The organism is Neorhizobium sp. BETTINA12A, assembly GCF_023006485.1.
Lineage (GTDB): Bacteria > Pseudomonadota > Alphaproteobacteria > Rhizobiales > Rhizobiaceae > Neorhizobium.
Genome location: NZ_JALBGW010000027.1, coordinates 1 through 51,995, shown reverse-complemented (window position 1 = coordinate 51,995; position 51,995 = coordinate 1). Strand labels below are relative to the sequence as shown.

The 51,995-nt window shown below is 59.9% G+C and carries 60 protein-coding genes and 1 pseudogene; 26 read left to right on the top strand and 35 right to left on the bottom strand.

The genetic code is table 11. From position 1 onward, the window contains the following. Both MOV61_RS10395 and MOV61_RS10390 read left to right on the top strand, forming a co-directional pair. A partial coding sequence (locus MOV61_RS10395; RefSeq protein ID WP_309493799.1) for an exodeoxyribonuclease VII large subunit occupies positions 1-408 on the top strand: 408 nt, incomplete at its 5' end. Then, positions 408-1,001 carry an NAD(P)H-dependent oxidoreductase gene (locus MOV61_RS10390; RefSeq protein ID WP_247136516.1) on the top strand — a complete coding sequence of 198 codons (594 nt, stop codon included), beginning with the start codon at positions 408-410 and terminating at the stop codon, positions 999-1,001. The genes MOV61_RS10395 and MOV61_RS10390, both read left to right, overlap by 1 nt. Before the next feature lie 48 nt (positions 1,002-1,049). Here MOV61_RS10390 and MOV61_RS10385 read toward each other — a convergent pair whose 3' ends face one another. Genes MOV61_RS10385 through MOV61_RS10375 form a run of 3 tightly spaced genes read right to left on the bottom strand, consistent with a single transcriptional unit; the run spans position 1,050 to position 2,937 of the window. Beyond that, the gene (locus MOV61_RS10385; protein WP_038548338.1) at positions 1,050-1,337 is read right to left on the bottom strand and encodes an addiction module antidote protein; all 288 of its coding nucleotides are present in this window, start codon (positions 1,335-1,337) and stop codon (positions 1,050-1,052) included. Continuing rightward, on the bottom strand, positions 1,337-1,633 hold the full coding sequence (locus tag MOV61_RS10380; RefSeq protein ID WP_247136515.1) for a type II toxin-antitoxin system RelE/ParE family toxin: 297 nt from the start codon (positions 1,631-1,633) through the stop codon (positions 1,337-1,339). The genes MOV61_RS10385 and MOV61_RS10380 overlap by 1 nt, the downstream gene beginning before the upstream one ends. Positions 1,634-1,683: 50 nt before the next feature. Then, positions 1,684-2,937 carry an aminopeptidase gene (locus MOV61_RS10375; protein WP_247136514.1) on the bottom strand — a complete coding sequence of 418 codons (1,254 nt, stop codon included), beginning with the start codon at positions 2,935-2,937 and terminating at the stop codon, positions 1,684-1,686. A 79-nt stretch (positions 2,938-3,016) separates the two neighbouring features. On the opposite strand from MOV61_RS10375, the gene MOV61_RS10370 reads away from it, so the two are divergent. Continuing rightward, the gene (locus MOV61_RS10370; RefSeq protein ID WP_247136513.1) at positions 3,017-3,826 is read left to right on the top strand and encodes a hypothetical protein; all 810 of its coding nucleotides are present in this window, start codon (positions 3,017-3,019) and stop codon (positions 3,824-3,826) included. A 30-nt stretch (positions 3,827-3,856) separates the two neighbouring features. Here MOV61_RS10370 and MOV61_RS10365 read toward each other — a convergent pair whose 3' ends face one another. The 3 genes from MOV61_RS10365 to MOV61_RS10355 are packed head-to-tail and all read right to left on the bottom strand — an operon-like array spanning position 3,857 to position 5,596. Then, positions 3,857-4,744, bottom strand: coding sequence for an MBL fold metallo-hydrolase (locus tag MOV61_RS10365; RefSeq protein ID WP_247136512.1), 888 nt, complete (start codon positions 4,742-4,744; stop codon positions 3,857-3,859). Between the two features lie 8 nt (positions 4,745-4,752). Next, positions 4,753-5,226 carry a Cys-tRNA(Pro) deacylase gene (gene ybaK, locus MOV61_RS10360; protein WP_247136511.1) on the bottom strand — a complete coding sequence of 158 codons (474 nt, stop codon included), beginning with the start codon at positions 5,224-5,226 and terminating at the stop codon, positions 4,753-4,755. A gap of 16 nt (positions 5,227-5,242) precedes the next feature. Next, the gene (locus tag MOV61_RS10355) at positions 5,243-5,596 is read right to left on the bottom strand and encodes an ArsC family reductase (protein ID WP_247136510.1); all 354 of its coding nucleotides are present in this window, start codon (positions 5,594-5,596) and stop codon (positions 5,243-5,245) included. 173 nt (positions 5,597-5,769) lie between these two features. On the opposite strand from MOV61_RS10355, the gene MOV61_RS10350 reads away from it, so the two are divergent. Beyond that, entirely contained in the window at positions 5,770-5,934 is a 165-nt protein-coding gene (locus tag MOV61_RS10350; RefSeq protein ID WP_173426764.1) for a hypothetical protein, read from the top strand. Positions 5,935-6,071: 137 nt separating this feature from the next. Continuing rightward, positions 6,072-7,508: a methyl-accepting chemotaxis protein gene (locus tag MOV61_RS10345; RefSeq protein WP_247136509.1), complete on the top strand. Its 1,437-nt coding sequence runs from the start codon at positions 6,072-6,074 to the stop codon at positions 7,506-7,508. Between the two features lie 20 nt (positions 7,509-7,528). On the opposite strand, the gene MOV61_RS10340 is transcribed toward MOV61_RS10345, so the two are convergent. The 4 genes from MOV61_RS10340 to MOV61_RS10325 form a co-directional block, all read right to left on the bottom strand. Further along, positions 7,529-8,011 (bottom strand): VOC family protein, encoded by a 483-nt coding sequence (locus MOV61_RS10340; RefSeq protein ID WP_244447458.1) that lies wholly within the window; start codon positions 8,009-8,011, stop codon positions 7,529-7,531. A gap of 82 nt (positions 8,012-8,093) precedes the next feature. Then, the gene (locus tag MOV61_RS10335; protein ID WP_051899997.1) at positions 8,094-8,657 is read right to left on the bottom strand and encodes a 2'-5' RNA ligase family protein; all 564 of its coding nucleotides are present in this window, start codon (positions 8,655-8,657) and stop codon (positions 8,094-8,096) included. A 278-nt stretch (positions 8,658-8,935) separates the two neighbouring features. Then, positions 8,936-10,354 (bottom strand): nuclear transport factor 2 family protein, encoded by a 1,419-nt coding sequence (locus tag MOV61_RS10330; protein ID WP_247136508.1) that lies wholly within the window; start codon positions 10,352-10,354, stop codon positions 8,936-8,938. A 95-nt stretch (positions 10,355-10,449) separates the two neighbouring features. After that, a complete protein-coding gene (locus MOV61_RS10325; RefSeq protein WP_247136507.1) occupies positions 10,450-11,220 on the bottom strand; it encodes a helix-turn-helix domain-containing protein in 771 nt (256 codons plus the stop codon). Between the two features lie 173 nt (positions 11,221-11,393). On the opposite strand from MOV61_RS10325, the gene MOV61_RS10320 reads away from it, so the two are divergent. Together MOV61_RS10320 and MOV61_RS10315 are read left to right on the top strand one after the other, a co-directional pair. Next, the gene (locus MOV61_RS10320) at positions 11,394-11,951 is read left to right on the top strand and encodes a methylated-DNA--[protein]-cysteine S-methyltransferase (protein WP_247136520.1); all 558 of its coding nucleotides are present in this window, start codon (positions 11,394-11,396) and stop codon (positions 11,949-11,951) included. Between the two features lie 116 nt (positions 11,952-12,067). Then, positions 12,068-14,035: a phospholipase D-like domain-containing protein gene (locus MOV61_RS10315; RefSeq protein ID WP_247136506.1), complete on the top strand. Its 1,968-nt coding sequence runs from the start codon at positions 12,068-12,070 to the stop codon at positions 14,033-14,035. A gap of 47 nt (positions 14,036-14,082) precedes the next feature. On the opposite strand, the gene MOV61_RS10310 is transcribed toward MOV61_RS10315, so the two are convergent. Then, positions 14,083-14,673 carry a YqaA family protein gene (locus tag MOV61_RS10310; protein ID WP_247136505.1) on the bottom strand — a complete coding sequence of 197 codons (591 nt, stop codon included), beginning with the start codon at positions 14,671-14,673 and terminating at the stop codon, positions 14,083-14,085. A gap of 522 nt (positions 14,674-15,195) precedes the next feature. After that, positions 15,196-15,849, bottom strand: coding sequence for a hydrolase (locus MOV61_RS10305; RefSeq protein ID WP_247031629.1), 654 nt, complete (start codon positions 15,847-15,849; stop codon positions 15,196-15,198). A gap of 150 nt (positions 15,850-15,999) precedes the next feature. Between MOV61_RS10305 and MOV61_RS10300 the strand changes: the two genes are divergently transcribed. Continuing rightward, entirely contained in the window at positions 16,000-16,896 is an 897-nt protein-coding gene (locus MOV61_RS10300; protein WP_247136504.1) for a LysR family transcriptional regulator, read from the top strand. Between the two features lie 49 nt (positions 16,897-16,945). On the opposite strand, the gene MOV61_RS10295 is transcribed toward MOV61_RS10300, so the two are convergent. Then, the gene (locus MOV61_RS10295; protein ID WP_247136503.1) at positions 16,946-17,557 is read right to left on the bottom strand and encodes a TetR/AcrR family transcriptional regulator C-terminal domain-containing protein; all 612 of its coding nucleotides are present in this window, start codon (positions 17,555-17,557) and stop codon (positions 16,946-16,948) included. Between the two features lie 68 nt (positions 17,558-17,625). On the opposite strand from MOV61_RS10295, the gene MOV61_RS10290 reads away from it, so the two are divergent. Further along, the gene (locus tag MOV61_RS10290) at positions 17,626-18,897 is read left to right on the top strand and encodes an FAD-dependent monooxygenase (protein ID WP_247136502.1); all 1,272 of its coding nucleotides are present in this window, start codon (positions 17,626-17,628) and stop codon (positions 18,895-18,897) included. Between the two features lie 275 nt (positions 18,898-19,172). On the opposite strand, the gene MOV61_RS10285 is transcribed toward MOV61_RS10290, so the two are convergent. The 3 genes from MOV61_RS10285 to MOV61_RS10275 are packed head-to-tail and all read right to left on the bottom strand — an operon-like array spanning position 19,173 to position 20,694. Then, on the bottom strand, positions 19,173-19,904 hold the full coding sequence (locus tag MOV61_RS10285; protein WP_247031625.1) for an SDR family oxidoreductase: 732 nt from the start codon (positions 19,902-19,904) through the stop codon (positions 19,173-19,175). Positions 19,905-19,956: 52 nt separating this feature from the next. After that, positions 19,957-20,409, bottom strand: a complete 453-nt coding sequence (locus MOV61_RS10280) for a VOC family protein (protein ID WP_038549972.1) — start codon at positions 20,407-20,409, stop codon at positions 19,957-19,959. A gap of 42 nt (positions 20,410-20,451) precedes the next feature. After that, positions 20,452-20,694, bottom strand: coding sequence for a hypothetical protein (locus tag MOV61_RS10275; RefSeq protein ID WP_247031623.1), 243 nt, complete (start codon positions 20,692-20,694; stop codon positions 20,452-20,454). A gap of 141 nt (positions 20,695-20,835) precedes the next feature. Between MOV61_RS10275 and MOV61_RS10270 the strand changes: the two genes are divergently transcribed. After that, positions 20,836-21,726, top strand: coding sequence for a transcriptional regulator GcvA (locus MOV61_RS10270; RefSeq protein WP_247136501.1), 891 nt, complete (start codon positions 20,836-20,838; stop codon positions 21,724-21,726). Positions 21,727-21,733: 7 nt separating this feature from the next. On the opposite strand, the gene MOV61_RS10265 is transcribed toward MOV61_RS10270, so the two are convergent. Continuing rightward, complete coding sequence (locus tag MOV61_RS10265; RefSeq protein ID WP_247031621.1) at positions 21,734-22,648, bottom strand: LysR family transcriptional regulator; 915 nt, start codon at positions 22,646-22,648, stop codon at positions 21,734-21,736. Positions 22,649-22,927: 279 nt separating this feature from the next. Between MOV61_RS10265 and MOV61_RS10260 the strand changes: the two genes are divergently transcribed. Then, a complete protein-coding gene (locus MOV61_RS10260; protein ID WP_038548386.1) occupies positions 22,928-23,662 on the top strand; it encodes an SDR family NAD(P)-dependent oxidoreductase in 735 nt (244 codons plus the stop codon). Positions 23,663-23,852: 190 nt separating this feature from the next. Next, positions 23,853-24,455, top strand: coding sequence for an NADPH-dependent F420 reductase (locus tag MOV61_RS10255; RefSeq protein ID WP_247136500.1), 603 nt, complete (start codon positions 23,853-23,855; stop codon positions 24,453-24,455). Between the two features lie 136 nt (positions 24,456-24,591). Here MOV61_RS10255 and MOV61_RS10250 read toward each other — a convergent pair whose 3' ends face one another. Then, positions 24,592-25,203 carry a TetR/AcrR family transcriptional regulator gene (locus MOV61_RS10250; protein ID WP_247136499.1) on the bottom strand — a complete coding sequence of 204 codons (612 nt, stop codon included), beginning with the start codon at positions 25,201-25,203 and terminating at the stop codon, positions 24,592-24,594. Positions 25,204-25,300: 97 nt separating this feature from the next. Between MOV61_RS10250 and MOV61_RS10245 the strand changes: the two genes are divergently transcribed. Beyond that, a complete protein-coding gene (locus MOV61_RS10245) occupies positions 25,301-26,728 on the top strand; it encodes a coniferyl aldehyde dehydrogenase (RefSeq protein WP_247136498.1) in 1,428 nt (475 codons plus the stop codon). Positions 26,729-26,767: 39 nt separating this feature from the next. Beyond that, positions 26,768-27,229, top strand: a complete 462-nt coding sequence (locus tag MOV61_RS10240) for a GFA family protein (RefSeq protein ID WP_247136497.1) — start codon at positions 26,768-26,770, stop codon at positions 27,227-27,229. A 219-nt stretch (positions 27,230-27,448) separates the two neighbouring features. On the opposite strand, the gene MOV61_RS10235 is transcribed toward MOV61_RS10240, so the two are convergent. Then, positions 27,449-28,333 (bottom strand): AraC family transcriptional regulator, encoded by an 885-nt coding sequence (locus tag MOV61_RS10235; protein ID WP_247136496.1) that lies wholly within the window; start codon positions 28,331-28,333, stop codon positions 27,449-27,451. Positions 28,334-28,490: 157 nt separating this feature from the next. Between MOV61_RS10235 and MOV61_RS10230 the strand changes: the two genes are divergently transcribed. After that, on the top strand, positions 28,491-28,880 hold the full coding sequence (locus tag MOV61_RS10230; protein ID WP_247136495.1) for a nuclear transport factor 2 family protein: 390 nt from the start codon (positions 28,491-28,493) through the stop codon (positions 28,878-28,880). Between the two features lie 715 nt (positions 28,881-29,595). Here the strand turns inward: MOV61_RS10230 and MOV61_RS10225 are convergent. The 10 genes from MOV61_RS10225 to MOV61_RS10180 all read right to left on the bottom strand — a co-directional run bounded on the left by MOV61_RS10225 (position 29,596) and on the right by MOV61_RS10180 (position 36,053). Continuing rightward, entirely contained in the window at positions 29,596-30,231 is a 636-nt protein-coding gene (locus tag MOV61_RS10225; protein WP_247136494.1) for an NrsF family protein, read from the bottom strand. A gap of 85 nt (positions 30,232-30,316) precedes the next feature. Next, entirely contained in the window at positions 30,317-30,874 is a 558-nt protein-coding gene (locus MOV61_RS10220; protein WP_247136519.1) for a chlorite dismutase family protein, read from the bottom strand. A gap of 6 nt (positions 30,875-30,880) precedes the next feature. Continuing rightward, positions 30,881-31,516: an NrsF family protein gene (locus tag MOV61_RS10215; protein WP_247136493.1), complete on the bottom strand. Its 636-nt coding sequence runs from the start codon at positions 31,514-31,516 to the stop codon at positions 30,881-30,883. Further along, on the bottom strand, positions 31,513-32,067 hold the full coding sequence (locus tag MOV61_RS10210) for a sigma-70 family RNA polymerase sigma factor (protein ID WP_247136492.1): 555 nt from the start codon (positions 32,065-32,067) through the stop codon (positions 31,513-31,515). Before MOV61_RS10210 ends, MOV61_RS10215 begins: the two co-directional genes overlap by 4 nt. Before the next feature lie 103 nt (positions 32,068-32,170). After that, positions 32,171-32,791: a TetR/AcrR family transcriptional regulator gene (locus MOV61_RS10205; RefSeq protein ID WP_247136491.1), complete on the bottom strand. Its 621-nt coding sequence runs from the start codon at positions 32,789-32,791 to the stop codon at positions 32,171-32,173. 116 nt (positions 32,792-32,907) lie between these two features. Beyond that, a complete protein-coding gene (locus MOV61_RS10200) occupies positions 32,908-33,117 on the bottom strand; it encodes a hypothetical protein (protein WP_038548417.1) in 210 nt (69 codons plus the stop codon). Continuing rightward, entirely contained in the window at positions 33,114-33,884 is a 771-nt protein-coding gene (locus MOV61_RS10195; RefSeq protein WP_038548421.1) for a hypothetical protein, read from the bottom strand. Before MOV61_RS10195 ends, MOV61_RS10200 begins: the two co-directional genes overlap by 4 nt. Continuing rightward, on the bottom strand, positions 33,884-34,981 hold the full coding sequence (locus tag MOV61_RS10190) for a Rieske 2Fe-2S domain-containing protein (protein ID WP_038548425.1): 1,098 nt from the start codon (positions 34,979-34,981) through the stop codon (positions 33,884-33,886). Before MOV61_RS10190 ends, MOV61_RS10195 begins: the two co-directional genes overlap by 1 nt. A gap of 162 nt (positions 34,982-35,143) precedes the next feature. Further along, positions 35,144-35,359, bottom strand: a complete 216-nt coding sequence (locus MOV61_RS10185; RefSeq protein WP_038548428.1) for a hypothetical protein — start codon at positions 35,357-35,359, stop codon at positions 35,144-35,146. A gap of 7 nt (positions 35,360-35,366) precedes the next feature. Continuing rightward, the gene (locus MOV61_RS10180; protein ID WP_247136518.1) at positions 35,367-36,053 is read right to left on the bottom strand and encodes an SDR family NAD(P)-dependent oxidoreductase; all 687 of its coding nucleotides are present in this window, start codon (positions 36,051-36,053) and stop codon (positions 35,367-35,369) included. Between the two features lie 288 nt (positions 36,054-36,341). Here MOV61_RS10180 and MOV61_RS10175 point away from each other — a divergent pair, with 288 nt between their 5' ends. The 6 genes from MOV61_RS10175 to MOV61_RS10150 all read left to right on the top strand — a co-directional run bounded on the left by MOV61_RS10175 (position 36,342) and on the right by MOV61_RS10150 (position 43,207). Continuing rightward, positions 36,342-37,670, top strand: a complete 1,329-nt coding sequence (locus MOV61_RS10175; RefSeq protein ID WP_038548433.1) for a tetratricopeptide repeat protein — start codon at positions 36,342-36,344, stop codon at positions 37,668-37,670. Between the two features lie 27 nt (positions 37,671-37,697). Then, positions 37,698-38,180: a hypothetical protein gene (locus MOV61_RS10170; protein ID WP_038548437.1), complete on the top strand. Its 483-nt coding sequence runs from the start codon at positions 37,698-37,700 to the stop codon at positions 38,178-38,180. Between the two features lie 124 nt (positions 38,181-38,304). Further along, positions 38,305-39,936, top strand: a complete 1,632-nt coding sequence (locus tag MOV61_RS10165) for a thiamine pyrophosphate-binding protein (protein ID WP_247136490.1) — start codon at positions 38,305-38,307, stop codon at positions 39,934-39,936. After that, the gene (locus tag MOV61_RS10160; protein ID WP_038548443.1) at positions 39,908-41,065 is read left to right on the top strand and encodes an OpgC family protein; all 1,158 of its coding nucleotides are present in this window, start codon (positions 39,908-39,910) and stop codon (positions 41,063-41,065) included. Before MOV61_RS10165 ends, MOV61_RS10160 begins: the two co-directional genes overlap by 29 nt. 9 nt (positions 41,066-41,074) lie before the next feature. Then, positions 41,075-42,286, top strand: a complete 1,212-nt coding sequence (locus tag MOV61_RS10155) for a CaiB/BaiF CoA-transferase family protein (RefSeq protein WP_247136489.1) — start codon at positions 41,075-41,077, stop codon at positions 42,284-42,286. Between the two features lie 279 nt (positions 42,287-42,565). Next, positions 42,566-43,207, top strand: a complete 642-nt coding sequence (locus MOV61_RS10150) for a LysE family translocator (RefSeq protein ID WP_247136517.1) — start codon at positions 42,566-42,568, stop codon at positions 43,205-43,207. 271 nt (positions 43,208-43,478) lie between these two features. Here the strand turns inward: MOV61_RS10150 and MOV61_RS10145 are convergent, their stop codons facing one another. From MOV61_RS10145 to MOV61_RS10120, 6 genes and pseudogenes are all read right to left on the bottom strand, one after another. Then, complete coding sequence (locus tag MOV61_RS10145; RefSeq protein WP_247136488.1) at positions 43,479-44,909, bottom strand: pyridoxal-dependent decarboxylase; 1,431 nt, start codon at positions 44,907-44,909, stop codon at positions 43,479-43,481. A 231-nt stretch (positions 44,910-45,140) separates the two neighbouring features. Next, positions 45,141-45,563 (bottom strand): DoxX family protein, encoded by a 423-nt coding sequence (locus MOV61_RS10140; RefSeq protein ID WP_247136487.1) that lies wholly within the window; start codon positions 45,561-45,563, stop codon positions 45,141-45,143. A 62-nt stretch (positions 45,564-45,625) separates the two neighbouring features. Next, on the bottom strand, positions 45,626-46,180 hold the full coding sequence (locus MOV61_RS10135) for a hypothetical protein (protein WP_247136486.1): 555 nt from the start codon (positions 46,178-46,180) through the stop codon (positions 45,626-45,628). A gap of 134 nt (positions 46,181-46,314) precedes the next feature. After that, positions 46,315-47,124, bottom strand: coding sequence for a PHB depolymerase family esterase (locus tag MOV61_RS10130; protein ID WP_247136485.1), 810 nt, complete (start codon positions 47,122-47,124; stop codon positions 46,315-46,317). Between the two features lie 253 nt (positions 47,125-47,377). Continuing rightward, a pseudogene (locus tag MOV61_RS10125) lies at positions 47,378-47,635 on the bottom strand (hypothetical protein); the annotation flags it as partial. Between the two features lie 475 nt (positions 47,636-48,110). After that, positions 48,111-49,034, bottom strand: coding sequence for a LysR family transcriptional regulator (locus MOV61_RS10120; RefSeq protein WP_038548460.1), 924 nt, complete (start codon positions 49,032-49,034; stop codon positions 48,111-48,113). Between the two features lie 176 nt (positions 49,035-49,210). On the opposite strand from MOV61_RS10120, the gene MOV61_RS10115 reads away from it, so the two are divergent. From MOV61_RS10115 to MOV61_RS10095, 5 genes are all read left to right on the top strand, one after another. After that, on the top strand, positions 49,211-49,558 hold the full coding sequence (locus MOV61_RS10115) for an EthD family reductase (RefSeq protein ID WP_173426766.1): 348 nt from the start codon (positions 49,211-49,213) through the stop codon (positions 49,556-49,558). Between the two features lie 38 nt (positions 49,559-49,596). Continuing rightward, on the top strand, positions 49,597-50,400 hold the full coding sequence (locus tag MOV61_RS10110) for an NAD(P)H-dependent oxidoreductase (protein ID WP_247136484.1): 804 nt from the start codon (positions 49,597-49,599) through the stop codon (positions 50,398-50,400). 12 nt (positions 50,401-50,412) lie between these two features. After that, positions 50,413-50,868: an MFS transporter gene (locus tag MOV61_RS10105; RefSeq protein WP_247136483.1), complete on the top strand. Its 456-nt coding sequence runs from the start codon at positions 50,413-50,415 to the stop codon at positions 50,866-50,868. Between the two features lie 72 nt (positions 50,869-50,940). Further along, positions 50,941-51,615: an MFS transporter gene (locus MOV61_RS10100; RefSeq protein ID WP_247136482.1), complete on the top strand. Its 675-nt coding sequence runs from the start codon at positions 50,941-50,943 to the stop codon at positions 51,613-51,615. Further along, positions 51,612-51,995: alcohol dehydrogenase catalytic domain-containing protein (locus tag MOV61_RS10095; protein ID WP_247136481.1), on the top strand; the 384-nt coding region annotated here is incomplete at its 3' end. The genes MOV61_RS10100 and MOV61_RS10095, both read left to right, overlap by 4 nt.

Below are 51,995 nucleotides of genomic sequence, written 5' to 3'. Positions count from 1 at the left end.
GCATCGCTTTCGGCGCTCCCGGCAAGATTGCTCGGCCAGTTGCAGCGCGAGCGCCTGCACCTCACGTCGATGGCCCGTCATGCGGATACGGCGATCTCGCACACGCTGATCCGCAGCCGTGCGGCGATCACCGCGCAGGACCGCGTGCTGCAATCGCTCTCCTACAAGAACGTGCTGAAGCGCGGCTTTGCCGTGGTGCGCGGCGAGGACGACCGGCCGCTGACACGCGCTGCCGGCATTGGCGAGGGGCAGGCGATCTCCGTGGAATTTGCCGACGGCCGGATTACGGCGGTGACAGGTGAGGGCGGCGAATTGGCCGATCCTCCCGTTGCGGCGCCTCAGCCCAAGAAGCGACCGGCGAAACCGGAGCCGCCCGGAGGCGCGCCAAAACAGGGCACGCTCTTCTGATGCATGTGCTCCTGGTGCTTGCCCATCCGCTGCCGGAAAGTTTTGCGCATTCGGTTGCCCGCGCGGCGCGCGAGACGCTAGAGGCGAACGGCCATACGGTGGACCTGCTCGATCTCTGTTCGGAGAGTTTTGATCCGCGGCTGACGGAACACGAACGGCGCGCTTACTTCGATGTGCCCTATGATACATCGGAGGTGGCGGATTTCGTGGCGCGGCTGCAGAAGGCCGAGGCGCTGATATTGGTCTTTCCGCAATGGTGGTTCAACCTGCCGGCGGTGCTGAAGGGTTTCTTCGACCGGGTCTTCGCGCCAGGCGTCGCTTTCCGCCACGACAAGGCAGGCGGACGGATCGTGCCTCTGCTCACCAATATTCGCCATTTCTGGGCCTTCACGACCACAGGTTCGCCCTGGTGGGTCGTGAAGTTCTATATGGGAGACCCCGTACGCCGCCAACTCAGGCGCGGCATTGCGATCTTCTGCAATAGAAAAGTCGATTTCCGCATGCTGGCGCTGCACGACATGGACCGGACCACCGACGAAAAGCGCCGGCGGCATCTGGAGCGCGTGAAGACGGCGCTCCAGGCGCTGCGATAGGCCGTTCGGCCCACATCGGCGATAGCGACGGTCTTGGCCTCGGCCTGATCAGGAATGGGCCTTGGCGGTCAACTCGATCCCCAACGATTTCATCACTGCAATCGTCGTCTTGAGCGTCGGGTTTCCGGTGGCGCTAAAGGAACGATAGAGCTGCTCTCGGGAAAGACCGGTGTCTTTGGCAATCTGCATCATCCCCTTGGCACGGGCAACCACCCCTAAGGCATGCGCAATGTAGGCCGCGTCCTCCGTCTCGAAAGCTTCGGCCATAAATGCCGCAATCGCCTGATCGGAGCCCAGGTCTTCGGCTGGATCGTAAACGGTTAGTTTTTCAGCCATCACTCACTCCATTCCATCGCCAGGCGCTTTGCAGCCTTGATGTCCTTTGCCTGGCTGCTTTTGTCGCCACCGCACAGAAGAACGATTAGGATGTCACCGCGCTGCTGAAAATAGACGCGGTAACCCGGCCCATGATGGATGCGCAGTTCGCTGACACCTTCACCGACGGGGGCCACATCTCCGGCATGCCCGAAAGCGAGCCGGTCCAGACGCGAGGCTATCAATGCGCGAGCACGCTCGCCCTTCAGACGCGTGCGCCATTTCAGAAACGTTTCCGTCTGCTTGAGCTCGAACACGGACCATATGTAGTTTAAAAACTACATATGGTCAACGGATCATGAGATAATCAGGCCCACTCGCCCTTGCGCATCACCGGCACCTTGGTGCCATCGGCGCGCAGACCGTCGATATCGACCTTGTCGGAGCCGATCATCCAGTCGATGTGGATCAGGCTCGAATTGCCGCCCTGTGCCTTGATCTGGCCCTGGCTGAGCGACGCACCGTCGAGGAAGCATTTCGAATAGCACTGGCCGAGCGCGATGTGGCAGGAGGCGTTTTCGTCGAACAGGGTGTTGTAGAACAGGATGCCGCTCCTGGAGATCGGCGAGGAATGCGGCACCAAGGCCACTTCGCCGAGCCTGCGGGCGCCTTCGTCCGTATCCAGAACCTTGTTCAGCACTTCCTCGCCCTTCGAAGCCTTCGCCTCGACGATCCGGCCGCCTTCGAACTTCACCTGAATATTGTCGATCAGCGTGCCCTGGTGCGAGAGCGGCTTGGTGCTGGAGACATGGCCTTCGACCTTCAGCGCATGCGGCGTGGTGAAGACCTCTTCGGTCGGGATGTTGGGGTTGCAGGTAATACCGTTCTTGGCCGTTGAGGCGCCGCCGTGCCATTCGTGGCCGTCGGCAAGGCCGACCGTCAGGTCGGTGCCCGGGCCGGTGAAGTGGAGGGCGGCAAAGCGCTCGCCGTTGAGCCAGGTGGAGCGCTTCTTGAGATTGCCGTTGTGTTCGGCCCATGCCGCGACCGGATCGGCGAGATCGACGCGCGAGGCGGCGAAGATCGCGTCCGCCAGCTTGCCGACCGCCACGTCTTCCGGAACGTCGGGAAAGACCTGGCGCGCCCAGGAAGGGTTGGGGTAGGAAACGATGTTCCAGTTGATGTCGAAGTTGGCGATCTTTTCGAGCGCCGGCTTGTAGGCCATGGAATTGGCCTTGTTGGCGCGCGCCACCTTGGCCGGGTCCTGGCCGGAGAGCATCATCGGGTTGTCGCCGGAAATGGCAAGTCGTGCGGCGCCGTTGGCATAGGCCTGGGCCATGCCGTCATAGAGCCAGCCGGATGCCTTGTCGAAGCTGCTGTCTGGCGCATATTCGTAGCGCGCCAGCGTCGTTTCCTCGTCGGAATAGAAGGTCGTGACGATGCCGGCGCCGGCCATATAGGCGTGTTTGGTGATCAGCCGCACGAGCGGCAGGGCGGCGATCGGTGCGGTGATCACCAGATCCTGGCCCTTCTCGAGGCGCAAGCCCACCTTGATGGCCACTTCCGCCAGCTTTTCGAGCTTTTGAGGATCGACGACGGTTTGAAAATTCGGCACGATTGTCATGAGAGACCTCACCTGATTTCTGTCATCGAAGAGACTTAAAGAGGTTTGGGGCAAAATTGAAGCTCAGGGATCCAAGTTCATGAAAACCGCCTTGTTATGCGCCGTTCTCTTCGGCGCCTCGGCCTCCGTCAGTCTCTCGGCAGATTTTGCAGCGACCATGTTCGACCATCAGGTGGCCATCACATCCGATGCCGATGAGGAGAAACTGACGATCGACGGCAGGCAGGTCCATTCCAATCGCTTCCTGCTGATCGACAATGTCGGTTTGGTCGCGGGCGTACCATTCGTCGTGGTGGTGAGTTCGGACGGCGGCAACGCATGCCCGGGTTCACCCCTGGTCGTCTCGTTTCCACCGGGCGGAGAGCCGCGCGTCGACGAGCCGATGGACGATTGCCGCGGTGCCGCTTCGATTGCGGCAGAGGGCGATCACCTTCTGCTTGCAACCGAAGCCATCCCCGGACAGCCGAGCCTGCGCTGGACCTGGACGCCCGGAAAAGGTTTCGCCGAGGCAGGCAAGGTCGCCTTCCAGCCGAATGCGACGATGGGGTGGGATGACATGAAGAAGGCGGAGCACCCTTCCGAACTTCTCGGCATTGGTCCGATCGCCGATACGGCAAACGCCATGCTTGGCGAGCATCGACAGGAATTCGAGAACTCCATCACCGGACCCGGCAGCGGAGCGTTCAAGAACGGTTTTTATATCGGTGAAGCCTGCATGCCGCATATGTGCACCGAGGTCGAGGCGCTGGTCGCCGCCGATATTTCGGCGAGAAAGCTTTATCTCGCCTGGAAGCCGATGGGAAAGAAGATCATCCTGCGTCCGGCGGTCCGCAGATGGCCGGCACCGGCGCTTGCCGCCCTCAAGCAATGGTCGGCGAAATGGCCGTGATGGTTTGATCCGGCCGGTTCGTCTGGCCGGTCAGCGCTGCAGCGCCGCCTTGACCGCGGCAATGTTGCTCGCATGAACCTCTTCGTAAGGCGCGAAATAAAGCACGGCGCCCGAGGCGATTTCTTCTGCGACGAGCGACTTCAGCGAGGGATCGATATCCTTGCCGGCGGCGATCGCGCCCGCCATACGGCGCAGATAGGCGCGGTTGGCGTCGATCAGGTCCGGCCCATAACCGCCCGCCGCGATACGCTCCGCATCGCCATGCGCCGGCAGGATTTTTGCGATCGGCCAGGAGGCCATCCGCGCGAGTTCGCCGATATGCGTACCGATCTCGGCCGCTTCCGAAATATAGGTGACGGTGTCTTCCAGCGTGTCGCCGGCGAACAGAAGCCGTTCTTGCGGCAGCCAGATCACGTTGCCGTCGGCGCTGTGGATGGCGAAATGATGCAGCTCGATCCGACGGCGGCCGACCGTGAGATCGAGCTGGCCATCGAACAGCGTCGTCGGCATGATGAGAGGTGAGATCGGTGGATTGGCGCTTTCGATCTTCTCGCGGTTTTCTTTCAGCTTCTCGGCCGTCAGCGTCAGCGCGATGATCTCGCAATCGGCAAAGATCGCGTTTCCAGCAATATGATCCTTGTGCCAGTGGCTGAGCGCGACGCGGATCTTCCTGACGCCGAGCCCTTCCAGATGGGTGCGGATCGCCTTGGCGTGACTGAGCGAGATATGGGTGTCATAGACTAGCGCCTCGCCTTGATCGATGATCGCATAGGACGCGACGCCCAGCGAATAGGCGCCGTCGTCCAGCCAGTTTGCGCTTTTCGCATGCAGCCGTTTGCCGGGCACCCGGCCGTCGTAATAGGCGAAGATGCCGGGATAGGGCTCGAGAATTCGAAGGGTCGAAGTCATTTCACTCATGATCACCATCATGCCACCAGCGGCGCTGCGACCGCCTTCAGTGCGTCGCGGGCCGCCTTCGGGTCGAGCCGCACCTGCAGTCCGCGTTGGCCGCCATTGATGAAGACATGCGGCTCGTCGAGCGCGGTGATCTCGATCGCGGTCGGCACCAGTTTCTTCTGGCCGAAGGGGCTGATGCCGCCGACATGATAACCGGTCGCCCGTTCGGCATCGGCGGGCTTCATCATGTTCGCCGACTTACCGCCGAATGCCACTGCAAGCTTCTTCATCGAGACTTCACGGTCCGACGGTACCACGACGCAGACCGCTTTGCCGTCCACTTCCGCCATCAGCGTCTTCAGGACACGGCGCGGCTCCTCGCCGATCGCCTCCGCCGCCTGCATCCCGATCCGGTCCGCATTCGGGTCGTAGTCATAGGTGACGGTGGCAAAGGCGATACCGGCCTTTTCGAGCATCTGGGTGGCGCGGGTTGTCTTGGACATGGCTCGAATCCTGGATTCAGATCTCGGAAAAGGCTTCTTCGTAAATCTCCGGCTTGAAGCCGACGATCAGCTTTCCCTCCGCTTCCAGCACCGGCCGTTTGATCATCGAAGGTTGGGCAAGCATCAGCGCGATCGCCTTCTCCCGATTGAGGTTTGCCTTGTCTGTTTCGTCGAGCTTCTTGAACGTGGTGCCGGCGCGGTTGAGCACGATTTCCCAGCCGACGCGGTCCGTCCAGGTATCGAGATGCGCCCGGTCGATCCCTTCAGCCTTGTAATCGTGAAAAGTGTACGTGACGCCCTTGCGGTCGAGCCAGTCGCGCGCCTTCTTCATCGTGTCGCAGTTCTTGATGCCGTAGATCGTGATTGCCATCGAAGCCTCTTCATTTGGGCTCGACCGATACCAAGCACAACCCTCGCCACGCAAGCCATCCGGCGTGGTTAACGGTTGTTATGTGACAGTTGCATGGCTCCTCTGTTTCGTTGTGCATTGCACAAAAACAGCACAGACATCATATCTTAGCAGAACGAAAAGGAGAGTTTCACATGTCCGTACAGAAGAAGACCCGTGGCAGCGCCATTGGCCGCGCCTTTGCAGTTATGAGCGCCGCAATCTCGGTTTCGGCTGCCGTTGAAAACCATCGTCGTCCGAGCAACGTCGACCTGACCACCCTCGGCATCGATCCGAAGGCTTTCGATCGTCTCGGCTAATCCGTCTTTCCCGCCTTATCCGGCCGGGAGGGGGTGTCGTATCTCAGCCTAAAGTATATGTCTTTGCGAGATACCCGCGGCAACTGTCCGTTAACCATAGATATCCTATATTCCCCTAATATTCGGGAGATGTGGATTTGGTCGGACAGGTTGTCAGGGAAGAAGTGCCGTCTGAGCCCGTGGCTGTCGACGGCGAGGCGTTGAAGCGATCCGTCGCCAAGCTTGCAAACGAGGCTTCCGCGCTCGGCCTTCATCTGGTCGATATCGCCGGCGCCATCCAGGATACGGCGACGCAATCCTCGGAACATGCGAAATTGCTTGGTCGCCTGACCCAGTCCGCTCAATCGATCGCGGACGCCAATGGCCATGTTGCCCGTTCCCTCCAGGAATCCGACAAGCTGACCGCGAACGCTCGCAAGGTGCTCGGCGAGCAGGCTGAGCAGCTTTCCGGCTCGATCACGGCGATCGATCACATGGTGCACGCCTCCCAGGAAATCGGCGCCGAGATCAAGCTGTTTTCCACGGCGCTCGGAGACGTTGGTCGTTTGGCGGACGCGATCGGCATGATCGCCCGGCAGACGAACCTCCTGGCGCTGAATGCCGCGATCGAAGCGGCCCGTGCGGGCGAAGCCGGCAAGGGTTTTGCGGTTGTCGCCGCGGAAGTGCGGGCGCTTTCGTTACAGACTTCCCAGACCACAAGTTCGATCCAGGTCACGCTCGATCAACTGAACAGCCGCATCGATCGGCTGGTGACGGCCGGCGAAGGCGCCAGCCAGTCGGCCGAGGGCGTCAAGACGACCGCGATGAAGGTCCAGGGCTCATTCAAGGGCGTCGAAGGCGTCATGACCCAGATCCTCGACAACGCGTCTTCGCTTGCCGGGACCACCGAGACCGTCGACCGGCAATGCGGCGAGTTCGCCTCTTCGATCGCTTCCGCCGCAAGCGCGATCCTGAAATCCAACGACCAGCTGCAGCAGACCTCTTCCCGCGTCGGCGAGGTGGTGACGATTTCCGAACGGATGATCCAGACGACGGCGAGCGTCGGCATCGAGACGCCGGACAGCCCCCATATCCGCGCCGTGATGGCCTATGCCGCCGAGGTTTCGTCCGTCTTCGAGGCGGCCGTCAAATCCGGCCGCATCGATCTTGGCGCCCTGTTCGATCGGCAATACGCGGCGATCCCCGGCAGCGATCCCGTGCAATACATGACGCGCTTTACGGAGTTCACCGACGCCGTCCTGCCGCCGATCCAGGAACAAGCAGCCGAAAGCGACCCGCAGGTGGCATTTTGTGCGGCCATCGACGAAAACGGCTATCTGCCGACCCATAATCGAAAATTTTCGCAGCGCCAGCGTCCCGGCGACGTGACCTGGAATACCGCCAACTGCCGCAACCGGCGCATCTTCAACGACCGTGTCGGCCTGGCGGCCGGTCGCAACAAGGAACCTTTCCTGCTGCAGACCTACCGTCGAGACATGGGCGGCGGCCAGTTCGTGCTGATGAAGGACATTTCCGCTCCGATCACCGTCAACGGGCGTCACTGGGGTGGGCTGCGCCTCGCGATCAAGGTCTGATATCGGCGGGTGGCGTTGCGTCACCCCGCGTAGGCAGCGTCCAGTTTGGCAATTTCGATCTTTTTCATCGAGAACATGGCCTGCATGACACGACTGGCGCGGGCGTTGTCGCTATCCGTCAGCATTGTCGCCATCCTGGCATAGTTGACCTGCCAGACGAGGCCGAAACGATCCGTCAGCCATCCGCAGGGCTGCTGCTGGCCACCTTCGACGAGCTTGCCGTAATAATGGTCGATCTCATCCTGCGTCTCGCAATGGACAAGGAAGGAAACCGCGCCGTTGAACTTCGCCAAAGGTCCGCCGTTGATCGCGGCAAAGCTCTGCCCTTCGAGTTCGAAGCCCATCGCCATCACCGAACCTTTCAAGCCAGGACCGGCGTCGCCAAAGCGCGAGACATCGGTGATCTTTGAATTGTCGAATATCGAGACATAGAAATTGACCGCTTCTTCGGCGTCGTTCTCGAACCAGAGATGGGGCACGATTTTATGTTTCTGGATGACCAATTGCTCTCTCCTGGTAATGGGTGACCGGCCACAGGACGCCCGCGCTCCCGTCGGCCCGACATGTTCACGAAATTCTTTTCCGTCAAATCGTCATGCGGAGCTGTTCTGGCCGCATCGGATAAGCAGGGGCATTCGGATCGAAACTCCATCTCCCGAATTCCTCGTGCCGGGTTTCGCCATAATGGCTGTAGACCAGCATGAATTCCCCGGCGATCCAGGCGTAGTTCCGCTCGATAGGCATGGGTTCAATTCGGCCGCAGCCATAGATCAGCGTCACATGCGGGGCGGCGTCCGCCATCCAGACATTCGGTAGGTTGTGTCGGGTGAGGGCATGACGCAGCATCTGCGCGAACTGATTGACAATCGGATTACCCTTGGCGCGATACAGGGCGAGGTGACGCCTGTCTCCGAACAGGCCGCTGCTGTCGAGGGTGATCGGAATAGGCCTTGCCCGGATACCGGCCATGACCATCCTGGTTGCCTCGATAAGCGTCGCGGGCGGCTCATCGAACTCTTCCATGCAAAGCAGGCTCATATGAAGAAGATCGGCGGGATAGGCATCGCGAGTATTCTGGTTTGTCGCGTGAATCATGGCATCGCCATGCATGATGAGACCGAGGGGAGCGGAAGGCTTGAGCACGAACATCAGCTTGCTCTTCCGTCGTTCTGGCCGGTTGGGTAGCTGCCAGCTCTCGCCAAAGGGAAACGAGAGCTGGCTAGCGTGCTTGCGCAAGCTCATCTTGCTACCGTCATAGTAATGCGACCTCATGCCGTTGAATGATTTTTAGCGAGACTCCTTGGATGAGTAAAGAACAAATGCGGAACAATTGCAATCATGGTTAACTTGCGAGCCGCTCCGGCACCGGCTTTAGCGGATAAGCCTGCCAGAAGAAGCTGTCGGCCGCCGCCTGGTCCTCCTCAAGTTCAGCGGGTTTTCGGCGCGCGTTCGACGGCGCGCTGGGTGAGCGCCCTGTCGCCGGTCTCGTCCGTCGCAATCATGGTCAGGGCGGAAATTTTCCAGCTGCCGTTAACCTTGGCGAGCTCGTAGCGGTAACTGCCGATCAGCACCCAGAGATCGGTTCCGATGCGATGGGTCGCCTGGAAATCGGCCTCGGCGGTCGCCTTCTCGCCTTGTAAGCCCGTGATCGTATGATTGGTCACGAGATGCCGCGTCTCGTCGAAACCCGGCAGGAAACCGGACCATTGCCGGATCACTTCATCGGCCGGTTGGGCAATCGGCTTGCCGCCCCAGAGGCTCGTATAGTCAAGCGTCACCTCGTCGGCGAAGGCGCGACGTACCCGATCCCATTGATGCCGGTCGGCGCCGGCGGCGATATCGATGATCGTGTCGATGATCGCCGCACGGTCCTCGGGATCGATCTGCCGGATCGCATTGACGCGGGTGAAATGCGCTGCCGCGGCGTCCGCCGCAATCGTCACCGGCTCCGATCGGTCGTAGAAGTCGAACTGACTGATACCGTCGAGCCAGAGTTCCGATTTCTCGCCCGGCAGCAGCGCGTAAAACGCATGCGCACCCTGCGGCACGGCAGCTCCCTCCGAATGAACGATCAAGGTCGGCTTGTCGAGCTTTGCCCCGAGAGAAACGGAATCATAGGTCAGCCACGGCTCCCAGGAGGCGAGGTTGAAGCGGTTGTCATATTGCGGGATAAGGCCGCGATTGGCCTCCGTGTAATAGGGGACCTGATACATGAGCGAGGCCTTGTCGGTCGTGCTGGCGGCAGTGACGATCCTTGGTTCGCCCCGGCGCTCCGAAGCCACCGCCTCGCGTGACGTGGCGATCAGCTTGGAAACGCCGTCCGGCCCGCCATAGACCTGCTCGACGATCTGTCGGTTGTGCAGCCATGGTGCGACCAATGCGATGGCGGCGAAATTGCCATTGCCCGTCGCCGCCGCTGCCATGTATCCCGCCGACGCGCAGATGCCGAGCCCGTTGATGTTGGCCGCATCCACTTCCGGCAGTGTCGCCATGAATGCGGCCGCGGCAGCGATGTCGCCGGTCTTTTCGGCCGGATCCTCCTTGAAGCGGATTTCACCGCCCGACTGTCCCCAGCCGCGATGATCGAAGGCGAGTGCGGCAAAACCGCGGTCCGCCATTTCGCGGGCATAGAGGCCGGACATCTGCTCCTTGATGGAGGTCCAGGCGCCGCTAACCACCACGCCTGGACGTTTCTCACCGGCTCTGTAGTCCGGTGGCAGATAGAGCGTGCCGGCGAGCGCCGCGCCCTGGTTCTCGAAGGAAACGCTTCGGGTCTGGATATCCTCCGCGAGGGCGGCGGAGGTCATCATCGCCACGCAGAAGGTTGAAAAAGCAGCGGCTTTCATGGCGTTCTCCCATCTTGGTTAGAATGACGGGAATTTGGCAGTTATGCAGAAGCGGCACAGGCGCAGATCTTGGCGTTCGTTATGCGATTATTGCTTCAATCGACCCTGAAGGCAGCGGGCGTCGTGCCCGTGTGGCGACGGAAATGCTGGCCGAACCGCGAGACATCCTCATAACCGACCCGGCCCGCAACGGAGGCGATCGGCAGCCGCGTGGTCTTCAGGAACAGTTTTGCCAACTTCACCCGCTCATGAATGACGTATTGAAGTGGCGATTTGCCGAGCGCCCTGGTAAATGCCCGCGCGAAATGAAAACGGCTCATCGCCGCTTCGGCTGCCATGTCTTCCAGTGACAGATCGGCCGAAAGGTTTTCGTGGATGTAGGCAAGCGCGCGGTGCAGCCGCCTGTCGTCGATTCCGACAAGCTTCGGCCGGTCAGGAGCCAGGATCTGGGCGAGGTGCGCCGCCAGCGCCAATTGCATCGTTTCACGGTAGAGCGCCGACGCATGGCCGGCAATTGACACTGTTTGGTGTGCAAGCTGCGCCAGCAGCGGGTCGAAAGTGCCGATAACCGGCCTGAAATCCGAATGACGTTCGAAGCCTACATCGGCGAGCAGGTTTTCGGGCACCTCAAGTCTCAGGAAAGACAGCGCCTCGTCATATTCGCAAATACCCGCCGCACCCGCCGGCAGGATCCAGCCTTCGCCGGCTTTCAGAGGCACATGCTGCCGTTTGTCGGAGCCGACGGCGATCCGGTGGCGGTCCTGATCGACGAGAAAAAGCCCGAGCGTCAGGCGCGATATCGCAAAGCGTCCGCCGCCGGGAGGCGTATGCAGCCTCTCCGCCGTCAGGCGCGCTTTTCCAGCCAATGCTTGCGATCCGCTCATGGGGGAAAATTTAAGGAGCGGCCAGGGAACTTCAACCGACAGTTCTGCGAGAACTTCGCCCTTGCAGGCAAGAAACGGGTTGAATCCTTGGGCATAAGGCACGATTTTAAGGTCAATCGCAATGCGGAGGTTTCCTCATGACAATGCATCAATACATGACAATGCATCAATACCTGATTTTTGAAACTGCCGGCGGCTTCTGCGGCATCGCCTGGAATGATGTCGGCATCACTCGGTTCCAGCTCCCGACCAAAAGCGCGGATTCGACCGAAAAGCTGCTGCGCCGCCGGTTACCGGAGGCCCAGCCGGGCACGCCTCCGGCCGAAGTGCTCGAAGCTGTCGACGCCGTGAAGCGGTATTTTTCCGGCGAAGAAGTCGATTTCTCGAAGGTCAGGCTGGATCTCGATGGTCAGGACGACTTCTTCAAGCAGATCTATGCCGCCGCCCGCCGGATCGGCTGGGGGCATACGACGACCTATGGCGCAATTGCCAAGCAGCTTGGAGCCGGTCCCGAGGCCGCCCGCGACGTCGGCCAGGCAATGGCGAAAAACCCGGTGGCTCTGATCATTCCGTGCCACCGTGTACTCGCTGCCGGCGGCAAGATCGGCGGCTTTTCGGCTCCTGGCGGCTCGACTTCGAAATCCCGCATGCTGGAGCTCGAGGGTGTACGCCTGACACCGCCGGAACCGGCGCAGCAATCGATGGGGTTCTGAAACATCCTTTCCCGACCATCTATCAGGGCGGGTATAAAAACGACGCATGGATTTGCGATTGTAATATTCCCGCGAATTTGATCTGCTAGGAGATGGTCAGAGGGTAGGGGATGGCCATGTCCAGGATCGTCAAGGCGAATGCGTGGTGCAACAACGAAGTCGGCTATCTGGCTTGGCGGACTGACGGGATCATCAAGGATTGTCTCGGGTTCATGATAACCCGGATCCACTTCGATCTTGCCGGCAATGAGGTTGCAAGGCGTGTCCTGCCTGCATGGGTCGCTTTCGACACGCAGTCCAATCCGAAGGGCGAGGAGCAGGATACCGGCGTCTGGCCCATCCAGAAATTTTCCTGGCGCGATCTTACGCTTCGCCGCAGCCGCAACGAGACGGTGCTGCGGGAAGGGGAGTTCAAGGTCCGCTACGAGGTCGTACCGGTAGGCTTGGCCGGTCCGGGGCGCTTGTCTGTGCCGCCTTCGGCGACGGCGCCCTTTCTCGACGATGCCGGAAAGCCTCGCTACAAAGGTGACCCGATCCCCCTCTTTTTCTGCGGGGAGCCCGTTTTGACCGATGAACTGCTGGTGACCGGCCGCTTTGGCAAGGCCACGGTGGCATTCAACAACGGCATCCTGTCGACCCAGAATCTGAGGAAGCAATTGAAGACCCCCGATGGTAAGACGCCATCGAAGAGCGAGGTTCTCAGACGCATTGCGGATCGGCGCGATCCCCTGCGGTGGTTCCTGGGCGGCGATGCACTGAAGACGGTCAAAGGTTTCTTTGATCTGGCGGAGAAGCTGGACGCGGATATCTATCTGGCGCTCTACGAACTTCACGACGAGGAACTGATCGACCTCATCGACATCCATCATGCCCGTATCCACCTGATCCTTTCGACTGCCGGCAAGTCGGAAGACGGCAAGACCTGGGATACGACCAACGAGGCTGCACGCGCCAGATTGCGAGCCAAGCTTGGTGACCGTCTGCAGAACCGGATGTTCAACAACAGCAAACATATCGGCCACAACAAGTTCGGCGTGCTGGTCTCCAGGACGGGCGAGCCTATTACCGTGCTGACCGGCAGCACCAACTGGACGTCGACCGGACTTTGCGGCCAGACGAACAATGCGGTGATGATCGAGGACATGGAGCTCGCCGAGATCTATCTCGGTTATTGGCAGCGACTTTTGGCCGACGTGATTCCGGAGCCGGCTCCGCTGAGCAAGCCGAATAATGTCGATCAGGGGCCTCAGCTGCGTGCGGATGGGGCGACCCCGCATCCTCTCGATATTGCTTCGGTGGCCCCGCCGGCGAAGGCGACAGCCTGGTTCTCGCCCAACATGTCGAAGGTCAGCGTTCCGCGCCAGAATCCGGCAACACCTCCGGACATGCAGGACGTCTTCGACCTGATGCGGGGCGCCAAACAGGCCTTGCTGTTCCTGAGTTTTTATCCGGCCCAGCAGGGTCGCAACAGCATCATCGGCGAGGCGGTCAAGATCGCCGCCGAGAAACCCGATCTGCTCGTGCTTGGAGCGATCAGCGCGCCACAGGCGATGCCCAATTACGAAATTCCGATCCGGGAAGACGATGCCGACGAAGAAGATGGGGCTACCAAGGCACCGGCGCCTTCCATCTATCAATTGAAGGGTGCTCCCCGCGTGATGATGGTGAGGGCGAGCGCCATCCGAGACCTGATCGGGGATTTCCAGCGCGAATTGCTGACGGCGGGGACTGCGATCATACACGACAAGGTCGTGGTGATCGATCCGCTGTCGGAGACCGATTGTGTCGTGATCACCGGCAGTCACAATCTCGGTTTCAAGGCGTCCTATGCCAATGACGAAAACATGCTGATCATCAAGGGCGCGCCGCAGCTCGCGGCCGCCTATGCGGTGCATGTCCTCGACGTCCAGGACCATTACCGTTACCGGGCCGTCCTCGAGGAGCAGCGCAGAAAGGCGCTGCTGACCGGTGCAACTCCACCGAAAGCCTCGACCGGGCATGGTTTTCTCCACACTGACGACGGCTGGCAAGAGCCTTATTTCGATGGGCGCAAGGGCGACGAGCTACGCTATTTTGCCCGCTGACGCGTGATCCCGGACCCCCCGGGGCAGAGGCAAGAAACGTAAATGCCTCAATGCGTCAGGAATTTGTAAGCGACATAAGCGACGATCAGCACCGCCGCGACCGCCATTGCGATCAGGCCCAGCCGCTTCTCGATGAAATGGCGAATGTCCTCGCCGTAACGGCGCAGCAGCCAGGCGAGCAGGAAAAAGCGGGCGCCGCGGGTGACGATCGCCGAGACGACGAACAGGCCGAGATTGATATGTGCCACCCCGGACAGGATCGTCACCACCTTGATCGGCGGCAGATGCGCGAAGCCCGACGTCACCAGCATCAGCACCACGGCTTCATACGTGATGCCGGCCTTGAGCTCGTTGAAGGTGTCGAGCTTGCCCCAGAACTGAAGGATCGGTTCGGCAAGCGCATCGAAGGCGAAATAACCGATGCCCCAGCCGGCAATGCCGCCGAGCACGGAAAAAACCGTGGCGATCAGTGCATAGCGCCAGGCGCGCTCCGGCCGGGCAAGCGCCATCGGCAGGAACAGCACGTCGGCCGGCACCAGGAAGACGGAGCTTTCGACGAAGGCGATGACGGCAAGCCATACCGCCGCGGATTTGCGGGCGCTGAGCGCCATCGTCCAGTTATAGAGGCTGCGAAGCATAAATCAGGCGTCCTGTACGTTTTGGTAACCGGCAGCGTGTGCCGCCTTTATGAATTTGCGAACGAAGGTAACAAATTTCTCGCACCTTCCGCGACCATCAGGCCGGGCTCGTCATAGACGTCCTTCGACAGTGCAGCAACAAGCGCCTTCAGCGCCTCGCGACCTCGGGGAATGTTGGGATTGTGTTGGATCTAATCCGTCACGGAGAAGAACTCCACTGCCGACGCATCATGACGTTGGAATAGCGAGGTCATCGCCTTGATCACGAGCGCCTTGTTGCGCTGGGGACGATCATCGGAGACGCGATCCGGTGGCCGAGTGACCGCAAACGGCCCGGGTGACGGATAGCCGGGCTGAGCCGGCTGCAGTCGCGGGTAGCGCTGGAGGAATGGTCATTGATCATGCCGGCCGCCCTGCATTCAGGCATGGGCGGCCATCTTGTGAAGCGGGGATGACGCAACTCGATATGCAGCCAGCATGTTGGCGCCGGATCGCTCAAGTCTTTCGTCACCCCCGCTCAGATCATCCTGCGTTGCTTGGCACGGGGGTGTTGAGCAGCTGCTGCTCCCAGAGATACGCGATGCCGCTGCCGCTCATGTGCGAGATGAGCACTTCAGTCAGCTCTTCGACATGCTCGGTGCGAGCCCAGTCGCGCTGCCATTCGCCAGCCAGAGCCATCCAGGTCATCATGTTGACGCCGGCCGCAATCATCCGCTGTATGGCGACCTGGTGAGACTCGGTTGAACTTCCGCCCGATGCGTCGGTAATTACGGTCACGTCCCAGCCTTCGCCGGCTGCCTGAATCGCTGGCATCGCTACGCAAACTTCGGTCCATAGGCCTGCGATGATCAATTGCTTGCGGCCGGTCGCCTTGACCAGGTCCACCACTTTCTCGTCCTCCCAGGTATTCACCCAGGTCCGGTCGATCACTTCCTGCCCTGGGAAGACGTCAGTGATTTGCTTGAAAAGCTTGCCACCGCGATCCGCGATCACGCTGGTGAGGATCGTCGGAACATTGAAAGCCCTTGCCAGCTTTGCCAGCGCGGTCACATTGTTGACGACAGCCTGCGGGTCGTGGCTATTCAGATTGGTGAGCTGGTAGGGCTGGTGGTCGATCAGAACGAGTACTGAATCTTCGGGACGAAGAAGCGAAGCAAGGCCATTACGAAAGGTCATTGTTACATCCTTTGCTGCCGTGTGAGCGGCATTGGTTTTTCAGAGACATGTGCCAGGGGCACGTTGCCCGCAAGGACTATTGCCGTTCCTATCCAAGTTGCGGTAGTCCCCTTTGGCGGTAAGCTGTGTCGCGAAATAAGGAACGCTGATTTGGACATTGAAGAGCTGCAGACCTTCGTAGAAGTTGCTGATGCTGGAGGCGTTTCCGCGGCTGCGCTCCGGCTCGGCGTCTCCAAGTCGATCGTCAGTCGTCGGCTAATCCGGCTTGAAGCGGAACTTGGCGTCCAGTTGCTTGCACGAACGACCCGGGGCGCCGCTCTCACGGAAGCCGGCGCCACTTTCCGAGACTATGCAGCCAGAGTTTGCGCCGAGATCGACGTTGCCAAGGAAACAATCCTGCCCGCCGGTGACCTTCGCGGCCGCTTGCGAGTTGCCGTGCCGCTTTCCTTCGGACCGACCCACTTCGCTCCCATCCTTGCGGAAATGGCGCGACGCCACCCCCGGCTCCAAATCCACACCTGCTACAGTGATCGCTTCGTCGATCTCATCACGGAGGGATACGATTGCGCGATACGAGTTGGCTATCTTCAGGACTCCAACCTGGTCGCAAGGCGCGTCGGACCGATCTATGGGAAGCTCGTCGCGAGCCCGGACTATATCAAGGCGCACGGGTCGCCCGAAACGCCGGAGGAACTCGCCGCTCACGAGGCCCTCATGCAGGGCACCGAAGCCTGGCAACTCATGGATGGCGACAAGATCATCACGGTTCGTCCGCAAGGTCGCTTCAAGGCCGACAACGGCATAGCTCTCGTTGCCGCCGCGACAGCGGGACTCGGCATCGCTTACCTGCCCGATTACCTTACCCATGAATATATAGCTTCCGGCGCGCTCATGCCGGTCATGACGCGTCATCCACCACCCCCGGCCGGTGCATATGTCATCCGCCCGCCAGGTCAGCATCCCGCACGGAAGATACGGGTCCTCACCGAATTGCTGATTGAGTATTGCGAACCGGCTCCGCACCTCGCAGGACCTGCCCCTGTCTGAGTGGCGCCGCGGGCCGATCATCTCGCTCACAAGAAAGCGACGCGTTGAATCAGGTCCGCATCTGACGGTCGATGGTCGCCCTCGTTGATCGGCGCTCCACTCGTGCGGCGAGGCCATCAAGAATCAGCTTCAGCCCTTCTTCGAAAGCGGCTTCGTGATCTATCTGCGGAACCCCGATCAAATCGTCCGCAGTTGCGCCGAGACTGGCCTCGGCCTGTTCCTCGAGCACGCTTCCGACGGTGAAGCGGCTGGACGCGAGCATCGCCATCTGAGCGTCCCGCTCGGGCAAACCGGACGCGACCAGGAAGGCCATCTTGTGCGCGATCCGATCGATGTCCGCCACACCGGGGCGGCTGCCCGCGTGGAGCTTTGCGCCATCGCGGCGCATCAGCAGCGTTCGCCGGAAACTGCGCGTGTTGTCGAGGAACCAATCACGCCAATCGTCGGCTGGCGTTGGAAGCGGAGCGGTCGCGTGGAGCGCCATCGCAGTCTCGGCCATGGCGGCGAGCAGTTCCTCCTTCTTGCGAAAATGCCAGTACAGCGACGGTTGTTCGACGCCGAGCCGCTTCGCGAGTTGTCTCGTGCTGATGCCCTCAAGACCAACCTCATCGAGCAGATCGAGCGCTTCGGCAATTACGGTTTCACGAGTTAGCTTAGCCATCTTGACAATCTATCGCCGATAGGGAATTTCGTAAATCAGCCTATCACTGATAGATTCGAGTTGCGCACATGAAAATTGAAACTGAAAATCGCTCCCTCAAGATTCTTGTCTGCGGTGGAGGGATTGCGGGTCCGGCCTTGGCCTATTGGCTCACCCGAAGCGGCCATCAAGTCGTCATCGTCGAGCGGTTCTCAAACCTCAGGGCCACGGGTGCGCAGGTGGACCTGCGCGGTCAAGGCATCGAGGCCGCCAAGCGCATGGGGCTCATCGGCGCCATCCGGAGCAATCTTGTCGATGAGGCTGGCGTCTCGTTCGTCGACTCCCAGGGTCATGCCAAGGCGACGATTCTGGCCAACACATCCGGTCGCGGCGCGCAATCGCTCACGTCCGAATACGAGATCATGCGCGGCGATGTCGTGCGCATTCTCCATGACGTGACCAGGGATGACGTTGAATACGTCTTCGGCAAGACCGTGGAGCGGTTCGAGCAGGGCGACGAGAAGGTTCTAGCTCACTTCTCCGACGGCACCTCTGACACCTTCGATCTGCTGGTCGGAGCGGATGGTCAGGGATCGCGCATTCGCAAGGGTATCCTGCCGCCGGATGCAGCCGACCCTTACCTGCGAATGGGCATCCACATGGCCTATTGGTTCATCCCACGCACACCGGCCGACGACGGCAACATCCGCAATACATACCTCGCTCCTGGCGGCCGGATGATCATGCGGCGGAGCCATAATCCGACGGAAACGCAAGTCTACTTCGTGCTCAGGGAAAGCTCCGAAGAAGCATCGGCCATTCACAGGGCGCCGTTGGATCAGCAAAAGCAATTCTGGATAGAGCGGTTCCGGGACGCCGGCTGGCAGACCGATCGATTCATCCAGGGCATGATGACGACGCCCAATTTCTACTCTCAGGAAGTGGTGCAGGTCCGCACAGACACCTGGTGCAAGGGTCGCGTGGTTCTCGTCGGCGATGCCGCGCATTGTGCATCCCCGTTCAGCGGCATGGGCGTATCCGGCAGCCTGGTCGGAGCTTATGTCTTGGCGGGTGAGATCAATCGCAATACGGGAGATCTCGCGCGAGCCTTTGCGCTCTACGACAAAACGCTACGGCCCTTCGTCAACGAAATCCAGAACGTAAACCCATCGCTCCTGCGCCTGGGGATGCCCAAGACGCGATTTGGGATAAACGTCTTTCTTTCCGTGACGGCCTTGGCCGCACTGTTCCGCATCCCGGACCTGGTCGCCAGATTTTCGTCGGAAGATAGGGACGGCAGCTGGCTTCTGCCCGAATATACGGAGCTGCATCCGGCCCCTCAAACTGCGCTACCGGGTTAGGTGAGAACTCAGGATGCAGGCCGTAATTGCGCCACACCGGAAGGAGTTTCCTTTCGAAGATCGATCGCCTCCGGGCCCAGCGGTCGTGCCGCCTAAGCCAGTCGATATAGTCAGGAACGGCCTGCTCGACGTCGAATATCGGCTTGAAGCCCCTGTCTTTCTGAAGCCGAGCAATGCCGAGAGAGTGGTCCGGGCGGCGATCGGGATTCCGGCCAGCCGGACGTGCGATGTCTGCGCCGGTAATGGCTTTGCTGATGGCTCCTCCGCGGAAGCGATCAGATTAGGCTCTGGCCGCCGTCGATATGCAGCGTTTGGCCCGTCGTGAACTCGCTCTCCATGGCGTAGACATAGGCCAGCGCCACATCGGCTGGTTTCGCGATCCGTCCGACCGGGAGCCGCGTCGCCATGCTCTCGAAAAGGCTGGATTTATTCTCGCCGGCCAGTTCGGTGAACATGGGTGTATCGACCCAGCCCGGCGACACCACGTTGACCCTTGTCGGCGCCAGTTCCAGCGACAGCGCATGCGCGAAATAGCTGAACGACCCGGCGATGGCCGCCACGACCGATCCGCCGGGAACCGGCGGCTTGTCCTTGTTGATGCCCGACGTGAAGGTCATCGATCCACCCTTCTTCAAGGTGCGGACTGCGTACTTGGCCACCAGGACCGCGCCCACCAGCTTGTTGTCGATGAAGCCGCGAACGACATTCAAGTCGGTGTCCCCGATGGGGTAGCCGGGCGGCGGCGTTCCTGCCGTCGAGACAAGATGATCGAGGCCGCCGATTCCTGCGAACAGGCGAGCGATCTCTGCCTCCTGGGTCATGTCGGCTGCGAAGGTGCTGACTTTGCCGGCTGCCGCAAGCGCCCGTTCGGCTGCTTGTAGCTTCTCCAGCGACCGGCCGACAATCACCACTTCGGCGCCTTTGTCCAAAGCCGCAGTCGCAACGCCGAGACCGATGCCGGAGCTGCCGCCGATGACGAGAATTCTCTTGCCCATAAGCGTCCCCATGGGTTCCTCCATATCTGAAGTGGTGCTGTGAAGTCGGGCGCGACGAGCGTCGCTAACCCTGGTAGGCGCGTTCGAGATCCGCGATGATGATCTTCTTCATCCTGTACATGGCCTGCATCACCCGCTCCGCCTTGTCCTTATCCGCGTCGGCGATCATCTTCAGCAGGATGGCGGGTGTGACCTGCCAGTAAACGCCGAACTTGTCCGTCAGCCATCCGCAGGGCTGCTCCTTGCCGCCGTCGGCGATCAGAGCATTCCAGTAGTAGTCGGTTTCTTCCTGATCACCTGTTTCGACGAGAAACGAGAACGCCTCGTTATACGGCACGCGCGAGTTGGCATTCAGCGCGGCGATCTGCAGGCCGCCGAGCTCGAACCGCACCACCGACAGTTCCGGGTTGGGCAGTTCGGTGCGTGCAAGGAGCCTGGAGTCCTTGAACACGGATCGATAGAACTCCATGGCCTCTTCTGCCTGGCCATTGAACCAGAGATGGGGGTAGATGTTCATGATCATTGTCCCTCGATGATGGCTGGCGAAGCGGTCGGCGGGCTATGGCTGCCGCAGGATGACGGTTCCGTCCCAGTCGCGCTCGAAGCCGATGTCTTCAAGACTATGATCCGAAAAGCGGTTGAGACGCCGCATGTCGATTCGATGCCGGATCACCAGAACCTGGCGCGTGGCCAGATCGCGGGCCGCACCGATCAAAGCGGCGATTGCATTGATTGGCCGATGCCCGCGTTCGCTTGCTGCCGATCCATGAAAAATATCAAGCGATGCGTGAGTAACACTCATGGTCTTAATCCTCTTCAGTGGCGTTTCTCAGCTTGGTCGCCGTCGCCTTTGCGTTGTTGATGGGAAGGAGTTTGCTTCTTTCCCTGCTGGACGACAAACGACTAATATTGCATGATTTGTGATCAACGCTCACAGGTTATCATGCCAAGAAAGCTCCCCCCGTTGACCGCTCTGCCCGCCTTCGAGGCGGCGGCTCGCCATCTGAGTTTCACCAAGGCCGCGGAGGAACTCTTCGTGACCCACGGCGCCATCAGCCGGGCGATCAAGAACCTGGAACAGCAACTCGACGTAACGCTGTTCGATCGGGGGACGCGTTCGGTCCGGCTGACGGCGATCGGAGAGCCCTATGCGCGCGCGGTGCGCGAAGCGCTCGATCAACTGGCAGCGGCCACGAGCATTGCGACGACGCGCCGCTCCGACACGACATTGACTGTGAGCACGTCGGGCGGCTTTGCGGGCAAATGGCTCGTGCCGCGCCTCTATCGCTTTCATCGGGCACACAGCGAGATCGACGTGCGTGTCTCGACAACAGGCACGCTGACCAATTTTTCAGGCGATGGGATCGATATCGCCATTCGTTATGGCGGAGGAGACTATTCAGGACTGACGAGCGAATTCCTGGCCGGCGAAGATGTGTCGCCGGTTTGCAGTCCACGACTCATGGCCGGCAAGCACCCGTTGCGGACACCCGAGGATCTCAAATATCACACCCTTATTCGCGACGGCTATCCGATCGATTGGGCGGCCTGGCTTGAGAGCGCAGGCGTGGCGGGCCTAGACCCAAACGGGGGGCTGACCTTCGATTCCTACACCTTCGCGATCGAGGCGGCGGTTCAGGGCGAAGGCGTCGCGCTTGGCCGGACCATGCTTGTGGAAGGCGACCTCGCAGCGGGGCGGCTGGTCCGCCCGTTCGAACATGCGTTGAAGGCCCAATCCAGTTTTTATCTCGTTTACCCTCCCGATGCGATCCGGCAGCGCAAGGTGAAGGCGTTTCGGGACTGGCTTTTTTCCGAGATGGGTGAAGACGGATAGCCTGTAACTAGTCCGGCCCGCATCGTTCTCGATCCGTCGCGGCTTGCCCCGCCAAAAGCGGAGAGTACGCTGCGAGCCTGCGGGATACGAACTCCGTGAAGAGCCGCACGCGCTTGGTCTTGCGTGTCTCCCCGTGTGTGAGAAGCCAGAGCGTTCCGTACATGTGCAGGTCGGTACCCGGCACCCTCACCAGGTGGGGGTCGGCATCTCCGACGAAGCACGGCAGCGTCGTGATCCCGAGCCCTTGCCGCACAGCAGCGATCTGCGCCTCGGCGTCCGTGACCCTGAAGGGAACCCCCGTGGTGCGAACCTCACCCGCGCTGGCCCAATCCGGAATTCCATGAATGCTTATGACGATCCACCGGATGGGATCAGGTGCGCCCGCACCCCATGCGGCTAGCCGATCGCGGGACATGTAGACGCCGCCAAACAGATCCGGTCCCTTCAGGCCATGAAGATTGACCGGCAGGGTTTTGCGGTCGTAGACGACGCGGATCGCCACGTCGGCCTCTCGGTTGGTCAGATTTGCCAGCTCGCCGGACGACAGGATGTCCATCTCGATGTCCGGATGCAGACGCGCGAAATCGGCGAAGTCCGGCATCAGCAGATGTGTCGCGAGGGTTGGGGCCAGCGTCACCCGCAGAAGCCCGCGCACGCTCTGGTCGCGCCCGAAGACGCGCGTCTCCAGCTGGTGCGACGACGCTTCCATCTGGTTGGCGAGTTCGAGGACTTCTTCGCCCGCAGCCGTCAGGCGGTAGCCGGAGGGCAACTTTTCGAACATCTGCGCCCCGAGGCGTTCCTCGAGCTGTGCGATGCGTCGCAGCACGGTCGAGTGATACACCCCGAGGCCCTCGGCGGCAGCCCGCACTGAGCCTCCGCGCGCCACGGCAAGAAAGTAGCGAATGTCATCCCAGTCGATCATGGTGCAATCCCGCACCGCACCGCGCGGTGCGCCTTCCCAAGCCCGTATCCAACGCGTCGTACAGCAGCACGGGCGGTCATCATAGCTTATGTGGGCATGTGCGGCCTGATTTCAAACGGCGGACACCGATGGTTGCGGTTGGCGTCATTCGTCCTGCCGGAGCGATTTTGCACCATCGATGTGCGCGCTTCCGCACTCAACGCCTGACTCCGTCGGACCTATCTGGAGGTTCTCGGGGCATCCCCGAACGACCAAAGGCAGAGCCTAGAAGGAGAAGTCATGGGAAAGCTTGAAGGTAAGATTGCAGTCATCACCGGTGGATCGAGCGGCATGGCGCTGGCAAGCGCCAAGCGGTTCGTTGAAGAAGGCGCCTATGTTTTCATCACGGGCCGGAGACAGGAAGCGCTGGACGAGGCCGTCAAGCTGATCGGCCGGAACGTGACCGGCGTGCGCGGCGACGTGTCCAATCTCGACGACCTCGACCGCCTGTTCGATACAGTCAAACGGGAAAAGGGCAAGATCGACGTCCTGTACGCGAGCGCTGGCACGGGCGAAGCTGTCCCCCTGGGCGAGATTACCGAGCAGCATTTCGATGCGACCTTCAACCTGAATACGCGGGGCACGCTGTTTACGGTTCAGAAGGCGCTGCCGCTGTTCAACGATGGCGGATCGATCTTCATGACCGGGTCAGTTGCTTCGCTGAAGGGTTTTCCTGGCTACAGCGTGTATGCGGCGAGCAAGGCGGCGCTGCACGCCTTCGCACGCGGGTGGCTCAACGAACTCAAGGGCAGGAATATCCGGGTGAACGTGCTGCACCCGGGGCCGATCGCCACGCCGATGCAGGACCAGGTTCTCACCGCCGAGGCGAAGCAAATGTTCGAATCCCTGATCCCACGGGGAACGATGGGTCGTCCTGAGGAAATTGCGGCGGCCGCGCTGTTCCTTGCTTCAGACGATTCGAGCTTCGTGAATGGGTTGGAGTTGTCAGTCGACGGCGGCTTCTCGGCCATCTGAATTCGTGCCGGATCGCGGGAGGCGGCTGATCGGCGGGAACTAGCGTGTCCATGGTGAAATGACTTCCGCGTTGAACGGTCGGTCCGGCCGCTAGGAAGTCGTTCACGACGGGACGTCTACGCAAAGGTCGGCGCACGGCAACCCGGCGTCGTTGAGGGCGGGGAATCAATATCAACGCAGGAGAAACATTATGAGCTACGCAATTATAGGATTCGGTGCCGTAGGCCAGGCTCTCGCCCGTGCCTTCGCTCGTAGAAATATCGAGGTGGCCGTCGCGAGCCGCCGTCCGCCCGAGGCGTTGGCGCCGCAGGCTCGGGCGATTGGACCCACGGTCGTCGCCAAATCGCTGCGGGATGCGCTCAAGGCCGACACGATCATCCTGGCGGTCCCGTTCGGGGAGCATCGCGAAGTTGCCAACGCCCTGCCGAGCTGGAAAGGCAAGACAGTTATCGACGCGATGAATACGTTTGGAGTTCCCCCTGAAGAGCTGGACGGCCTCCCGTCCTCCGCCTTCGTCGCGAAGGCGTTCACCGGCGCCAAGCTCGTGAAAGGTTTCAATCACCTGGTTGCGGCCACCCTGGCTGCCGATCCGATCGTCGAGGGCGTGCACCGGGTCGCCTTTCTGTCGAGCGACGACGAGGACGCGATCGCTCCCGTGGCGGATTTGGCCAAACAGCTCGGGTTCGCACCCGTCAAGCTCGGAAAGCTCAACGAGGGTGGCGCGCTGGTGCACGCACGCGGCCGCACTTGGGGCCAGCTCATCTTCCAGGATTTGTTCAAGAAGGAGCAGTAATCGATCTACGGCCGTGTGATCGACGCCGAACACTGGTCGCGCGCCAACGTCTTCGGACAGCGCGCGACCGAATATCTGAAGGCCACACGAAGGTTGGGGTGGCCTGACGGCGTGTGGGCGCCGTTCTCAGCCAGTGTCATGTTGCCGGGTTCGCCAGCCCTTCCACCAGCGTGCCCAAGGCCGCATCCAAGGGAGCCGATCCGACCTTCTCGGGCACCAGTAGCCCATCGATCGCAAGCATGGTCATGCCGTGGATGAGCCCCCACCAAGCTGCTGCCTGGCCTTCTATTGGCCGCTTGCGAATGCTCCCTGCGGCCTGGCCACGCCGAAGGATTTCGAGCGCCACATCGAAGACCGCAAGCGCCCGTTCATTGAGATGTACCCCTTCGGCTTTCTCCTCCCCTGCGCTGAACATCAGGCGGTAGAGAGCCGGGTTGTCCGTTCCGAACGCGACGTAGGCACGAGATATTGGGGCAATTTCGTCGTGCAGAGTTTTGGGCGCTTCAGACTTCGTTGCCGATAGGGTCTCGCGCAGCCGGTCGAAGCCGATCATGGCGAGTTCTGCAAGCAGCGCCGCTTTGTCCGGAAAGTGCTTATAGGGTGCTGCGTGGCTGACGCCAGCCCGGCGCGCTACTTCCCGCAGCGTGAACTGCCAGCCCTTCTCCTCGGCAAGCATGTCCAACGCTGTCTCGATTACCGCGCGACGGAGATCACCGTGGTGATAAGGGCGGTTGGGAGCGTCTTGCATGATGCCTCAAAGTTTCTTGTGGTTACATTGTTGACAGTGGTTACTTAAACGCCTACGTCAAGAGCGAAAGTTTCTCCTGTCTACATTGGAGTGGACCATGAACGCAACCGTAAATACCGCCGACGCCGATCGGCTAGGCAGTCTCCTCGCGGCTCAGCGCGCTGCCTTCCTGCGTGAGGGCGCACCGTCGCTGGCGCAGCGACGCGCTGATCTGACTAGGTTCAGGGCCGCGATCATGGGGCATCGCAAAGCGATCGAAGAGGCCATCAATGCCGATTTCGGGCATCGCTCGAAGTATGAAACGGCGATCATGGAGGTGGGAGGGGTCGCCGAGGGCACCAGGTATCTGATCCGCAACCTTGCCAAATTCATGGCGCCGACCCGCCGCCACGTTGCTCTGCACATGCGAATGGGCAAGGCCCGCATCGAATACCAGCCGCTTGGCGTCGTCGGCGTGATGTCGCCGTGGAACTATCCGGTAAACCTCGCGCTGATGCCGGTCGCAACTGCTATCGCCGCCGGAAACCGGGTGATGCTGAAGCCCTCGGAGTTCACGCCCGTCACCAATACGCTGCTCGCAAAAATGCTCGGCGAGGTATTCGCCGAAGATCAGTTCGCGATCGTCACTGGCGATACCGCCGTGGGGGCTGCCTTCACGACTTTGCCGTTCGACCACTTGGTCTTTACCGGGAGCACTGCTGTAGGGCGATCGGTGATGAAAGCCGCAAGCGACAACCTCGTTCCGGTCACCCTCGAACTCGGAGGCAAGTCGCCGAGCATCATTGCCAAGGGACACGCCCTCGACCAGGCGGCGGCGTCAATTGCATACGGAAAGCTGCTCAGCGCCGGACAAACCTGCATCGCCCCGGACTACGCACTGGTCCACGAAAGCGAGGTTGACGCATTCGTCAAGGCATATGACCAGAAGGTGGCTTCCTTCTATGCGGATGGTCCGACGAGTGAACATTACACCTCGATCATCAACGAGCGGCACTATGCCCGGCTCCAGGGCTTGATCGACGACGCCCGCTCCAAAGGAGCGCAGATCATCGAGGTCGGCAATCGGCCCGGTGAAGCATCCCTTCGCCTCAACACACTGGCGCCAACCGTGGTGCTTGGCGTCACAGATGACATGCGCATCGCTCATGAGGAAATCTTCGGCCCGGTCCTGCCGATTTTCCCCTGCCGCGACGTCGAAGACGCGATCGCCTACGTGAACGCCCGGCCTCGGCCGCTCGCGCTCTACTATTTCGGTGCCGATGACGAAGACCGGCACAAGGTGCTGAGCCGAACGACCTCCGGCAACGTCACCGTGAACGGCACGATCATGCACATCGCCCAGGATGACCTGCCTTTCGGCGGCGTCGGGGCCAGCGGGATGGGCGCATATCATGGCATCGAAGGCTTCCGTACCCTCAGCCATGCCAAGGGGATCTACGAACAGGGGCGTTGGAACCTCTCCAACCTTCTTCGCGCGCCCTTCAGACAGCCGATCGATACCATCCTCAACGTGATGCTCCGGTGACCAGCATGCCGTCATCAAATCAAGCTCGGGAGCAAGAACATGACCAATGACACGTCGTTGCTATTACGCGGCTCATGCGAATGCGGCGCGTGCTCGTTCGAGGTGCTTGCGGCCCCGAAGGGCAGATTCCGGTGCCACTGCATGATCTGCCAGGCGTTCAACGGCAAACCGTTTGCGGATGTGATCGCTGTCCGCAGCAAGGATGTCGTGCTGAAAAACGCCGGCAATATCTCATTCAAGAAATACCGGCCCCCGCCGAACTTCAATCGCGGGGTCTGCCGGACCTGCGGCAAGCCCGTTGTGGAGGTTGCCGGCTTCGGGCCTTTCAAGGTGATGTTCATCCCGGCGAGCAACTTTGAGCCTGAGGCCCGGCTGCCGCCGGTTCGGTTCGACATGTTCTATCATCGTCGAGTGCTGGACATGCCCGATAGCGTGCCCAAATACAGCGGCTATCTCGCGAGCGAGCTGGCGGTGGGGAAACTGATTATGGGTGGCTTGTAGAGGGCCGGCTAAAGTACCCTTCGCGCGGAAACGCTCGTGAAGGGCGGCTTTCATTGGATTTCAAAGCTGCAAAAAAGTACTGTCAGACCGGGATGACGGCACTTAAAAGGGAAAATCGCCGAATACGAACGCCGTTTCGAGATATGATGCCGCGCCCTTGGCAGGATAGAATCAATCTCCAAGCTATCCGCGGCGGTTAAGGCGCTATCCTCAAGGCCTTCAGTTCTTGTACTGCCTGCGAAACTTGATCGGGGTGAAACCGGTTTCGCGGCTGAAAAACTTGGCAAAATTGGTTGCCTCCTCGAAACCGAGGCCCTCTGCAATGAGGTAGATAGGCCTGTTGGTATGGACCAGGAGCCGTTTGGCTTCCAAGGCGATGCGAGCCGCGATGGCGTTTTTGGCGCTTTGCCCGGTCGCCTCCAACGCCGCTCGCGTCAGGCTTTTCTCGGTACAGCCTAGAGCTGCCGCATAGGCGGATACCCGATGCCAATCGGCATAGTTTCGTTCGACCAGCCTGCGGAACCTGGCATAACGCTGCACACCCGGGCTTTGTGCCACGTCGATGCCCATGTGCTGATCCTGCAGGATGGCAAGGCGCAGAAGCAGCGCACAAAGTTCGTATCTCAGGAGCGCGTGTATATCCTTGGGCGGGGCGGGGCTCGCGGCGTCCCGCTGCATCCTGGCGATCGCCTCCTTCACAGCGCCGAAATCGGCAGCGATCAGGGATAGGTGATCCGGTAACCGATCCAGACTCAGGACAGGCAGCAGATCGGCAGTCGCCTGCGTCTCCGATGGGAGGAATTCTGCGCGGAACAGGACCATCCATCCGTCCCAACCTTTATCACTACCGAAACTGTGAACCTGCCCGGGCCTCAAGACGAGGAGGGATCCAGCCGCGCAATTGACCGGCTGGAAGTCCACGACCTGGGTCACCGCACCTTCGGTCACCCAGATCAGGGTGTGGAAGGAATAATGGTACAGCGCCAGGATCTGCTCGGAGCTCACCCGGCGCCGCAAGTCCGAAAAACGAAATATCTCAACATCCAGATCGCGCCCACTCGGACGGTAATTCAGTTGATCAAGCTTCGCTCGGCTCTTTGTCATTCGCGTTGCGCCAATCCCGATCAGGCATGTCCGATAAGTATCATATTTCGGCGCCTATGAACCACGACAGAATGGCATTCCACCCATTATTATCACTCTTATGAGCTGCGAAGGACACTTCGCAGCAGGTTCCAACATCTGCAAATGAGAGACCGAAATGACCACTATCGACATCGGAAAAGCTTATATCAAAGCCGTCCAGACCGGCGATCAGGCCACGCTTGGCGAACTGCTTTCGCCCCAGATCATTTGGCATCAGCCGGGCAATAACCAGTTCTCGGGCACCAAGAACGGCATTGCCGAATTTGGTGCCATGATGGGCGCCATGATGGCAAAGTCTGGTGGTAGTTTCGCGATCACCCATGCCCATCGTTATCTCGCCAACGGGGATCTCGTTGCCATCGAGATAGAGTTCGCGGGTCAACGCGAAGGCGCCAAGGTCGACCAGTCCGGTATCGATCTGCTGCGCGTGCAGGACGGCAAGATCGTCGAAGTCTGGCTGTTCTCCTCCGATCCGGAAGAAGAGGACCAGTTCTGGGGCAAATAAGTCACCGCATCTGGAGCAGCGGGACGAAAGTGGCCCTGCTCCAACGACTTGTCCATTTTCCAGGGAGCTTCGCGACGAGCGCGAACAACAAGCAGATCGTCACCGACGCCTACCGACGCCTACCAGCGAATTTTCGGTGATTTGGACGGCTCTGAAGTAGACAACAACATGAGCACCAAACGTTCGTCCGCATACGACACGTTACCTTCAACGACAGAATACGAATTCCCACGCCAGGCGACGCTAAATCCCTACTCCCACTCTATTATTTTTTCTGCACCAAGCATTTGTTTTTATTGACGAAAATTATTTCATGCGCTCCATGCTCCGTGGAGGGGAACGTCAAAAAGTTAGCCTTATGATTTTACAGCGGTTTTCGATGCAGCTGCCGCACTAAAAATTCTGTGGACTATCGATATCTATCGACCATTTCGCGGGGTGCCGTAGGCGGCGAAGGTCGAATCTAGCCCGCCAACAAAGTACCGTCAAAACGGATAAAATCAATACACCCTCTCCCGTCCTGGGTTGGGGGATGGGGGTAGTGCCCACGCGTAAAAGGCAGGGGTTGAAAGGATGACGATGGTTCTCGCGAACAGGAATAGCCAAAGCTGTCGGCTTGCAATCAGCGACCCTGTTCCAGACGATTGTTCATAATGAACGCCATCGACTTTCGCCGGACGGATAGGGCCGGCATTTGCGAACTGCATAATCGCAGCTACCACCTTAGAAAGCGTCGGCCGGCAAAATACCCGGCAATGGCCACAATCAGTATGGCGATTGGATACCAGGTTGCGACGAACAACGGACTGTCGTCGGGGCAATTGGAGGCGTAAAGGGTGGCTGCAATACCGGCGGATGCCAATGCCGCGATTGCCCCAGCCTGACCGGGGTGATCCGGCGCACCATGGCGCATCACCAGAAAGAGGAATACGGTCGGCGCTAACGAAAGGATCGGGATGACCGTCAGGCAATGCAACGCATTGTGGCCAACCAGTCTGCTTCCCCAAAGATCGGCCGGGGTGACAATCATCTCGATGGCGGCGGCGGCGATCAGCAGCGCTGGTGCGAGCAGCAACAACCAGCGCCCGGCCGTTGCGCCGTGCCCTGGACGGATAAGGCTCTCCATCAGCGATGCCGCCACAAAAAACAGCGCCAGGGTGGCGATGAACTTGAATGCGAAACGCACAGTCAAGATGGCTTGAGCAAAATCAGGTCGAACACCCAGGACCGAAAAGAACACCAATCCCGCCATCAATGCGCCAGCAGCTGTCGCCAGAGCAAGCGCCCTCGTGAGGTTGACGGGCCGCCGTGTGTCCTCTGATATCAGATTGATCAGGTCTTCCGTGTTCACTCAAGTACTCCGTGTGCGGCCGGCTCGACGAGAACCGTTCCGCTTTGTTGCGCAACCTTACCCAGGATTGGCTATCTTAGCATCATCAATCAGGTTGCCATATCCGCAAGCGGATCTCGACCTCGCGTTCGACAAAACGCCATTCTTCAGTCGCACGCAATCGAAGGAGCATGGCATCAAATTGGGGGGCATCTTCCTCCGCGAATTCGAACCAGGTGAGAAAATCAAAAGGCTCGCCAAGATCACGACTGTGATAGAGTCGTCTAGCGACGGCAGGCAAATAGTCCATCCCGATCTGAAAATGCGCCGACCTCTCCTGAATGATGGCCCTGCGCTCGTCCTGTGCAAGAGACCACCAAAGATCCGACTTGCGGATCGGGATCAAGACCGCGAGGCATGCCGCTTTGCGGCCCAACGGAGGTTGGCGTTCTCCGAGCCGATCGAGCTCGACACGGGTCGTGTATCGCGCGCTGCCGGCTGCTCCGCGCAGAACCCAGGCCGCTGAATCGGGTAGTATGACCTGATTGGTGTCCATGACACCAAGACGAGGCGCAACATCCAGACCCTTACCAGCAATGGCGCGCGTTGCCTCGACCTGCCATTGGCCACTCTCACCAGCCACGAAGTATGTCGGCTTTACCATCATGACCTACCAGCGCAACAGTCTGTGGCCAAGCAGAGCACCGGTTCCGGCAACCATCGAAATGGCGATGGGGTACCACAACATTACAAAGAGCGGGCTGTCATCATCGCAATTGGCTGCGTAGAATGTCGCCGCGATCCCTGCCGCGACGAGCCCGGCAACAGCTCCGGCGACCGCGGGTCGGGTGGGGGCAGCGTATCGAAGCGCGTAGAGAAAACAGGCAAGAGGACCGACCGATAAGAAAGGGATAATCGTAAGGCAGAGGCTGGAATTGTGCCCGATCATGCGCGTCGCCCATGTCTCCGACGGCATGACCAACAGTTCAAAGATTGCCGCTGCACTTATCAACAGAGCTGGAACCGTCAAGCCCAATGCCATCAACTGAACCGGGACGCCCGGTCTTCCGATCCGGAACATGACCAGCCCACCGGTCAAGCCGAGAGATCCTGTGATCACGAATTTGAACAGGAAGCGGCCGGTCTCGATGGCCGTGCCGAAGTCCGCACGCAAGCCGATGGCGGCAAAGAACAAAATGGCGGCGATCAATGTGGCGGCTGTGGCAGCATGCATCAGGGCATGATCAAGATTCAGTCGAACCGGCGTATCCTGCACGAGCAGGTCGATCAATTCGTCAGTCTTCATGTCGCGCGCGCCGAATAAAGAGCAGCCAACCCCTTCAATGCCCTATGCAGGGAAACACGAACCGCCACCTCTGTCATTTCCAGCCGATGGGCGGTTTCCCGAACACTCGACCCTTCAATCGATATCGATTGAACGATCGTTCGTTGCGGATCCTTGAGCTTGCCCAGAATCTGTTCGATATCGATGCGATCCGAGGCTGCGATGCGTTCGTCTGTTTTGAGTGTTGCAATGACGTCCTCAAGCGGTACCGACTGCCTGCCACGGCGCCGCAGGCTATCGACCACCTTGTTGCGAACGATTGCCGATAGCCATGGCCCCAAAGGCCGTGACGGATCCCAGGTCCCCCGCTTGAGATGGATAGTAAGCAGCACTTCCTGAACCACGTCCTCAGCCTCGCTGGCCGGCGCACCGAACTGGTCACAACGCTTCCGCGCCATCACCCGTAAATGTGGTGTGAGGGCCGTCAGGAATTTGTGATAGGCATGGCTTTCGCCCGCAATCGCGGAACGCAACCAGGATGCCCATTCCTTCTCACGCGCCAGATCGTTCATCTGACATATCCTTCTTCGGCGGTTCTCGTGCAATTGTTACAGAGACCAGCCAGATTTTTTTGCGTGTGAGATATCGGGCCAAAGCGTGCAAGCATTTGAACGTTCATGTCATCGATCGTGAGATAAGATTGTCTGACTGTGATTGGGGTTCCAGCAGTGCAAAAATGGGCCGGATAAGACCTTCCAGAAGGTCTCGTTCAGGACGCGTGCGCGCAAGCACACGAATACCAAGCAGCGTGCCGAGCAACGTGCCGGCCATGTCCGATGCATTTTGGCAACGATTGATGGATCCGTCTTTCTGGCCACTTTCGATGCAGCGCCTGAAGAAAGCCTCAACCTGCACCAGGACTTGAGCCACCACCCGCTGAAACTCATCATCATGTGGTGCGACCTCGAGCGCGGAATTGACCAGCATGCAGCCTTTCCGCTTGGTATCACTCAACGACCGGTCGATAATTTCGTTGAAAAATGCGCCAATCGCCTCACGCGGCGGTTTCGTCTCAAACCGGCCGACACGGTCGCCGAAGCTCCGTTCGACATAGAAATCGAGCGCTTTGCGATAAAATGCGCGCTTGTCGCCAAAGGCATTGTAGATGCTTGCGGTGGTCAGCCCGATTGCCTGGGCCAGATCGCGGATTGACGTTGCCTCGTAGCCGTGTTCCCAAAACCGCTCCACAGCCAGCAGCAATACTTTTTCTTCATCAAATTCTCTGGGTCTGGCCATACATCCTGTCTCCCAGAACATGGATCGAACGGGCGACTGCCCAGGGGCTGTTGCCAATCCATTTTAGAACATATGATCTAAAACTCAACCCATGCGGTTCGACCTTTGACTGCTTTCTACTTCATCAATCTCAGCGTCAGGCTGTTAAGGGCGGAGAGCAACCCGACAACGGCAACCCCGAAGATCACGTAGCGCAGCTCCTCGAACGGGGTGCCGCTCAGATAGCCCAGACCATACTGCCATGCGAGAATGATCATGATGATAGCAATCAGCGCCAGCAAAAGACCGAACAGATGGCGCCAGAATCCTCTGACATTCCGGGTCATGCTCCCGCCTTCTCGCTGAAACTGTCGATCTTGAAAATCAGCAGATCGTCGCGGCGTTCGATATCGCCTTCGAGCACCACCGGTAAACCGGTCTTGTCAAGCAAGGCCGCCGGCATCGGTCCTCCGTCCTTGGAAGCGAGAAGAAAGAAGATGTGGCCGTCCACGGGTGAAGCGGAAACGAAGACGGGTGGAACACCTCCGGAAATACACAGATTGGCGCAGGCCTTGTGCGCAAGGCCAGTCCCCGGCTTCATGGCGCCGGCACTGCATTTTCCATCACAGATCTCGCCCGTCAAACGCCACCGACCGAGATTCTCCGGCACGGACGTAACCGGCAGGGCCGGCATTTGCGGATCGCCTGCTTTCAGGTCGTCTTCGCCGCCGATCAGCAGCATGACCAGGTCTCCACGCTTAACGAAGATGCCACCAGCCTGTGCGGTTTTGCCCGCAAGTGGCAGCGCCCTGTCGTCCACCCCGAACTTGCCTGAGCCCGCCAGCATGACAGCGCGCGCGGGTTTTGTGCCGCTGGCGGGAATGCGCAGTATCGGATAGGGCTTTACCTCCATGGTGCCGATCAAATGCTCGCCGGAGAGCTCATCCGCATAACTGCCCGCGCCTGGGCTTTCGGTATTAAGGGACAGCAACACCGAAGTCGTCGCCATGGCGGCAATGAAGAACACGATGAACCCGATCATCAGCCCCCTGACATCGGCTGGGACTTTCTTGAAGTAACCGACAAAAAATCCGCGTTCGACGGGCTTCAGCATCAAACCGTTCCTCCATTCTTCGGCGCGGCAGCCGTGGGAAGCAACTCGGCGGGGATGGCCAACGGCACCAGCTTTGTGCCAAGCGGCAAAGGTTCCGGATCAACCAGAATGCTCGTGCCCTCCAGGCGAAGGCGATATTTGCGAATCCGCTCGCGGAACGGCGGCGGCGAACAACCGTCCTCGGGGCGATACTGATAGCCATGCCAGGGGCAGGTGATAAAGCCGATGACGACCTTGCCTTCGCCGACGGGGCCGTTCTGGTGCGAGCAGATATTGGATACGGCTGAAAGACCACCCTTTGAACGGAAGACGGCAATGCGCTCGCCGCCCGGTGCCATCCCGATGATCGCCCTGCCTTCGGCAATCTCGCTGACATCGCCGACGATCACCCAAGGCGCCTCGGTGGCCTTTCGCGACGCAGCCGCGTCAGCCGACGTCTCCCGCCGACCTGCGATAAGGTGCAGGACGCACAGCGTAGCCAATCCGCCGAGCGACAAAAATGCCAAAGCAAGATCCCGGCGATCGATCAGAGCGCCGAGCGCCACATGCAGGATGACCGCAACGTAGGCGAAGTAGACGCTCATGTGGATCGCCTTCCACACCGGCGGCGTCAGGAAGGAAAGCCAGAAATCGTGGCTCGTTACCGCAAGGACCGCCAGAATGACGAGCGCGAAGACGCCGAAGAGTTCGAAAGGAAAGCCAGCGATGCTCGTGAAGCTGGTATTGCTGGTGAAGAGCGCCGTGAGCTGTGGTGTTGGACTAAAGGAGAAATACCATCCGAGCACATAGTAGGCGTGCGTGGCTGCAATGATCGCGGTCATCACGCCAAAATGGCGGCGATTGTAGAGGAGCGGAACGAAACGGGCATCGATCCGCGCCAGTGGCCCGATTGCGAGGACGATGGTCAGCATCAGCAAGGCCAGCGACCCGAAGGCACGCATCCGTTGGATCGGCAGGTCGGTATCCCGCAGCGCAGAGGATATGACTGGGCCGAGCCGCAGGAAAATGAGGATGTAGATGAAGATCCCGGCCAGCATGACCGCGTCATAGACGATCTTGGTCTTGTTCCAGATGACCGGCGTGTAGGATAGGCTCACGGGTTGCTATCTCCCTGTGCTGCAGTGGCATCCAGGCGCACGGCCGGGGCATCGGCCGACAGTTTCGGAACGCTCGCGAAGATAACGACAAGCATGATCGGGAGAACGACCGCGATGCCTGTCCAGATCACGGTGTGAGCGCGACGGTGGCGGCGCTGCATACTACGGTTCTCCCCTGGAAAGGGTGATCCACCGCCAGACGACCAGCGGCCAGAGGAGAACGAGCCCGGGGATAAGGAGCGGCCGGACCGCATAGGCATCACGTGCGCCCGGATCGACCTTGTCGAATCCGAACAGCAGAAAGGCGACGGCGATGGCAAGACCGATGCCGGCCCAAAGCATCAATCCTGCGGAGACTGGATCGGAGATCGAAACCATGGGGCCCTCAGATGCGGCCGGTCGCCGGTATGGCCGCACCAGTGACGATGCCTGCTGCAGGCGAAATGAGGAACCCGATAAGCTTGGCGATATCCGTTGGCTGAATCCAGCTGTTCGTCTTCGCATTCGGCATCACTGAGCGGTTTTGCGGCGTGTCGATCGTGCCCGGCAAAATACAGTTGGCGGTAATGCGCTTGTCGCGGTTTTCCGCGGCGATCGCTTCGGTTAGCCGGATCACCGCCCCTTTGGATGCTGCATAGGCGGCTTGATTGGCGCCGGCCTTTAGTCCTGGCGCCGCCGCGACATGGACGATGCGGCCGTAGCCTGCCTGCTGCATCGGTTTCAGGACCGCCGCACTAATTGCATAAGCCGTTCTGGCATTCATGTGAAACAACTGATCCCATTGGTGTACGCCCGTCTCGTCGACCGGTCCCGTCTGGAAGCCGCCGACGGTATTGGCGAGCGCGTCGAGCCGGCCAAATCTCGCGAGCGTTCTTTCGACCGCCTCCTGGCATGACGTCAAATCGGCGAGATCCATGCCGCCGATCAGCAGGATTTCGCTATTCTCGGGCAGGCTCTCTGCCAATTTCTCCAGGGCTTCCGAATTATGCTCGACACAGACGAGCCGCGTACCGTTCGCCGCAAGCTCCCTGACGACGGCGCTTCCTAGGTTTCCTGCTGCGCCTGTAACCATGACAACGGGGCTTGTTCCTGTTGCTTCACTCATGATGGTCCCGCCCTTTCGAGTTGAGGCCGCCTGCAAAGGCCAGCCCCGGTAATTCGCGGCACCACATGGTTTTGTTACATGTGTTTTGAAAAATTCCCGCCCTCTATGCCACGTCAGGAAATTTTGGCGCGACTGCGAAAAAGTTCAGGACCGACTGTAACGAACCACCTGACGCGACCGTAAAGGTCTCTGTCGGACGAAGGGTAATGGGATCTCGAGGGTTCCCGATCGGCGTCCTCCTGAAGGAGCAAACGAATGAAGCGCGATGCTTACGGTCTCATGACCAGCACTGACAGCAACGAGGCACAACGGGCATTCGAGAATGCCGTTTTTGGTCTGGCGGCGCATCGGCCAAGTACTGGCGTGGCCATCCAGTCAACTTTGGCAGCCGACCCCCATCATGTTGCCGGCCATGCGCTGAAGGGCTTTGCAAATCTGATATTGGCGCGGTCGGAGCTCGACCAACCGGCTGCCAAGGCACTCGTTGATGCGCAGGCAGCGCTAGTGGTCAGAGGCGGAGGAACCGGTGACGAGCGCATCCTTGTGAAAGCACTGGAGGCCGCCGTCGAAGGCTCGTTTTCGCGTGCGACGGATATTCTCGACGACGGTTTCGAGGATCGGTCGGTGACGTTCTTGCCCTTTAAGATTTCGCAGGCTCTGCGTTTCATGCTTGGAGATGCCCGCGGCATGCTGCGGGCCAGCACACGTGCAGTCGCGCGCCTTGAGGCCGGCACGACGGCGAGGGGCTTTATACTTGGTTGTCATGCGTTTTCGCTTGAAGAGCATGGTCGGTATGCCGAGGCGCTTGCCGCGGGACAGCTTGCGGTTGCTCTGCAGCCCGATGATTCCTGGGGCCTTCACGCCGTCTCGCATGTCTTCGAGATGCGAGGGGATACGGAAGAAGGCATTGACTGGCTCGAGGCGAACCGCAAAGCCTGGTCGCGCTGCAACAATTTCTCTTTTCATATGGCTTGGCATCTCGGTCTGCTACACTTGGAACGCGGCGATCATGATCGGGTGCTGCAGATCTACGACGACGACGTTCGCCCACAGCAAACCGATGATTTCCGAGACATGGCGAATGCTGTCTCGCTCCTGTGGCGGATGGAGCAATCGGGAGCTCATGTCGGTGATCGCTGGACCGATCTGGCAGAAATGGCCCATCGTCGAAAGACAGACACGACCTTGATTTTTGCGGCTCTGCACAATCTCGCCGCCATGGTTGCCGTTGGCGACCGCGATGGAACTGTGGAGCTTGTATCGCATATAGAAGCCAAGGCGCTTGGCATGGATGACCAGGGCCGCGTCGCCGCCGAGATCGGTGTACCGATGGCGCGCGTTCTCACGGGTCTCGATGCTCCGGCGGACCGCCACATGCTCGAACGCATGGTGGCGAACCTGCCAAAGATCGGCGGCAGCAACGCACAGCGCGACTTCTTCGTCCTCGCGCTCGCCAGGGCGATGGCGACCGATGGCAATAATGTCGGTGTTTCGCGTATCGGCCAAATTCGCCAGCGGCTGAAGGCCGACGACCGATTGTTCAAGTCCATCGAACATTCGGTTGGCATGCGTTTGTCTGCCTGATCTCACCTCAAAGAAAGGAAAAACACGATGTCCATGATGGAAATGCAAAAGACGAGCGTCTTCCCTGAAATTCAACCAAGCCTCGGCCGGACGATTATTCTTTCCGGACTTGCCGCCAATATTACCTGGGAAATCTGGGCACGGCTGATCACCCCACTGTGGGTTGGCGGGCCACTGGAGCCGGCTGCTCTCGTTCAATCGGTGTTCGGGTTCAACAATTTGTTTCTGGCCGAAGCGATCCACGCGATCGTGGGCATCGTTTTTTATCCGATCGGCTACCTGTTCATCGCCCGCCCGTTGCAGCGGCTGATCGTCCCCAAGCTACCGTTACTATTGACGGGCATCGGCTTCGGCATCGGTCTTTGGATCTTTGCCCTTTACGTCATGGCACACCTGTTTGGCGGCCAACCGGCATTTCTCGGTTTTGTTACTCTCACCTGGGCATCGCTGATCGGCCACATGCTGTTTGGTACGGTCGTCGCGTTCGTCGTCCGCCGCATGGAACATTAGACCCGTTGTGGGACTAGGCCTGCCCGGTTCCGTGAGCCACCGGGCAGGTTTTCTAACCGTGCAAGGGTCCAGTTGCCAGTGAGCGCTGAGCACTGCCCATTTCACCTGATTCGAGAGATTGATAGTGACCGCCGAAAGCTTCTTAACGCCGAGAGTTGCCGACATCGTCGCCAGCACGCTTCATGCCCACGGCGTCCGTCATGCCTTTGGCATGCCCGGCGGAGAAGTGGTCACGCTGATAGACGGCCTGGAGGCCTCGGGTATTGCCTTTCATCTTGCGCGTCATGAAACCGCGGCGGCGATCATGGCGGCAGGCGCAAGCGCGATGACGCAAAACCCGGAACTTCTCGTGACGACCGTTGGGCCGGGCCTTGCCAATGCGGTCAACGGCATCGCCGACGCTGCCCAGGAGCGCGTGCCTTTGATCGTCATATCCGGCATTGTCGACCGTTCGACCCGCGCGCGTTACACCCATCAGGTGATCGACCATGCGCAGTTGCTGCGACCGCTGGTCAAGGCTTCTTTCGAAATCGAGCCCGAGAGCGCTGCTTCCACGGTCGCTCGTGCACTCGCGCTTGCCCTGACAAAGCCGATGGGTCCCGTCCATCTCGACCTGTCTCCGGCGACGGCTGCCGCGGTCTCGCCAACCTTGAACGTCATTTCGCCTCCGAAGCTTCTGAAGTCCTCGGTAACGATGACGGATCCAGTTGTTCACACACTTTCCGAAAGGATTGGCCGGGCGCAACGACCGCTTTTTATCGCTGGTCTTGACGCTGTGCGAGATAATGCCGGTCCGGCACTCCAGCACCTGGTCGAAAAAATTGGCGCACCGGTTATGACGACATATAAGGCCAAGGGCATCATCCCGGAGGGCCACCCGCTGTCGCTTGGCGCCGCCGGATTGTCACCGCTGGCGGATCAAATTCTTCTGAACCTGGTCCGGGATTCGGATCTGGTCCTGTCAATTGGATATGACCCAATCGAAATGCGGCTCGGCTGGCTGGATTTCGTCGGAGATCCAGCAAAGCTGGTGGAGATTTCCGATACTGCTACGGACCACGGCATGCATCATGCCGGAACCAGAATCCAGGCTGCACCTCGCGCTTTTCTACAGGCCTTGGCTGATGTTCACGCGGGGCACAAGACCTGGACAGCTGGCGAACCTGCCGCCGTGAAAAACGAACTTGCCCGTTTATTCGCAAGCGATGATAGCTGGGGGCCCCACGCAATCATCGAGGCGCTCAATGCGGCTGCCGGTCAGGAATCGATCGTCACTGTCGACAGCGGGGCGCATCGGATCCTCCTGTCGCAGAAGTGGGTGGCGCCGCGGTCGATGTCATTGCTGCAATCGGCGGGCTTTTGCACCATGAACGCGGCCTTGCCGCTTGCGATCGGTGCCAAGGTCGCCGATCCATCACGTCCGGTTTTCGCGGTGATGGGCGACGGCGGCCTTGAGATGGGAATCGGCGAACTCGCTACGCTACGCGATCTTAATCTGCCTATCACCATCGTGCTTTTTCAGGACCGAAGCCTGGCGTTGATTGCTCTGAAGCAGGCATCCGCCGGCCTGAAATCGGCCGGCGTCACGCTCGGCGAAACTGACTTTGCCGCCGTCGCACGAGGTTTCGGCGGCTATGGCGTCAATGTGGAGAATTGTAATGACTTCCGTAACGAGCTTGAGGCAGCCCGCGAGCGCGAAGGCTTCACCCTCATCGCCTGCAAGTTCGATGCAGGCGCCTACGACGGCGCCTTCTGAACGCACCCAGGCGACAGGTTCAACCCCTCAGAAGCTCAAGCGTCCCCGTGATCCGCGGCTCGACTTTTTCCGTGGTGTCGGCATGCTGATTATCCTTCTGGCCCATATCCCGAACAACGGGTGGGCGCTGTGGATTCCGGCGCGCTTCGGTTTTTCCGACGCCACGGAAATGTTCGTCTTCCAGTCGGGAATGGCCTCGGCCATCGCCTTCGGCTCGACCTTCGACCGCAGCGGCGCGGTTGTGCTCATTGCCCGCGTCGCTCAACGTGTCTGGCAGATATTTTGGACCCACATTGCCGTCTTTGTCGTCGTTGCCGCCATCATGGTCGTCGCCGGAACCCGCTATGACGGGGTCGCTTATGTCGACAGTCTCAACCTCGTACCCTTCGTGAAGGACCCGGGCAATCTTCTCGTCGGCCTGCTGACGCTCAGTTATGTGCCGAACTATTTCGATATCCTGCCGATGTACATCGTCATTCTGGCGTTGATGCCAGCAATGATCCTTGCATCAAAGCTCCACCGCTTTCTGCCATTCGCCATGATGGTTGCCTTATGGCTGGCGACCCAGTTCGACCTGACCGGGCTGCCGGCGGAACCCTGGTCGGATCGCCGATGGTTCTTTAATCCCTTTGGATGGCAGTTGCTGTTTTTCACCGGTTTCTTCCTGATGCGCGGCAGCCTTCCGGCCCCCGGCTTCGACCGCAGGTTGATGGCGGTTGCGGTTGTCGTCGTGATCCTGACCGTGCCGTTTGCCTGGGTGTGGTTCCAACAAGCGCATCCAGCCTTCCAAATGGCCGCCAGCAAGCTTTTCCCACTCACCGACAAGACCGACTTCGGCCTGCTGCGCTTCGTTCATTTCATGGCGCTCTGCTACATCGCCGTGCATCTCGTCGGTAAGAAAGGCTCCCGGCTGCGTGGCCCTGCCGTGCGCGTTCTGACGGTCGTTGGCCAGCAATCGCTCGCCGTCTTCATCACCGGTATTGTGATTGCCCAGCCGATCGGTGTCGCGCTTGATCATGCCGGTCGCACCACTTCTGCAGAGGCAATTGGAAACCTGATTGGCTTCGGCGTGCTGATAGGAACCGCCTATCTCGTACGCTGGTTCAAGAGTTCGCCCTGGAAATCGTGAGAATCCCTTATGTCTGACCATCAAAAACCCGCCAGCCTCGAAGGTCTGCGCATCCTCGACCTGTCGCGGATTCTCGCCGGACCGACCTGCACGCAGTTGCTCGCCGATCTCGGGGCCGATGTCATCAAGGTCGAGCGCCCTGATACTGGCGACGACACGCGCAGCTGGGGACCGCCCTTCGTGCCGGATGCCGATGGCAGCGACAGTGATCTCAGCGCCTATTTCCTGTCCGCTAACCGCAACAAGCGATCGATAGCCATCGATCTCGGCAGCGATGAAGGCGTTACGCTTGTCAAGCGGCTGGCGGCTGTCTCGGACGTGGTGATCGAAAACTACAAGCCGGGCGATCTCGACCGGCGCGGACAGGGCTATGAGGATATTCGCAAGATCAAACCGGATATCGTCTGGTGTGCGATTTCCGGTTTTGGTCAAACCGGACCCTATGCCGAGAGAACCGGCTATGATTTTCTCGTCCAGGCGATGGGCGGCATCATGAGCATCACCGGCGAAAGCGATACGGCCGGTGGCCGGCCCCTCAAGGTCGGCCTCGGCATTGCCGATGTCATGTGCGGCATGTATGCGACCGTCGGCATCCTCGCCGCTTTGCGCCATCGCGACCGCACGGGCGAAGGCCAGTATATCGATCTGGCGCTTTATGACACGCAAGTTGCCTGGCTTATCAATGCCGCGACGAACCATCTGGTTTCGGGAAAGGTGCCAGGGCGGATCGGCAACCGGCATCCCAACATCGCTCCCTACCAGACCTTCGCAACGGCTGCTGGAGACATCGCCATCGCAGTCGGAAACGATCGGCAGTTCGCCCGCTTCTGTACGGCGATCGGCCGTCCTGATCTGGCGGGCGACGAGCGGTTTCGCCATAACCGTGATCGCGTTGTAAATATCGATGCACTGGACCCGCTTGTGACCGAGGCCCTAAAAGCCGATACCGCCGAACGCTGGGAGCAGCGGCTTGTCGCTGCCGAAATCCCCGCAGGCCGGGTCGCCACGATCGATCAGGTCGTGGCCAATCCGCATACCTTGGCGCGCGAAATGGTGATGACCATGGAAACCGTAGACGGACAAACCGTCCGCCTCCTCGGCAATCCGCTGAAGATGTCTGCAACTCCGGTTCGCTTTGATCGGGCGCCGCCGCATGTCGATCAGGACAAGGACGATATCCTCCGGGAGCTCACGAGGCTCGAAGCCACGCGCGGAACTTAAATCGTCGTGGGCTCGCCCGTCAGGGTATGCGGTCCCGATACCAAAACGCTGCACCTGGTCTCTATCACCCACCTGCTCTTCGAACGACGAGTACCGCTGTTCAGCCAAATCGACGCCTATCAGCCATCATCGCGTCAAGAAGCGCAAACAGCGGGCACGCCGCAACGATCGATGATCGCTTTAAGAATACGCAGTGATAGTTTTGTGCCAGTCCCATGGCCTATCGTCGTTTTTCCGACGAATGTATTTCTAATACGGCAAGTTTATCAGAGGATAGATATGACATATACCGAAAATCTTTGGATTTTCTTTTCACTTCTATTCGGCATCGTCATCGTTCCAGGCGTGGATATGATTTTCGTACTGGCAAACGCGCTGACACATGGTCGATCCGCGGGTCTTTTCGCCACGGCCGGTATCATCGTTGGCAGCCTCGTGCATTCCCTATTTGCGGCTCTGGGCGTCGGCCTCTTTGCCAGCCTCATGCCTGTGCTGTTTCGGCCGCTTCTGATCGTCGGTGCGCTTTATATGGCCTGGATAGGGTTCACTCTGATGCGGAGTTCGATCACCGTCGACCAGGTCCGCGCGACAGATGCCCGCTCGAATGGGGAGGCGTTTCGCCGCGGCATCGTATCCTGCCTGATGAATCCGAAGGCGTATCTGTTCATGCTGGCAGTCTACCCGCAGTTTCTGCGTCCCGATTTCGGCCCGCTTGCGCCACAGGCTGCGGTCATGGCTGCGATGACAGCCGCAACTCTCTTATTCGTCTATGGCGGACTGTCTGTGGCTGCGGGTCGGGCGCGAGAAGTTCTCGTTGGCAACGGTACTGCAACGATCTGGGTCGGGCGGGCCGCAGGCCTGCTTCTGATCCTCGTTTCGCTTGTAACTCTTTGGGAAGGCGTCTCGGGCGGCACCCGATAATGAGACAAGTCATCGGAGTCCGTCACGGCGGGACGGAGCAGCGCAAGATATCCGCAAGACCGGGCCGAAAGTCGAGACAACCGAGCCGAATACATGCGTGCCAAATCCAGAGGAGCTCCCCGTGATGGCGAATTGCTGCTGCTCGGAATCGCCTGATGCGGGCGGTGTGGCTACAAAACGGCAGGAGGTTGGCTAACCCCGTCGAAGTTATCATCCGTCAAAAGCTCATTCGTCCCGAGGGTTCCGCCAATGCCACCACCTCTCCGGCCGTTCACGAAAATTCCGGGACGAGTGCGGCAGCCGCTTCCTGTATCGCCTGCCAGACCATTTCTATATCGCTCGCAGCCGTCGTTATTGTGCCGATCGAGACGCGGACCATCCAATGCCCGGCCGCCGTTGCCGGCGTGATATAGGCCTGGCCCGAGGTATTGACCGCGTGCGCCCAGGCGCGAGTGAAATCATCGAGACGGTCGGACGCCACAGACTTCGGCCGATAAACAATACAGACGGTCTGCAGAACGACGGGCGCGATAATCTCCCAATCAGGGGTGGCTTCCACCTTCGACCGAAGATCCTGAGCCAGGCTAATGTCTCGCCGCAACCTGGCTTGCAACCCTGATACGCCCTGTTCGCGTATGGCGAACCACAGTTTCAAAGCCCTGAACCTTCGTCCCAAGGGAATACCGGTGTTGCGTAGGTTACGCACTTTTTCGTCGGCACTCGATTGAAGGAAGCTCGGATCGGCAGACATCACCCGAAGCAGATGAGGCTCGTCCCGGACGAAATAGAGCGAGCAATCAAAAGGGACTCCCAGCCACTTGTGCGCGTTTATAACCACGCTGTCTGCGTCCTCGATACCGTCCCACATCCAACGCAACTCCGGCAGGATCATCGCGTTTCCGGCCATGGCTGCATCAACGTGGAGCCACAAGCCGTGTCTGCGTGCGATGTCAGCGACGCTGGATAACGGATCGATGGACACGGTGGCGGTCCCACCGACGGCCGCGACGATCGCACAGGGAGTGGATCCGGAGTGGATATCCGCGGCGATGGCATGCTCGAGCGCCGAAGGATGCATCGCGAAATTGGGGTCGGTATCAACCATGCGGACATTCTCACGACCGAATCCCGCCAGCAGTGCCGCTTTTTCCACCGACGAATGGGCGCTCGCCGACGTGTAGATTGTGAGTGGCCGGTGTTCAGCCTGCAGGCCGCGCCGCGCAAGAGAAAATCTTGTCGTCCTCTCCCGAGCACAAAGCAAAGCGACCAAAGTGCTCGTTGATGCCGTGTCGTTGATAACGCCAAACCACGCCGACGATAGACCAACCATTTGCCTGAACCAGTCGACCGTAACCTCCTCGATCTCAGTCACCGCGGGCGATGACTGCCAGGATAAACCTAGCACCCCGAGGCCACTGCTCACCAGATCGCCCAGAATACCCGAGCCAAGCGAGTTAGAGGGGAAGTAGCCAAAGAACCGTGGGTGTTGCCAATGCGAAATATTCGGAAGAACGACCTTGTCGAGATCAGCGATTATCTGGTCAAAACCCTCAGCTTCTGCCGGCGGTACGGCAGGAAGCATCGCTTTGACATCACCCGGCCGTGTCCCAGGTTGGACCGGATAGTTAGATATCTTCGCATGATAGTCCGCGAGCCAGTCAATGATTTCATGACCTCTCTGCCGGAATTCTTCGGGTGTCATGTAGATCTCCTGCTTGTGCTTAAAAATTCGTGATGTAATTGCGAGCTTTCGAAAAGGTATCTCACGCGACTCCGTATGTTCTCCTTCTCGGACACACTTTCCTGATCATCTGCTCCATGCGGGTGTCGGCCGTGCGCGATATCTCCCAGTGAGCCTAGCGGCGATGATCAGCCGTGACATGACATGAGCCTCGGAGTGGGAAGGGGGAGAGCGTTGACGACTTTCGTGTCCTCAGTCGCGGTCGACGAGGATCTTGCTGGCCAGCACGGCGATCTGGTCGCGATGCGCCCAGGCTACCATCACGCTCAGCGCGAAGAGCACGATCGCGGGGACGGGCGAGCCCGGCAGCACGAAGAGATGGGTCAAGGTGGCGCCGACCATGATCGCGGCGAGCAGAAGCACACCGAGCGAGGCCACAGCCGGGACGAGTAGCGCGGCCGCGCCGATCAACTCGAGTGTTCCGGTGAAATACCGAAACCACTGCCCGAGCCCGATCTGCTCGAAGTTCTGAACCAATATCGGCAGGCCGTAGAGGTTGGCGCTGCCGGCGGCAATGAAGGCCGCAGCAAGGAGAAGCTTGACGCTCCACAGTCCAATTTGACGCCAGCGCGGCGCCGCTTCATTCTTTATCGCCGGGCTGTCTGAATTCTGCATGGTAACTCCTGGTATGGAACAATCAATTCTACGGCTGCGCATGCGTCTGTCTGAACATGAGTTCATTGCGAACACATCGAGAGCGCCACCTTCAATTCCAGCTCCCGGATTTTGCGGTCCTTCTCGGACACTTGCCTGATCATCTGCTCCATGCGGGCGTCCGGCGCGCGCGATATCTCCCAGAATGTCACGGTGAAAATCACAGGCATGGTGGCGGCAGTTTTGTCGTCGATAGCTGCCAGTTGATCTGACTGCTGCGATGGACTTTCCGTCGCGACACGGCCCCAAATATTGAGAGTGCAATCGGCGCCTGCATCGCAGCGGATGAAGGCTTCCAGCGCCGCTTCGCGTCGGACAACGGTGCGGCGAAACGCCGTGCTTTCGACGTGTATGCGAAACGTGGATCCATCGATGACATGGGGAAGCATCGCAACGCTCGAGACGGTCTCGAACACAATCCCGGGGCGTATCCGGGAATAATTGATCGCCAACTCCCGCTGCGCCTGAACCAGATGAGCAATGCTCGGAGTGATCACCTGCCCCCAGATAGCCGCACCTTCTCCGAAATGATGAACGATGGCATGGCCGATATTTGGACATGTAATTGACTGCAGCATGAGGGGGTTCCCTTGTAATCCTCGAACGATCCGTCAGCATCGCGTCGGATCAGGTTTGCGACCTTGCTGCCTGCTAATTCGCGGGAATGCAGGCAGTTGTTACAAAGGATCTTCGTTTTTTTGCAACCCAGTGTTCATTTGGGAAAGCCCACCGCCGTCAGGCCAGCGTCAAGCATATCGGACCGGGCCTCGTGGCCACCGTTGTGGATGCACATGACACTGTCGCCCCGAATGCAGTCGGGGACATCGTCGCACTCGATGCTATCCAGCATGACTTTTTTCGCAGCCTTCATGTCGCATTTGCCACGCTCACGCAGAATGGCCAAGCTTTTGAACGCATCGCCCTGATGGAATTTTGTGCCAATCGCCCGACCGGCGAGCGGAAACGTCTCATCCGCGGTCCCATGAAAATGGATCATTGGAGGAAGATCGGCAACGCAATCATCCGGTTCTGGAAGAGGGTTCCAGAACACGCCGGAGAAAGTAACCATCGCCGCGGTTTTCTCCCCTTGCTGGCAGGCGGTGTACCAAGCCATCGATGCGCCGATGGAAAAACCCCCGATTACCGTCCGGTCCGGGGTAAAACCGTAGCGTTGCCGCAGGTCATCAAAGACATTCGTGATGAACGCTTTTTCATCGCGATCCTGGCGGGGACCGTGAGGAAAAGACCAACTCCCGTCGATGCCATCGACGGCTACATAGGCGAGATGATGCGCGAGCGTCATCTCGACCAGAGGGCGCTGCTGCATCTGCAATCTGGCGGCGCTTTTGAAACCATGGAAATAGACAAAGACGCCGCGAATATCGCCGTCGTGCGGCAACTCGATCCGATAGTTTCCGTCCTTGACGGGACAAGCAGTCTGCGCTCCGCAAAGCATTGCGGAAGAAACAGTAAGAGGCATGACGGCGATGAGGAGGAGAGCAGCGAGCAGGCATGTGCGCATGAAGATATCACCGATCTTATAATGAGAAGTCTGCCAGAGTCCTGGCGCGTGGCGAGCAGTTTGCGCGAGGCATGTTGCAATAGCGTGCGGGGCCGCGTCTTCAATTCTGGTGTGGCGTGCCGGCGCTGGAGGGAAAGTCGGCTCCGGGCCGGGCGGTGATCGGGAAGGAGGTAGAAAGTCCGGTCACAGCAGATATTCGCGCATGGGTCGCTGAGCGTTACATTCGACGGCGAAAAATAATGAGGACTTTGCGCGGGGCCACGACCACGCAATCATGGCCAGCGGCAGAGAGTTGCCGCTGAATGCCGTAGCCACAAGGTCCTGCTTCGTAGCAAAACTTGAGGGTCCGGCCCGACTGCGAAAGCTTGGCTAGCATGCGGCTCAAGGCCGTTGGTGTGTTTACGATCTGGCCAAACGCGCGCACGTCACCGCGCTTACCGCCATCGGCAAGTGCCACCGAAATCGTCTCTTTGTGAACATCCAATCCGATATATGTGATAGTCTCTTCCATGGCCCGTCTCCTATGCATGAGGCTCTGTGCGGGGTCACTTTACGCAACCCTCGATACCTGCATATTGTGAGACGGGTCACCCAGCCCCAGGCGAACATTTAGTCTAGAACTTACTACCCGTCCGACCGTTGGAAGAAGTCTCGTAGGCCCTTTCCTACCTCAACTCCCTCCTCGACGGCAGCGGCAACGCCGCCAGACACATCCTGCGGCGGGGGCTTGCGCTCGCGGCGAGCGGAGGCGATCCAGCCACCGGGCAGCCTCACCTGGACCATTAGGTCGACGCGCTCTGGCCCCTTCTCGCGGTCTAGGGCCGCGCTGAGGAAACTGAGGACCGGGTTCGTTGGCTCAGCTCAACAACCCGATTTTCCGAGGAGCCGAGCTAGTGCGGGCGTTCTTCGGACCGGCCCAGGTTGTGAAGCAGCGGCGAACTCGATAGCCCTCGGCGATTGCGGAAACCTGTCGCCGCCCGATTAGTCTAGGCGCGCGGCGCGTCGTCTTCGCCCTCGACCATCAGCTTTCGGATCAATTCGCGAACCCAGCGCTGCCCGGCATGGCCGTGACAACGCTCGTGCCAGATCAAGCCGATATCGAACCGTTCGCTCAGCCAGGGCAGATCGATGATCATCAGCCTTTCCGATTGGGCACGAAACAGCCGCCTGGGTACGAGAGCGACAAGATCGCTGCTGGAAACAATTTCGGGAATGAACAAGAACGAGCCCGCTGACATGACGACATTGCGCCGATAACCGAGAACTCCCAAGGCGTCGTCAACTGGTGTCTCGAAGTTGCCGCCTCGCCGTGAGACGACGATATGTTCCAGCCTGACATAGTTCTCGATCGTCAGACCAGGCTTCAGATCCGGGTGGCCTTGCCTGCCGATGAGGACATATGTTTCCTCGTAAAGATCACATGCACGTAGATGCGGCATCGAGGGATCGGGTGTGGCGATCACCAAATCGATATCGCCGTTCGCCAACTGCTGTTCCATGAGGGCGGGGGACAGGTGCCAAACCGCCACGCGCACGCCTGGTGCTATCCGCCGGAGCGCCAAGACGAGCGGCATCACAACGGCTGCCTGGACATAATCCGAGCAAGCGATCGACACAGCGAGTTGCGCCGTTTCGGGATCGAAGTCCCTGTGGGACTGCAGTGTCGAGCGCACCCGATCCAACGCCTCGCGCAATTGTGGGGCAAGTTCTGTTGCCTTGGCGGTCGGGGTCATTCCGCGCTGGGCAGGAAGAAGCAACGGATCGTCGAACAAATCCCGCAGCCGCGCGAGTTGCGCACTGACTGCCGGCTGGCTGAGATGCAGCTTCGCCGCCGCCTTGGTGACGTTCCGTTCGGCGAGCAGCACTTCGAGCGTTGCCAGAAGGTTGAGGTCGATGCGGCTGGTATCCACCACATTTATTTCCGAATAAAATATAATCGATTTCAAATATCGCTGAAAAGCCTTCATCCTGCAAGCCTCGACGCGGGAGCTTCACCAATCCCTCCCGCGGGAGGCAAGGATGTCATCGTCAGTTTTCTTTATCCCAATACTGAGCAGGCACGCTTCGATGCCGCCTCGAGAAACATGTGCCCTTGGCCCTGGGCCTGCTTGGCGACGCCGTCAGAGGGGTGATCGTCGAAACCGGCCTTGGCGGCGCACAGCCGGGTGCCCCCGCGCCCTACATCGCCGCGTCTCACGCGCTGTTCGAGTCGCCGGACAGCTTCCAAAAAGCATTCCACGCGCACGCGGCCGAAATTCACGGCGACGTACCGAACTACACCGACATCGCGCCGGTCGTTCAGCTCGGGAATGTGAGCGTCGCGACGTTGATGGCCGACGCAAAGATCATCTCCAACTTCACCAACGCGCTGGCCCATACCGAGCTTGATGATCCGGTGAAGCCGCTGGCTTGGGTACATCCCAGCGAGCGCTGAAGCGCCACCCCACACTCCACGATAGAAACCAGAGAAGCATGATGAAGAAGAATATCCTTATTGTATCTGCGCACCCCGAAGCAACCTCGCTCACCCGGCAGTTGGTCGACGTTACTGTCGAGACGCTTGGCGCCGCCGGACACGAGATCGTGCAATCCGAACTTTACGGTATGAAGTGGAAAGCAGTGTTCGACGCCGACGACTTTCCCGTCCGCACCAATCCCGACCGGCTGTCGTTCATCATGGAATCGGGCCATGCCTATGCGACCGGCAACCAGACGCCGGATGTTGTCGCCGAACAGGCCAAACTCCTTGCCGCGGACGCGGTCATCCTGCAGTTCCCGCTGTGGTGGTATGGCGTGCCCGCGATCCTGAAGGGCTGGATCGAACGCGTCTATGCCTTTGGTTTCGCTTATGGCTACCAGAACGGCGCCAACGAGTTTCGCTTCGGGGACGGCATCCTGAAGGGCAAGCGCGCGCTGGTAAATGTTCAGGCCGGTGGACCTGTGGCGGACTATGGCCCGCGCGGGATCAACGCGCCGATTGAGCAGCTGCTCTTTCCGCTGACCCACGGCGCGCTCTTCTATCCGGGCATGGATGTGCTGCCCACGCACGCTGTCTACAGCGCTGGCCATGTCTCCACCGCCGAAGAGGTCGAGGCGATCAAGGCGGGCTGGCGCGCGCGACTCGCCAGGCTGTTCACCGACGCGCCAATCCCGTTCCGTGCGCAGAACGGAGGCGATTTCCCCGATCGCCACACCATGGCGGATGACGTCGCGCCGGGCCAGACCGGCATCGTCGCGCATGTCGCCGAAAGGGTGGTCGAGACGGTTGACGCGTGAGGCACGACGATCATGAAGCCTGCGCTGATCGCGCTGGCCGCCGGAGCATTTGCCATTGGCACGACTGAGTTCGTGATCATTGGCCTGGTTCCCGGGATCGCGCGCGATCTCGGGACAACGCTCCCGGCGGCTGGTCTGCTCGTTTCCGGCTACGCCCTCGCCGTGACCATCGGTGCCCCCACGGTCACGGCGTTAGTCGGGCATCTGCCGCGCCGGCCGCTAGCGGTTGGATTGATGCTGCTGTTCGCGCTCGGCAATCTCTTGAGCGGCTTCGCGTCCGGCTATGGCGCGATGCTGGCGGGACGCATCATCACTGGCGTGGCGCACGGCGTCTTTTTCTCCATCGGCGCCACAATCGCGATGTCGTTGGTGGAACGGTCACGCGGGGCCCGTGCCGTCGCACTGATGTTCGCCGGCCTCACCGTCGCCATGGTGGTTGGCGTTCCGTCAGGAACATTCATCGGCTAGCGACTTGATTGGCGCGCGCCCTTCTTTGTCATCGCCGGGCTGGGCGCGCTGGCGGCGACGTTTCTGCACATTTTGCTGCCGCGCCAGATTTCCTTTGAGCCGTCGGCGGGCTTGCTCTCTCAGTTCAGGCTGTTGCAACAACCCGAGTTGCTCACGCTCTATGCCATCGCGGCGCTAGGATACGGCGGATCGTTCGCGGTCTTCACCTTTCTGTCGCCGCTCATGACCACAGTCACGCATGTGTCCGAGACGAGCGTGAGCCTGGCGCTGATGGTATTCGGCGCCGCCGCGGTGGTGGGCAATCTGGTCGGCGGACAATTGGGGGACGCGCTCGGGACGCGGCGTGGCCTCGCCTTTGCGCTCATCGGCCTTCTATTGGCGCTTGCGGCGCTGCCTTATACTGCGCCGCACGCCGGCGTGATGTTCGTCAATATCTTCTTCTGGTCGGTCTTCTGCTTCTGCACCGGACCGATCGTACAGGCAGGCGTGATTGCTGTGGCGGAGAAAGAGGCACCCGATGCGGTCGCCACCGCTTCAGGGTTTAACATCGCCGCCTTCAATCTAGGCATTGCTGGCGCTTCGGCTTTGGGCGGAGTGATCCTCGCCGGGCCGGGCGTGATGGTGACGCCGTTTGCAGCTATCGCCGCCGCCGCAACCGCTCTCGCCATCACCCCATTCGTTGGTGCTGTCGGCATGGCTGAAAGCGCGCCTGCTCTTCTGCCGATCAAGGGAAAGGAAATCGTATGAAAGCTTGGGTAGTCCGCGCGCCCGGTGGGTTCGACCGCCTGGAAATCGTCGAGCGCGATGATCCCGGCGTCCCTGCCCCGGGTGAGATCCGTGTCGCGATCCACGCCACCTCGCTCAATTTCCACGATCTGCTCGTTGCCAATGGCGGCATTCCGGCCGCCGACGGCCGCGTGCTGATGGCTGACGGTGCGGGTGTCGTCGATGCGGTCGGCTTGGGTGTCACCGAATTCGCGCCCGGCGATCACGCTGTGTCGACCTTCTTCCCGCACTGGCCGGCAGGCGCGCCGTTCGATGCGGTCGGGAATTTCGCGGGCACACCGGGTGACGGCATCGACGGTATGGCAACAACCCATGTCGTGCGCGCCGCCACCGCCTTCACC

Excerpts from the sequence above, each read along its gene's own strand:
- MOV61_RS10365 (WP_247136512.1), bottom strand. The coding sequence starts at position 4,744 with ATGAGTGAAATGACTTCGACCCTTCGAATTCTCGAGCCCTATCCCGGC.
- MOV61_RS10175 (WP_038548433.1), top strand. The coding sequence starts at position 36,342 with ATGAAGCGCGATGCTTACGGTCTCATGACCAGCACTGACAGCAACGAG.
- ybaK (WP_247136511.1), bottom strand. The coding sequence starts at position 5,226 with ATGTCCAAGACAACCCGCGCCACCCAGATGCTCGAAAAGGCCGGTATC.
- MOV61_RS10385 (WP_038548338.1), bottom strand. The coding sequence starts at position 1,337 with ATGGCTGAAAAACTAACCGTTTACGATCCAGCCGAAGACCTGGGCTCC.
- MOV61_RS10270 (WP_247136501.1), top strand. The coding sequence starts at position 20,836 with ATGCCAAGAAAGCTCCCCCCGTTGACCGCTCTGCCCGCCTTCGAGGCG.
- MOV61_RS10285 (WP_247031625.1), bottom strand. The coding sequence starts at position 19,904 with ATGGGGACGCTTATGGGCAAGAGAATTCTCGTCATCGGCGGCAGCTCC.
- MOV61_RS10280 (WP_038549972.1), bottom strand. The coding sequence starts at position 20,409 with ATGAACATCTACCCCCATCTCTGGTTCAATGGCCAGGCAGAAGAGGCC.
- MOV61_RS10265 (WP_247031621.1), bottom strand. The coding sequence starts at position 22,648 with ATGATCGACTGGGATGACATTCGCTACTTTCTTGCCGTGGCGCGCGGA.
- MOV61_RS10130 (WP_247136485.1), bottom strand. The coding sequence starts at position 47,124 with ATGCGCACATGCCTGCTCGCTGCTCTCCTCCTCATCGCCGTCATGCCT.
- MOV61_RS10255 (WP_247136500.1), top strand. The coding sequence starts at position 23,853 with ATGAGCTACGCAATTATAGGATTCGGTGCCGTAGGCCAGGCTCTCGCC.
- MOV61_RS10245 (WP_247136498.1), top strand. The coding sequence starts at position 25,301 with ATGAACGCAACCGTAAATACCGCCGACGCCGATCGGCTAGGCAGTCTC.
- MOV61_RS10155 (WP_247136489.1), top strand. The coding sequence starts at position 41,075 with ATGTCTGACCATCAAAAACCCGCCAGCCTCGAAGGTCTGCGCATCCTC.
- MOV61_RS10150 (WP_247136517.1), top strand. The coding sequence starts at position 42,566 with ATGACATATACCGAAAATCTTTGGATTTTCTTTTCACTTCTATTCGGC.
- MOV61_RS10220 (WP_247136519.1), bottom strand. The coding sequence starts at position 30,874 with ATGGTAAAGCCGACATACTTCGTGGCTGGTGAGAGTGGCCAATGGCAG.
- MOV61_RS10335 (WP_051899997.1), bottom strand. The coding sequence starts at position 8,657 with ATGTTCGTGCTCAAGCCTTCCGCTCCCCTCGGTCTCATCATGCATGGC.
- MOV61_RS10195 (WP_038548421.1), bottom strand. The coding sequence starts at position 33,884 with ATGCTGAAGCCCGTCGAACGCGGATTTTTTGTCGGTTACTTCAAGAAA.
- MOV61_RS10210 (WP_247136492.1), bottom strand. The coding sequence starts at position 32,067 with ATGAACGATCTGGCGCGTGAGAAGGAATGGGCATCCTGGTTGCGTTCC.
- MOV61_RS10135 (WP_247136486.1), bottom strand. The coding sequence starts at position 46,180 with ATGCTGCAGTCAATTACATGTCCAAATATCGGCCATGCCATCGTTCAT.
- MOV61_RS10205 (WP_247136491.1), bottom strand. The coding sequence starts at position 32,791 with ATGGCCAGACCCAGAGAATTTGATGAAGAAAAAGTATTGCTGCTGGCT.
- MOV61_RS10185 (WP_038548428.1), bottom strand. The coding sequence starts at position 35,359 with ATGGTTTCGATCTCCGATCCAGTCTCCGCAGGATTGATGCTTTGGGCC.
- MOV61_RS10350 (WP_173426764.1), top strand. The coding sequence starts at position 5,770 with ATGTCCGTACAGAAGAAGACCCGTGGCAGCGCCATTGGCCGCGCCTTT.
- MOV61_RS10110 (WP_247136484.1), top strand. The coding sequence starts at position 49,597 with ATGATGAAGAAGAATATCCTTATTGTATCTGCGCACCCCGAAGCAACC.
- MOV61_RS10260 (WP_038548386.1), top strand. The coding sequence starts at position 22,928 with ATGGGAAAGCTTGAAGGTAAGATTGCAGTCATCACCGGTGGATCGAGC.
- MOV61_RS10240 (WP_247136497.1), top strand. The coding sequence starts at position 26,768 with ATGACCAATGACACGTCGTTGCTATTACGCGGCTCATGCGAATGCGGC.
- MOV61_RS10200 (WP_038548417.1), bottom strand. The coding sequence starts at position 33,117 with ATGACCCGGAATGTCAGAGGATTCTGGCGCCATCTGTTCGGTCTTTTG.
- MOV61_RS10230 (WP_247136495.1), top strand. The coding sequence starts at position 28,491 with ATGACCACTATCGACATCGGAAAAGCTTATATCAAAGCCGTCCAGACC.
- MOV61_RS10330 (WP_247136508.1), bottom strand. The coding sequence starts at position 10,354 with ATGAAAGCCGCTGCTTTTTCAACCTTCTGCGTGGCGATGATGACCTCC.
- MOV61_RS10180 (WP_247136518.1), bottom strand. The coding sequence starts at position 36,053 with ATGGTTACAGGCGCAGCAGGAAACCTAGGAAGCGCCGTCGTCAGGGAG.
- MOV61_RS10215 (WP_247136493.1), bottom strand. The coding sequence starts at position 31,516 with ATGAAGACTGACGAATTGATCGACCTGCTCGTGCAGGATACGCCGGTT.
- MOV61_RS10145 (WP_247136488.1), bottom strand. The coding sequence starts at position 44,909 with ATGACACCCGAAGAATTCCGGCAGAGAGGTCATGAAATCATTGACTGG.
- MOV61_RS10170 (WP_038548437.1), top strand. The coding sequence starts at position 37,698 with ATGTCCATGATGGAAATGCAAAAGACGAGCGTCTTCCCTGAAATTCAA.
- MOV61_RS10250 (WP_247136499.1), bottom strand. The coding sequence starts at position 25,203 with ATGCAAGACGCTCCCAACCGCCCTTATCACCACGGTGATCTCCGTCGC.
- MOV61_RS10375 (WP_247136514.1), bottom strand. The coding sequence starts at position 2,937 with ATGACAATCGTGCCGAATTTTCAAACCGTCGTCGATCCTCAAAAGCTC.
- MOV61_RS10310 (WP_247136505.1), bottom strand. The coding sequence starts at position 14,673 with ATGCTTCGCAGCCTCTATAACTGGACGATGGCGCTCAGCGCCCGCAAA.
- MOV61_RS10105 (WP_247136483.1), top strand. The coding sequence starts at position 50,413 with ATGAAGCCTGCGCTGATCGCGCTGGCCGCCGGAGCATTTGCCATTGGC.
- MOV61_RS10305 (WP_247031629.1), bottom strand. The coding sequence starts at position 15,849 with ATGACCTTTCGTAATGGCCTTGCTTCGCTTCTTCGTCCCGAAGATTCA.
- MOV61_RS10140 (WP_247136487.1), bottom strand. The coding sequence starts at position 45,563 with ATGCAGAATTCAGACAGCCCGGCGATAAAGAATGAAGCGGCGCCGCGC.
- MOV61_RS10290 (WP_247136502.1), top strand. The coding sequence starts at position 17,626 with ATGAAAATTGAAACTGAAAATCGCTCCCTCAAGATTCTTGTCTGCGGT.
- MOV61_RS10355 (WP_247136510.1), bottom strand. The coding sequence starts at position 5,596 with ATGGCAATCACGATCTACGGCATCAAGAACTGCGACACGATGAAGAAG.
- MOV61_RS10295 (WP_247136503.1), bottom strand. The coding sequence starts at position 17,557 with ATGGCTAAGCTAACTCGTGAAACCGTAATTGCCGAAGCGCTCGATCTG.
- MOV61_RS10390 (WP_247136516.1), top strand. The coding sequence starts at position 408 with ATGCATGTGCTCCTGGTGCTTGCCCATCCGCTGCCGGAAAGTTTTGCG.
- MOV61_RS10320 (WP_247136520.1), top strand. The coding sequence starts at position 11,394 with ATGACAATGCATCAATACCTGATTTTTGAAACTGCCGGCGGCTTCTGC.
- MOV61_RS10235 (WP_247136496.1), bottom strand. The coding sequence starts at position 28,333 with ATGACAAAGAGCCGAGCGAAGCTTGATCAACTGAATTACCGTCCGAGT.
- MOV61_RS10370 (WP_247136513.1), top strand. The coding sequence starts at position 3,017 with ATGAAAACCGCCTTGTTATGCGCCGTTCTCTTCGGCGCCTCGGCCTCC.
- MOV61_RS10160 (WP_038548443.1), top strand. The coding sequence starts at position 39,908 with ATGCAGGCGCCTACGACGGCGCCTTCTGAACGCACCCAGGCGACAGGT.
- MOV61_RS10315 (WP_247136506.1), top strand. The coding sequence starts at position 12,068 with ATGTCCAGGATCGTCAAGGCGAATGCGTGGTGCAACAACGAAGTCGGC.
- MOV61_RS10275 (WP_247031623.1), bottom strand. The coding sequence starts at position 20,694 with ATGAGTGTTACTCACGCATCGCTTGATATTTTTCATGGATCGGCAGCA.